General features: G+C 58.8%; 45 protein-coding genes, 1 rRNA gene and 1 pseudogene (1 of these 47 only partly in view). 14 read left to right on the forward strand and 33 right to left on the reverse strand.

The genetic code is table 11. The features are described from left to right. The 8 genes from JJD74_RS03570 to JJD74_RS03605 all read right to left on the reverse strand — a co-directional run. On the reverse strand, positions 1-583 hold the 5' portion of the coding sequence (locus JJD74_RS03570) for a GIY-YIG nuclease family protein (RefSeq protein WP_200611389.1). 365 nt of this gene lie to the left of the window's left edge; 583 of the gene's 948 nt are visible here — the first part of the coding sequence; it begins with the start codon at positions 581-583; the stop codon falls past the left edge of the window. After that, entirely contained in the window at positions 580-1,920 is a 1,341-nt protein-coding gene (locus tag JJD74_RS31230) for a restriction endonuclease subunit S (RefSeq protein WP_200611391.1), read from the reverse strand. The genes JJD74_RS03570 and JJD74_RS31230 overlap by 4 nt, the downstream gene beginning before the upstream one ends. Then, complete coding sequence (locus tag JJD74_RS03580) at positions 1,917-3,839, reverse strand: type I restriction-modification system subunit M (protein WP_200611393.1); 1,923 nt, start codon at positions 3,837-3,839, stop codon at positions 1,917-1,919. Before JJD74_RS03580 ends, JJD74_RS31230 begins: the two co-directional genes overlap by 4 nt. Positions 3,840-4,301: 462 nt before the next feature. Further along, complete coding sequence (locus JJD74_RS03585) at positions 4,302-4,787, reverse strand: hypothetical protein (protein WP_200611395.1); 486 nt, start codon at positions 4,785-4,787, stop codon at positions 4,302-4,304. A gap of 18 nt (positions 4,788-4,805) precedes the next feature. Then, positions 4,806-5,129 carry a hypothetical protein gene (locus JJD74_RS03590; protein ID WP_200611398.1) on the reverse strand — a complete coding sequence of 108 codons (324 nt, stop codon included), beginning with the start codon at positions 5,127-5,129 and terminating at the stop codon, positions 4,806-4,808. Between the two features lie 358 nt (positions 5,130-5,487). Next, entirely contained in the window at positions 5,488-6,156 is a 669-nt protein-coding gene (locus JJD74_RS03595) for an inovirus Gp2 family protein (protein WP_200611400.1), read from the reverse strand. Positions 6,157-6,621: 465 nt separating this feature from the next. Continuing rightward, positions 6,622-6,807, reverse strand: a complete 186-nt coding sequence (locus JJD74_RS03600; protein WP_200611402.1) for a helix-turn-helix transcriptional regulator — start codon at positions 6,805-6,807, stop codon at positions 6,622-6,624. A 49-nt stretch (positions 6,808-6,856) separates the two neighbouring features. Then, on the reverse strand, positions 6,857-8,179 hold the full coding sequence (locus JJD74_RS03605) for a hypothetical protein (RefSeq protein ID WP_200611404.1): 1,323 nt from the start codon (positions 8,177-8,179) through the stop codon (positions 6,857-6,859). A gap of 178 nt (positions 8,180-8,357) precedes the next feature. On the opposite strand from JJD74_RS03605, the gene JJD74_RS03610 reads away from it, so the two are divergent. The 4 genes from JJD74_RS03610 to rimJ all read left to right on the forward strand — a co-directional run bounded on the left by JJD74_RS03610 (position 8,358) and on the right by rimJ (position 12,295). Beyond that, complete coding sequence (locus JJD74_RS03610) at positions 8,358-9,440, forward strand: hypothetical protein (RefSeq protein ID WP_200611407.1); 1,083 nt, start codon at positions 8,358-8,360, stop codon at positions 9,438-9,440. Between the two features lie 405 nt (positions 9,441-9,845). After that, positions 9,846-10,772, forward strand: a complete 927-nt coding sequence (locus JJD74_RS03615) for a hypothetical protein (protein ID WP_200611410.1) — start codon at positions 9,846-9,848, stop codon at positions 10,770-10,772. 257 nt (positions 10,773-11,029) lie between these two features. Beyond that, positions 11,030-11,401, forward strand: a complete 372-nt coding sequence (locus JJD74_RS03620; RefSeq protein WP_200611413.1) for a DUF6124 family protein — start codon at positions 11,030-11,032, stop codon at positions 11,399-11,401. Between the two features lie 306 nt (positions 11,402-11,707). Further along, positions 11,708-12,295 (forward strand): ribosomal protein S5-alanine N-acetyltransferase, encoded by a 588-nt coding sequence (gene rimJ, locus JJD74_RS03625; protein ID WP_042557566.1) that lies wholly within the window; start codon positions 11,708-11,710, stop codon positions 12,293-12,295. 113 nt (positions 12,296-12,408) lie between these two features. Here the strand turns inward: rimJ and JJD74_RS03630 are convergent, their stop codons facing one another. Together JJD74_RS03630 and JJD74_RS03635 are read right to left on the reverse strand one after the other, a co-directional pair. Next, positions 12,409-13,242 (reverse strand): phosphatase PAP2 family protein, encoded by an 834-nt coding sequence (locus tag JJD74_RS03630; protein ID WP_200611415.1) that lies wholly within the window; start codon positions 13,240-13,242, stop codon positions 12,409-12,411. Next, entirely contained in the window at positions 13,239-13,910 is a 672-nt protein-coding gene (locus tag JJD74_RS03635) for a histidine phosphatase family protein (RefSeq protein WP_200611419.1), read from the reverse strand. Before JJD74_RS03635 ends, JJD74_RS03630 begins: the two co-directional genes overlap by 4 nt. Positions 13,911-14,300: 390 nt before the next feature. On the opposite strand from JJD74_RS03635, the pseudogene JJD74_RS31305 reads away from it, so the two are divergent. Further along, positions 14,301-15,227, forward strand: a pseudogene (locus JJD74_RS31305) (methyl-accepting chemotaxis protein); the annotation flags it as partial. A gap of 144 nt (positions 15,228-15,371) precedes the next feature. After that, positions 15,372-16,085, forward strand: coding sequence for a methyl-accepting chemotaxis protein (locus JJD74_RS31310; protein ID WP_390896399.1), 714 nt, complete (start codon positions 15,372-15,374; stop codon positions 16,083-16,085). A 179-nt stretch (positions 16,086-16,264) separates the two neighbouring features. On the opposite strand, the gene JJD74_RS03645 is transcribed toward JJD74_RS31310, so the two are convergent. The 6 genes from JJD74_RS03645 to JJD74_RS03670 all read right to left on the reverse strand — a co-directional run bounded on the left by JJD74_RS03645 (position 16,265) and on the right by JJD74_RS03670 (position 26,091). Continuing rightward, entirely contained in the window at positions 16,265-17,593 is a 1,329-nt protein-coding gene (locus JJD74_RS03645) for a DUF1329 domain-containing protein (protein ID WP_442793276.1), read from the reverse strand. 175 nt (positions 17,594-17,768) lie between these two features. After that, positions 17,769-19,727 (reverse strand): DUF1302 domain-containing protein, encoded by a 1,959-nt coding sequence (locus JJD74_RS03650; protein WP_047299673.1) that lies wholly within the window; start codon positions 19,725-19,727, stop codon positions 17,769-17,771. Between the two features lie 49 nt (positions 19,728-19,776). Next, positions 19,777-21,066 carry a phospholipase gene (locus tag JJD74_RS03655; RefSeq protein WP_200611425.1) on the reverse strand — a complete coding sequence of 430 codons (1,290 nt, stop codon included), beginning with the start codon at positions 21,064-21,066 and terminating at the stop codon, positions 19,777-19,779. A 242-nt stretch (positions 21,067-21,308) separates the two neighbouring features. Further along, the gene (locus JJD74_RS03660) at positions 21,309-22,877 is read right to left on the reverse strand and encodes an FGGY-family carbohydrate kinase (protein ID WP_200611429.1); all 1,569 of its coding nucleotides are present in this window, start codon (positions 22,875-22,877) and stop codon (positions 21,309-21,311) included. A 20-nt stretch (positions 22,878-22,897) separates the two neighbouring features. Further along, entirely contained in the window at positions 22,898-24,490 is a 1,593-nt protein-coding gene (locus JJD74_RS03665) for a glycerol-3-phosphate dehydrogenase/oxidase (RefSeq protein WP_200611433.1), read from the reverse strand. Between the two features lie 5 nt (positions 24,491-24,495). Further along, positions 24,496-26,091: an FAD-binding oxidoreductase gene (locus tag JJD74_RS03670; RefSeq protein WP_150596470.1), complete on the reverse strand. Its 1,596-nt coding sequence runs from the start codon at positions 26,089-26,091 to the stop codon at positions 24,496-24,498. Between the two features lie 209 nt (positions 26,092-26,300). Here JJD74_RS03670 and gliR point away from each other — a divergent pair, with 209 nt between their 5' ends. Together gliR and JJD74_RS03680 are read left to right on the forward strand one after the other, a co-directional pair. After that, on the forward strand, positions 26,301-27,317 hold the full coding sequence (gene gliR / locus JJD74_RS03675; protein ID WP_200611435.1) for an AraC family transcriptional regulator GliR: 1,017 nt from the start codon (positions 26,301-26,303) through the stop codon (positions 27,315-27,317). Positions 27,318-27,830: 513 nt separating this feature from the next. Further along, positions 27,831-28,196 (forward strand): DUF6124 family protein, encoded by a 366-nt coding sequence (locus tag JJD74_RS03680; RefSeq protein WP_042557555.1) that lies wholly within the window; start codon positions 27,831-27,833, stop codon positions 28,194-28,196. 136 nt (positions 28,197-28,332) lie between these two features. Here the strand turns inward: JJD74_RS03680 and JJD74_RS03685 are convergent, their stop codons facing one another. The 7 genes from JJD74_RS03685 to JJD74_RS03715 all read right to left on the reverse strand — a co-directional run bounded on the left by JJD74_RS03685 (position 28,333) and on the right by JJD74_RS03715 (position 35,472). Continuing rightward, positions 28,333-28,701 carry a glyoxalase superfamily protein gene (locus JJD74_RS03685; protein WP_200611436.1) on the reverse strand — a complete coding sequence of 123 codons (369 nt, stop codon included), beginning with the start codon at positions 28,699-28,701 and terminating at the stop codon, positions 28,333-28,335. A 118-nt stretch (positions 28,702-28,819) separates the two neighbouring features. Further along, entirely contained in the window at positions 28,820-30,277 is a 1,458-nt protein-coding gene (locus JJD74_RS03690) for an N-acyl-D-amino-acid deacylase family protein (protein ID WP_200611438.1), read from the reverse strand. 1 nt (position 30,278) lies between these two features. Next, positions 30,279-31,139 carry a MurR/RpiR family transcriptional regulator gene (locus JJD74_RS03695; protein ID WP_042557552.1) on the reverse strand — a complete coding sequence of 287 codons (861 nt, stop codon included), beginning with the start codon at positions 31,137-31,139 and terminating at the stop codon, positions 30,279-30,281. Positions 31,140-31,154: 15 nt separating this feature from the next. Then, positions 31,155-32,504 (reverse strand): GntP family permease, encoded by a 1,350-nt coding sequence (locus JJD74_RS03700; protein WP_115148412.1) that lies wholly within the window; start codon positions 32,502-32,504, stop codon positions 31,155-31,157. 341 nt (positions 32,505-32,845) lie between these two features. Further along, positions 32,846-33,739, reverse strand: coding sequence for an NAD-dependent epimerase/dehydratase family protein (locus JJD74_RS03705; protein ID WP_200611440.1), 894 nt, complete (start codon positions 33,737-33,739; stop codon positions 32,846-32,848). A 103-nt stretch (positions 33,740-33,842) separates the two neighbouring features. Then, entirely contained in the window at positions 33,843-34,754 is a 912-nt protein-coding gene (locus JJD74_RS03710; protein ID WP_200611443.1) for a LysR family transcriptional regulator, read from the reverse strand. 127 nt (positions 34,755-34,881) lie between these two features. After that, positions 34,882-35,472 carry an NAD(P)H-dependent oxidoreductase gene (locus JJD74_RS03715; RefSeq protein ID WP_042557548.1) on the reverse strand — a complete coding sequence of 197 codons (591 nt, stop codon included), beginning with the start codon at positions 35,470-35,472 and terminating at the stop codon, positions 34,882-34,884. 184 nt (positions 35,473-35,656) lie between these two features. On the opposite strand from JJD74_RS03715, the gene JJD74_RS03720 reads away from it, so the two are divergent. Beyond that, positions 35,657-35,971, forward strand: a complete 315-nt coding sequence (locus tag JJD74_RS03720) for a putative quinol monooxygenase (protein ID WP_042557547.1) — start codon at positions 35,657-35,659, stop codon at positions 35,969-35,971. On the opposite strand, the gene JJD74_RS03725 is transcribed toward JJD74_RS03720, so the two are convergent. Further along, entirely contained in the window at positions 35,961-36,725 is a 765-nt protein-coding gene (locus tag JJD74_RS03725) for a sulfite exporter TauE/SafE family protein (RefSeq protein ID WP_200611446.1), read from the reverse strand. The genes JJD74_RS03720 and JJD74_RS03725 overlap by 11 nt on opposite strands. A 230-nt stretch (positions 36,726-36,955) precedes the next feature. On the opposite strand from JJD74_RS03725, the gene JJD74_RS03730 reads away from it, so the two are divergent. The 4 genes from JJD74_RS03730 to JJD74_RS03745 all read left to right on the forward strand — a co-directional run bounded on the left by JJD74_RS03730 (position 36,956) and on the right by JJD74_RS03745 (position 39,335). Next, positions 36,956-37,837, forward strand: coding sequence for a LysR substrate-binding domain-containing protein (locus JJD74_RS03730; protein WP_200611450.1), 882 nt, complete (start codon positions 36,956-36,958; stop codon positions 37,835-37,837). 45 nt (positions 37,838-37,882) lie between these two features. Beyond that, entirely contained in the window at positions 37,883-38,458 is a 576-nt protein-coding gene (locus JJD74_RS03735; RefSeq protein ID WP_200611453.1) for an NAD(P)H-dependent oxidoreductase, read from the forward strand. A gap of 48 nt (positions 38,459-38,506) precedes the next feature. Beyond that, positions 38,507-38,878 (forward strand): MerR family transcriptional regulator, encoded by a 372-nt coding sequence (locus JJD74_RS03740; protein ID WP_042557543.1) that lies wholly within the window; start codon positions 38,507-38,509, stop codon positions 38,876-38,878. A 106-nt stretch (positions 38,879-38,984) separates the two neighbouring features. Further along, entirely contained in the window at positions 38,985-39,335 is a 351-nt protein-coding gene (locus tag JJD74_RS03745) for a cupin domain-containing protein (protein ID WP_023969491.1), read from the forward strand. A gap of 162 nt (positions 39,336-39,497) precedes the next feature. Here the strand turns inward: JJD74_RS03745 and mmsB are convergent, their stop codons facing one another. After that, the gene (mmsB, locus tag JJD74_RS03750; RefSeq protein WP_042557542.1) at positions 39,498-40,400 is read right to left on the reverse strand and encodes a 3-hydroxyisobutyrate dehydrogenase; all 903 of its coding nucleotides are present in this window, start codon (positions 40,398-40,400) and stop codon (positions 39,498-39,500) included. A 10-nt stretch (positions 40,401-40,410) separates the two neighbouring features. Beyond that, positions 40,411-41,937: a CoA-acylating methylmalonate-semialdehyde dehydrogenase gene (locus JJD74_RS03755; RefSeq protein ID WP_047299658.1), complete on the reverse strand. Its 1,527-nt coding sequence runs from the start codon at positions 41,935-41,937 to the stop codon at positions 40,411-40,413. A gap of 149 nt (positions 41,938-42,086) precedes the next feature. Here JJD74_RS03755 and JJD74_RS03760 point away from each other — a divergent pair, with 149 nt between their 5' ends. Next, positions 42,087-43,034: a LysR family transcriptional regulator gene (locus tag JJD74_RS03760; protein ID WP_200611493.1), complete on the forward strand. Its 948-nt coding sequence runs from the start codon at positions 42,087-42,089 to the stop codon at positions 43,032-43,034. On the opposite strand, the gene JJD74_RS03765 is transcribed toward JJD74_RS03760, so the two are convergent. From JJD74_RS03765 to rrf, 7 genes are all read right to left on the reverse strand, one after another. Beyond that, complete coding sequence (locus JJD74_RS03765; RefSeq protein WP_200611496.1) at positions 43,031-43,489, reverse strand: OmpA family protein; 459 nt, start codon at positions 43,487-43,489, stop codon at positions 43,031-43,033. The two genes, JJD74_RS03760 and JJD74_RS03765, sit on opposite strands and share 4 nt — an antisense overlap. Before the next feature lie 41 nt (positions 43,490-43,530). Further along, the gene (locus JJD74_RS03770) at positions 43,531-44,799 is read right to left on the reverse strand and encodes a diguanylate cyclase domain-containing protein (protein WP_200611459.1); all 1,269 of its coding nucleotides are present in this window, start codon (positions 44,797-44,799) and stop codon (positions 43,531-43,533) included. Next, a complete protein-coding gene (locus JJD74_RS03775) occupies positions 44,796-45,371 on the reverse strand; it encodes a YfiR family protein (RefSeq protein ID WP_042557537.1) in 576 nt (191 codons plus the stop codon). The genes JJD74_RS03770 and JJD74_RS03775 overlap by 4 nt, the downstream gene beginning before the upstream one ends. A 119-nt stretch (positions 45,372-45,490) precedes the next feature. Further along, positions 45,491-47,599 (reverse strand): exodeoxyribonuclease V subunit alpha, encoded by a 2,109-nt coding sequence (recD, locus tag JJD74_RS03780; protein ID WP_200611461.1) that lies wholly within the window; start codon positions 47,597-47,599, stop codon positions 45,491-45,493. Beyond that, a complete protein-coding gene (gene recB / locus JJD74_RS03785) occupies positions 47,596-51,285 on the reverse strand; it encodes an exodeoxyribonuclease V subunit beta (RefSeq protein ID WP_200611463.1) in 3,690 nt (1,229 codons plus the stop codon). The genes recD and recB overlap by 4 nt, the downstream gene beginning before the upstream one ends. After that, positions 51,282-54,734 carry an exodeoxyribonuclease V subunit gamma gene (recC, locus tag JJD74_RS03790; RefSeq protein WP_200611465.1) on the reverse strand — a complete coding sequence of 1,151 codons (3,453 nt, stop codon included), beginning with the start codon at positions 54,732-54,734 and terminating at the stop codon, positions 51,282-51,284. The genes recB and recC overlap by 4 nt, the downstream gene beginning before the upstream one ends. Before the next feature lie 154 nt (positions 54,735-54,888). After that, positions 54,889-55,004 (reverse strand): 5S ribosomal RNA (gene rrf / locus JJD74_RS03795). Positions 55,005-55,158: the final 154 nt, after the last annotated feature.

A 55,158-nucleotide genomic window follows, 5' to 3' on the forward strand; every position in this document is an offset into this window, starting at 1 on the left:
GACTGACCGGTGCATCTGAGTTTAAAGCCACGGCAGTGGAAGGCTTAGTCAGCTCGCGCAGAAAGTCAAAGCCGAGTACAGGCAGCACAGTGCGAATCTGCTCAAGGAAGAAGGCCATGTCGGCGCGGTCGGACTCCGGCAGGCTGCCATAGTCATGCGCAGTGCCATTAAGCAGCTCGCAGAGTCCGACTGTATTAGCGATACCGATCAGAAGGCTCTCCAGATACTTCACATGGGTCTTGGTCAGGTTCTGATCCTTGCTGGTGACCAGACAAACCTTTTCCCAGAAGTCCTTACCGCCGGCCGTACCCTCGGACGCCTCGGCGCGGTTGTGTTGTTTGAGACGTTTGGCCACGTCGTCCGATTCGCCGATATACACCTTGGAACGCAGGTTGTTCTCCGGGTCGGGGCCGACCAGAAAGTACACGCCGGTACGCCCGCACTCTGGGCGCTGCACCAGCTCGGCCAGCTTGCTACGCGGACCGGTCAGCACATGACCGGTCCAGTTCATGATCTCGGCGGTGAGCAGACCATTAGGCGTGCCGTCCACTAGAAACAGGCGAATACTGCGACCCAGGCTCATACCGTCTCCCGCAGATCGATCTGACCGGTGACGGCGGCAGTGATCAGGGCGGAGCGGCGTTCTTTAAGCATCCCAATGCTTCGCTCCGATAGCTGCCAAAGTTGATCCAGTCGTCCAATGTGCTGGGCGATAAATTGATCGATCTCCGCTTGCTCATCTCTCGGGGGTAATAGCACCGGTGTTCGCCTTAATGCATCGAGCGTAATTTCTTTAAATGTTGCCCCTTTCGCCATAAGGTCGAAGTAAACCTGGGCTGCGCCAGAGTTTAGATACGTCAGAAGAAAATCCCGGGTAATGTCCTTGCCGGGAGAGACCTTAGCGGTCCCTTGCGTAAGATTGGCGACGCTCAAGCCATCAGGGACTGGCAGGCACTTGCCAACGGATGCACGTATTGACATGACAATATCGCCCGGCCTGACACGTGATCGAGCATAAGACCCATCAATCTCTGGAGATGTAAGGGGGTAGCCACTGATTGGCAGAGCATCGCCGCTCATGTCACTGGTGCGGATATATGGAACTCCGCCTTCGTACTCAGGCCCAGCCTGAACGATTCCGTAGGTGATTGAAGAATTGGGATCTACGACATGTTTGAGCTGCTTTACCTCCCAATGCTCCGGCACCTCCCCCAGCCACTCCACGCCGGAGTATTTCATCTTCACCTTAGAGGCAAGGCCCTTGGTGACGGCATGGGTGATAAGCGCCTGGCGCTTCTCGCGCAGCAGTTCGATAAAGCGGGTTTTCTTCTCCACCAGCGCATCGATGCGGGCGACTTCGCTGTCGAGATGACCCAAGATTGTGTCCTGCTCTGCCGGCGGGGGCACTGCGATTGGGAAACTATTAATATCTTTAGGCGAGATATGAGGGATGGCAGGGTCAGTACGTACCAGATCGACCCACGTCCTAAAAAGAGGACTACCAATCAACCTAAAAATGAAATTCGACGAAACACTCCCATTGGCTCTAAGGCGCGCAACTCGCTGAACTAGAAGTAGAGGTAGGTCGGAGGAAGCAACCATAGCGTAATTCTTCCCGACTTTAGATCCATCCATGCCGATGAGAACATCACGCTCTTTGAGCAGATATCTCTCAAGTTCTGAAGTCACGTTTGGCCAGAAGCGTGCTTTGTCTCCCCATCGAAGAGACCCTTCCGTTACGTTGTCGCCACGGACGAGCGGTATGCCATCGTCAAAGTCGAATTTTTCGCTAGGGAACGCATAGCCGGTTAAAAGCCCAATTTCATAACCCAACGGGGTAACCTTCCAATGCTCCGGCACCGTTCCCAGCCACTCCACCCCAGAGTCCTTATACGCCGGATAGGGCTTGTAATGACTCACGCCGTCACCTCGCCCAACAGCGCAGCGATCTCGGCCTCCACGGCCTTAAGGTCGGCATCGATCTCAACCAGCGCACGTGGCGCTTGATAAACGTAAAAGTAGCGATTGAAGTTGATCTCGTAGCCAACGATGCCGACCTGGCCATCCTTCGCATCGATTTTGCCGGTGTCGATCCAGGCATCTGACGCATGGGGCAGTACTTCACGAGCGAAGTAGTCGTCGATGGACTGATTCAGCGGCACGTTCTCGAACTCGCGCAGGTCGCTATCGGCCTGCACATTGCCCTTGTCGTCCAGCACCGGCTGGGCTTCCGCATCGCGCTCACCGAAGCAGGCCAGTGCTGCTTTCAGCGCGCCCTTGCTGAGTTTCTTGATGCCGACCGCTTTAAAAAAAGCAGGCAGGTTATCGAAGCTGCCGGAGGCGCTAGCAAACGCTTCAGCTTGATCGGCACCCTTGGTGACCTGGTAAGCGGCGAGCTTGTCCGGGGTGACAGAGAAGCGCAGACGCAGCGGACGCTCGACGGTAATGCGCCGATAGCCGAAGTCGGTTGTAGCAAATACTTTGCTGTTCACGCCTCTCTCGCCGGCTTCGTGGAGCTTGGCGATCTCGGCGATTTGTTCCTCAGACAAGAACTTGCGCTTACTGCCCAAGCTCTTGCGCATGGGCGCATGCATGGCGGTAGCGTCGATCAATTGCACCTGACCTTTGCGCGCGGCATCCTTGTGGTTGGACAACACCCAGATGTAGGTGCCAATGCCGGTGTTGTAGAACAGATCATTCGGTAGGGCGATGATCGCCTCCAGCCAGTCGTTCTCCAGTATCCAGCGGCGGATCTCTGACTCGCCCGAGCCCGCACCACCGTTAAACAGTGGAGAACCGGACAGGACGATACCGATGCGCGTGCCGCCCTGATCCGCCGGCTTGCGCTTGGACAACAGGTGCATGAGGAACAGCAGCGAGCCGTCACCCACACGCGGCAAGCCGGCACCGAAGCGTCCGGCGAAACCGAGACTGGTTTGCTCGTCCTGCACTTGCTTCTGCACCTTCTCCCACTTCACCCCGAACGGAGGGTTGGCCAGGCAGTAGTCGAACTGTTCATGGGGAAGCAGGTCGTTGGATAGGGTGTTGCCTAGCTTGATGTTTTTGGTGTCATAACCCTGAATCAGCTTGTCCGCCACCGAAATGGCGTAGGTTTCCGGGTTCAATTCCTGAGCGTACGGCACCAGGCGCAAGTCTGACTTCCATTCATCCCGCACCAGCTCAATCGCGGAAGACAGAAACCCCCCGGTACCTGCGGCACAGTCATATACCGTGCGAATGGCCCCTGGTTGATTCAAAGCCCGATGATCGGGCTCAAATACCAATGTGGTAGCCAAACGTACTACGTCACGCGGGGTAAAAAATTCACCGGCGGTATCGTTGGCAGACTCAGCGAACTTGCGGATCAGGTGCTCAAACACCAGACCCATTTCATGGTTGCTGATGACGCTAGGGTGCAGGTCGATGCTGGCGAACTTCTGTGTCATCAAATACAGCAGGTTGGCATTTTCCAACTTGCTCAACCAGCCTTCGAAGGCGAAGTGCTCGAACACCTGACGGGCGTTGGCGGAGAACTTGGCGATGTAGTCCTCTAGGTTGGCGCGGGTGCTGGTGGAGCCAACACTGTCTAGAGCGAACTGCGAGACGTTATAGAAGGTGGCGCCAGCAGTGGCAGGCAGAATCAGATCCATATCCACACCACTTGCTTGCATCGCCAGAAACTGGCTACGCACCTTGTCGCGGGTCGGCTCAAGCACACACTCCAGACGACGCAGTACGGTGAACGGCAGGATGATACGACCGAATTCCGACTGTCTGAAGTCGCCACGCAGCACATCGGCCACGCTCCAAATGAAGTCGGCTAGGTTTTGCTGGTTCACGCGGGGGAATCCTTGTCTAGGGGGTATCGCAGAGCAGGCTCAGCGAATAAACGAATGACTGCCAATGGCTTCTCTGCGATGCGTTGATTACGAATAGCTGAACCTTAACCGCTTGGGCAAATCAGAGCCAGCACGATGGTTCTGACCTGTAGACCTTTCAAACAGTTGCTCTATGAATACAGCCAGTGCGAAAGACTCGCGCCCCAGTAGGCACATGCGTAGATGCTGACTGTCCTTGACCAGGTAACTCATGCCCTTGATGCCCTTCTTCGGAGCTTGGATATCCTTACGAAGGATCACCCTAATACCGGCTTCGTCACCGTATTTCGCCTTGTCATCGTTGCAGTTGTAGCTATGTACCAGTTCGTATCCAGAACAGAACTGGGTGATATCGAAGGCAAGCCTGTCTGTTCGCTTGATTGCTTGGAGGTATCTACAAACCCCGTGTGATTCAGCGCCTGATCAGGTCTTGGTTGGGAACACTGAAGGGGCCATGAAGACCTCCATGGGGGCAATGTCGACGTACTCACCGGCCGAGTAATCTTCAACGTACAGGTCGTCGTCCTCCGCCATTGAGCTGTCCAGATTTTCCAGACGATCTTCAATTGCAAGGCGTCTCGCTTCGCCTGTCAGATGCTCACACCCCTGCAAGCAGTGGCTGCTTTTCGAGAAGTACTGCAATAGGAACTCGGTATGGCCATCATCAGTAAAACTCGCCAAGTCAAAAGACTCACTGTCGAGCTTTATGTGCACATGACCGTTTCCCACTGAAAGACTGAAATTCGGGAGTACAACCGGCATCCGTTGTAAGCCGAACAATAGTCTTATCAGGCTTTGGCGTACTTGAGCGTCATCTTGGCCACGCACCAACCTGCGAGTTAGCATTTTCGCGAGCCACTGAATGATCCAGGAGTCTTCGACGGGTATATTGATTTTGATGTTGTTCATTGAAGCCACCAGTCCGGCTCAACACACATCGTCTTCGTAATCGACTTGAACGATCTCAACCGTTAGGTCCTGGATGACCTGGATACCTTCAGGGCACTCCACCAACTCGACTGCGTCGAGGGTTGGAGTTGTGAAACCGTAATCAGCCGTGACACGCCATACGACAGGTCCTGCCTGGGTAGTCCCGGTGAACAAGGTCGCATAGGTTTCACCATCCCCCTTGAATCTGGGAGCCTCCACCAGCTCAGATTGGGACTGAACAATCGAATCTGCCGGGATGGTCACCTTCTCGCCTGACAGCTCGTAAATCACATCCTGAGTCACTTCAATCACTGATGCCATGGTGCCCTCCTAGTAAAAGGGCACCACTGTAGTGGCAATCAGCTAGTCAGGAAATAGGACATTCGCTCAGAAGTGGGGAATAGCCATCGACTGATCGGTAGCACTCAGGCAGTTGCCCGTCGAACGCGACCAGTGCGAAAGGTTCATGACCTGCCGGCTTGGATACAAACCTCATACGCCTCAGGGGAGAGTGATACTTAGTGGCCCAGTCAGACTGAGCCTGGTCGTGGCTGCATTCATTTTTACAGACCAGCACCTCCTCTACTCTGCTACCAGCGCTCAGAAAGCCGATCGATTACCGACTGCGATACATATTCCTTCAACGTCGTATTACTAGACGTCCAAGGCAGTACCGTTATTAGCCCCTGCTGCGTCCAAAGCCATGTTGGTTGCCCCCATAGGACTTCGTAGCGGATTTGCACAGGTAGCTGGCGCGGTAGAACAGATCCGGCAGCACGTCCTCATCGCCTGCACGCACATACCTATCTACTCGGTATTCCGCATTACGGGGGATCTCAACCAGCCCATCAACTTGATTGTCAGCCAGGCCCAAGGCACTGGCCCATGCTTCTTGCATGCGGCTGATCATATTGTCAGCTTCAGATCGCAGCCGTCCAACCGTGTAGTAGGCATCTCTATTGAGCAAGATCAGCAGGTGATAATGAGGCCTGTTGCCATGCCCAACTTCTCTGGCCCAGACGTACCGGACCTTGCAGTCATGGGCGTATAGATTTCGTTCACGGGCCTTATCACGGTTGTGCTCGATCTTCGCTTTGAAGGATTCAATGAACCTAGTGATGACCTCATTGGTGTACGCATGATCAGGTAGATCGATTCCGCCTGGCAGACGGAGATCCACTCTGTAGGCCAATACCCTGGAGTACTGCTCAAGTGCAAGATCTATAGTGCGCTTCAAACGGGACAGGTATTGCCGGACGAAGGGGCCTTTCTCAACCATCACTGGCAGGTCTTCAAAGGTGTCGTCGTGGTGCAGGCGGAGGTTGGTGTTATCGGGATGACGAAGCATGGTTACTACTCACTGGGATTAGGTTCATAACCAATGCCCAGTGTGTATTTTTTTAATCACAGCCTTGTAGGACACTACCTACGTGATATCCGGCTACTGGCTTTAGGAGCCAGTAGCCGCCATGCCGACCGGTACCAACCCTGCGGGTAGTGAGAGCTACTAAAAGCATAATACCCACACCGAGAAAGCCCTCTCCAGAAAACTGAGGGAACTGAGACCCGACTGCTCCCGCCACGCTTACATATTTGTTCCGCTATCACTCCGGTAAAAAACTATGCCCTGATCCGGTTTGAAGCCGAGTAGGCTGAGGCTGTGGAAGCAACATTGCCTGGTATATGTGGAGAGTTTTCAGGCAATCCCAGCAAGCGCCTGGCAAGGTCCAGCCGGCATAACTCCCATGACCGGCTGAAAACCGGTCATGGGAGTTATGACTAGCTACTAGATGTCCTTACCTCAGACGCCCCCCTAGGTAAGGTCGCGCTCCTCGATCCTTGCCAGGATCCAATCTTGCACCTCGCTTTCAACCCAGCCAACGCAGCGGTCACCCAGTGGGACCGGCTTCGGGAAGCTGCCCTCCCCGATGTACTTGTAAATGGTCGACCGTGCCAGACCGGTCGAGTCGATGACTTCTTTCAGACGGATGATCCTCATGAACGGGCTCCTGTAATACGTTCAGAGGATTCGCAGAGCCTGTAAAAAATTACTTACTCACCTCGTCATGGCCTGGCCTAGAGAGCAGCCCGTAGGCATACCGCTCTTCTAGCGGGATGTCCTGTTCCCCGGCAAAAATGCGAGTGGACGTCTCTGTGCCACTGGCATCCATCATCAAATACCCATTCCAACCTTGCTCTGCCTTCGGTAGCGCTAGCAAAGCACGGCAAAAATAGCCTTGCGTAACAGGTTGGGGGACGATTACAAAATCGAGCTCACAGAGAGGAACATTCGAGGCGTTGGATAGCAGACACTTGAGCCATAGGGCCATGTCATACGCCAAATTAAAAAGTTGATCGTTAAACTTGGCTCGAAAAACACCTACATCAATATCGTCAACGCCTTGCAGGCCAGCTGGCAACCTAAAATCTCTTAGGATCTGCTGACGTAGCTGCAGGTCATCAACTCGATTTTTCAGATTCAGCCAGTGCCTGGACAAGAGCTGCGCAGCATACCCCTCCAGAAGGGCCTGAAACGTCCGATAAAATGGCCCTCCTTGGCCTGCCAGAACCTTAAGAATCGGCGCCTTCTCCGCACACTCCTTTTCGTCTCTATTTGCTGCACTTCGGATGCTGAGCAGCAGAGCTAGCGCAGCGGGGTCCTTGTCTCCGCCCGCAATCCCCAGAGTAGAAGTTGCTTGGCCGCCCCCGACCAATTGAGCATGATTCAAATTGAGGTAATAAACGCTCTTCCTCTTCACCGACAGCACCGGGCTGCTTAGGCCGGGTAAGTAACTACGTATCAACTCTTGAGCCATTAGCGTCTTGAGCCGGCTCCTCAGCTTCTCCTTACTCAACCCCGTTGCCTTGCAGATCTGCACAGTCCCGAGATTGCGCACAACACCGAACCGATCAGCGCCGCATAGCAGCACGGCCATCAGGAGCCGATTCACCCTGTTCAGGCTGCCCGGTTTTTTTCTCGCTCGAAGCTGAGCCAGAGATCCCCCCCACTCCTCGCCCTGAACTGCAACAGGCCCCACATGCACCATCAGCCGTTCAATTGCTGCTTCGTGCATCACGCCCAACGGCACCGGTAAACGATTTAGCTCCGCTAGGAAGGTCTTGGCGACTCCATGGCACCTCGCCGGTCGCCCCCTTCCATTGGGTATTGATGAGCGAATCAGAACCTCAGCAGCCACCAAGGCATCCAGAGCCTCCGAAACCTGCCGGTCCGTAACGCCAACCTGCTTGGCCAAATCTTTAACACCTAGGCAGACATCGGTAACGCCGAAGCACTGAATGAAGCGCACCAGGAAATACTTGGCCTCTGGCTTAAGGCCTTTGATCTCACAAAGCAAAGCACGTAACAGCACCTAATGGCTCCGGACAGCGGTTAAGATAGCTTAATATATCGCAGTATTTACAGGCTGTAATACATATAATTTCGTTATGCATAACGCAACGCATAACGGCATTAATACGTTACGAATAACGATAATTAGATGTACGATGCCGGAACGGTGCTAAAACCGAAATCTGAGAGGCAGGGCAATGCGCCAAAGGTCATTGGGACTTGAGTGGATCGATAAAAACGATTACATGCAGCAAAGGTGGGCCCACGAGTACCTTCAGGGAAAAGGCCGCATCGACCCACAGCGCAGAGCTTCAACGCACGAATACCTACTCGGCGTGGGCAAAAGCCTAGAAGAGTCAGAAGCCGGCCAAGGCCTGCTTGGTAAAATGAAGAATGCCTGGAGACAGAAGAAGTACAGGTCTCCGGAAAAGGGTCGAAAGGCCTGCACCTTCAAACTCAAAACCGAGGTCAAAAAAGAGCTTTCGTCACTGGCTAGGAGAAACCGAACCAACGAGACCAGCTTGCTTACCACTTTGATCTCTGACGAATCGCAAGCCCAGACGGACCTGAAAAAAGAGCTTAAGCAGGTAAACGATCGGCACAAAGCGCAGCTGTCAGCCTGCAAAGAAGAAATCAACAAACACAAGCAGGCCAATAAGACCCTAATGGACTTATTGAAGAACAGCGTGGGATCGTTTTGTCGACTTGAGGCTCTGCTGCAAGATGTCGCGCCTTCAACAGAACCCGTCACCCAGGATCAGCAACGCAGGATCGACAAGCGGTGCAAGCAGATAATGGTCGATGCCGAAGCAATCGTGAAAGGCCAGAGCACCCTACTCCCCAGCGAGCTCTTTAATCACGCCATACCAGTAGGCGACTCCATACTGGCACTAAAAGAGCCAGCAACGGAGAGCCCGTCTTGCTCGAATAATTCTCCGGCAGGCAATCAATCAAGCTCAACTGAAGATACGTTTAGGATTGACTCGGAGCGCCTGCCACTGCCAGAAGATCATTCGGAATCCAGCCTTGTGCTCGTAGCTGAGCCTCATGGTCCGGGAACGACTAATCACACTGGTCTACGCCCAAAGGAGCTTCCAGAAGAGAAGAATTCTGTCTCCCTTGAAAAAAATGCGACCGACCTTGAGTCTCGATCAGCGCCACAAAGCCTGCCAGGCTGCTCCTCCACTGATATAAACATTAGATCTAACAAAGTCACTCTTCAAAGAAAGAAGCACACCGTTATCCGAGGACCTCAGAGAAAGCTCGAAGAGGACAACTAAGCTATTCATCTTGAGGCAGGCATAGGGCGACCTCAGTGAGGTATGGACAAGAAAACGGCAGGGTCATTCGCAAGCGCCTCTCCTCCCCTGATACCTCAGTTCAACAATTACCGTGGCCGCTGCCAGCACCATCCATAGAAAGCCCCTTCTGACGAATCTCAGCTGACGGTATTCCAAATGGTATTCCAGCCAATCAATTAACCGAATTTTTTTATTATAAATCAATAACTTAAATATTCAGTTCAGATTACCCCGGCTCCACCAACTCAACAACAAAGCCCGCCCAGTGCGGGCTTTGTCGCATCTGGAGATCGGAGATCGGGATTTGATCACCAGCCCGATTGGACGCGCGTGCCGCCCCGGATCTATGCTTCGGAGCACTCCGGCAATAACCCAAGGAATCTCATGAACATCTGGCTCGGCGCCGCGCTGGCGGCCCTACTTTCACTGTCTGCCCACGCCGCGACTACCGACATCTCGCCAAGAATCCAGCAGGTCACCTACAAAAGCGGCTATGGCAGTGTGCAGTTCAAACAGTCGATCAAGGGCTATAAAACGGCAGAGTACAAACTCAACGCCAAGGCTGGGCAGATACTGACCGTGGACTTCAAACCCACCAACACGTCTGCCTACTTCAACATCACCGCCAAAAACTCCGATTACGCTTTGTTCAACGGCTCGATGATGGGCAATCACTTTCTCGGCTCGCTGCCCGCCGATGGCGAGTACACGGTGCAGGTCTATCTGATGCGCAATGCTGCCCGGCGCAATGAAGTGGCCGATTACAAGATTTCACTGAGCCTCGCCAACGGCGACGCTGTGGATAACAATGCGGCATTCGACCAGAACCTGGAGCTGCAGGGCATCCACTTTCATGTAAAGACGGATCAGGTGGATGGCAAATCCATCGTGCGTATCGAACCCAAGGGCCTGGAAATCGATAACACGGTGCAAACCCGTCCGCTCAACGGCAACATCGTCCGCGCCGAGATTGGCGACCTGAATAACGACGGCTCACCTGAGATCTACATTTTCACCCGTACGCCTGGACGCAGTATGCCGGGCGAACTGATCGCCTACTCCGCCAACAACAAAAAATCCCTGAGCGAAATCTATCTGCCGCCCATCAGCGAAAACCCGAAAATCGCCGACGGATATCAGGGTGAAGATTCATTTGCCGTAGTGGAGAACACGCTGGTGCAGCGCTTCCCGGTTTACAACAACGCCGACGCGGGTGCGGGCCGGACGGGGAAGATGCGGCAGGTTCAGTACAAGTTGGTGGCGGGAGAGGCAGGGTGGGTTTTGCGTGAGGATAAGGTGACGGAGTATTGAGCCAGACGCTCTTTCCAGTCGATAAGAAAGAGCTCGCTGCAAGGAGCGTTTCTGCACTCACAGTGTCCCCGACAGTTATCCATCCATTGCTCTCACTTCCTACATTTCACGTCCTAGGAAATTTCCCTCAACACGCGTCGACTTTCATGAACTGGTGCACCAATTTCCACGGCGCTACCCTCCACGCTTCGCTGCCATCCAGCGGGCGGTTTGCCAGGCCGCAGCCGCCGAGATCGTTCACTCCACGGAGCTACGTCATGAAAAAAATCACCCGACTTACGCTTGTCGGTCCGGTCCCGGCCGACGCGCAAACGCCCAGCCAGAAAACCCACGCCAGCGTCACAGGCTCAAACCAAAGAAAACCCCGCCGTACCGTGCCGCTCAAGCAAATGTTCAGCGTGCGCGAAGATGTCGACACGATGACCCTGCTCACGCATGCCAGTGATCTTCTCGAATCCCTCGCGCTCATCAGCGCAAACTTTGCCGATGAGTGCGACGGCTCCCAGCGCCATATTGCGGTGGCCATCAAGCAATTGAGCGCATTGGCCGAGATTGTGGTTTGCCGGGCACGGGATCAAGTTGTGCAGCAGGGATCGCCCGCTTCACCGCCCCCTGAAGTGCGCCATTGATCGTTGAAGTAGGCCCGGATCGACCGTTTGTCAGACCGGGTCAGGGCAGCTCATCGAGATGAATTTTTCTTCACTGCTGCGATTCAACCAACGTTGTAAAGTCCACTCGCTCATTCAAGAAACTACGGTTCGCCCGCGGCTCTCCCGCGGGCTTTTTTTTGCCTGTTGTCTGGCTCCCTTCAGAAAACCGACTCACCTGAGATACCCCCACATCTTTCCGTGCAGGAGCAGGCAACTCACAACCCGTTTGTATTTTTGGGCGCCCCGGGCAATTCTGTCCTTTGACACCCCTGCCCGGAGCGACCGATGCCGTTGTTGACCCTGCCCTGCCAACGCCTGACGCTCGCCATCCTTGCCCCGGATCAGGCAGAACTGGAAAGCGACTTCTATCAACGCAACCAGCGCCACCTCGCGCCGTGGTCGCCTATTCGTACGACCGACTATTTTTCCACTGCACAGATTCGCCGCCGTCTCGAGATCCAGGCCAGCGCCTTCGACGCCGGGTTGGCGATGCATTTCGCGCTGCTGAGCGCGGACGGCCAGCAGATGATCGGCGCCTGCAATTTCAGCGGCATCATTCGCGGGGCGTTTCAGGCGTGTTATCTGGGGTACCACATCGACGCAACTCAGCAAGGCCAGGGCCTGATGCAAGAAGCGCTGGAGACCGGTATCGGTTACATGTTCGAGACCCAGAACCTGCACCGAATCATGGCCAATTACATCCCCGGCAACGAGCGCAGTGCACGGTTGCTGGAGCGACTGGGCTTCGAGCAGGAAGGCTACGCCAAAGCGTATCTGAACATTGCCGGACGTTGGCAGGATCATGTGCTGACTGCGCTGGTCAATCCGGGCTTCGAAGCACCGGATCAGCGCTGGTCACGACGGCTGGGGTGAGATTCACAATTTGTTCAGCATTGGCGGCTTATGGTCGGGCGGCACGCTGATTCGTCAGCGACTGAATCAGTGTGGCGAGGGAGCAAGCTCCCTCGCCATCGCTTATCCGCTGGTCAATTGAACGGCATTTCCAGACCTGACGGGGTTTGGGCGGGCAGACATTGTTCATGTTTCTGCAACACAGGTCTCTCCAACCGCGCCCGCCCATAAAACGCCAGCGCCGTCAGCAAACACGCGAACCAGACAAAGATTGCGGCCCAGAACGTGTGGGACATGTAGTGCCAGCCCTGCAGAACTCGCGTCGTGCCGTAGATGAAACCAAGCAACAACGAGCCCCACAACAGCGCGCTGGAAAAGCGCCACTGATACCGGCGCCCCACAAAGTACAGCGCCAGCATGGTGAAGCCGCCAGAGGCGTGCCCGCCCGGCCAGCAGCGGCCGCTACCGGCTTCATGGAACAGCTGAAAATTGCTGTACCACTCGATGTGGGCCATTTTGCCGCCATACAACGTCGTCTCGATCGGGCAGTAAACGCTGGTGTGGGATTTGAGGAAATGGATTACGCCCGTGCAGACCGCAAACGCGACCACCACAAACAGAAAATCCCTACGGTGATCAGCGGCAAATCGCAACACGGGAGCGACTTTGCTGCGTTCCAGAAATGCGCCAAGTCGCTGATGCTTCTGCGGATTGACCAGCGGCCAGACCACCGACAGCATGGCGCCGATCAGGGCAATTTCGGCGGTCCAGTTGGGGATGATCCGCGCCCATTTGTGGGTGATTTTTTCGAACAAGTGAATCTTGTCGAGCGGAAAGGTCTGGGTCAGCGGATCGAACAGAAGGTTGCTGAAGGCGATGTCGATGCGGGTCATGTCGAACAGTAAAAACACCAGCGCCGCACAGGCCAGCGGGATGCCGAAGTTATAAGCGTAAAAACGAGCGTTCATCGGTTGGTCACCGTGCGCCAGTCGGAGGCTTCAATAAAACCGAGCATCTGTGGAGCCGCCGGGTTGGCAGCGGAGACGAACAACGAAGCGCCGTAACCGAGATCGGAGCCCGCTACTTTCAGATCTTTTTCCAGTTGTTCCATGCATTCGCTGTGCGTCACCAGAATCAGGTTGCGACCGGCGATCTTGTGGGCAAGCGCATCGCGCAACATACGACCCTTGCAGTTGATCAGCCAGTCGTCGCCAGTGGCGGCATGGTTGAACATGTAACCGGCGGTCTGCACGGTACGCATGGTCGGGCTGTTGTAGATATCGGCGTTAGTCAGGCCCAAATGCTCGAACTGCGCACCGACGCTAACAGCTGCACTGCGCGAGCGGTCGGTGATGCCATCACGGCCACTCAGACACGGCGCTCTGGAGTGATCGCAGCGCTCGACGTGGCGCACCAGCACGATCATGTCGCCCTCTGCCCATCCCCGCGCCAACGCCTGCGCGCCGGCGATGTTGCCGTGGGCAAGATCCGGCACCGCGGCCGGTGCGAGCAGCCACAGGGTCAAGGGAATCACCAGCACCGATGCCGCCAACACCACCCAGGTGTTTCGAAAACGGGCCAGACCACTCAGATCAATCGAGCGATTGACGCCAAACAGATTCAGTCTCAATTCCACAAAAGCCGCCTCGCTAGCATGATGCATCACTTGTCATTCGATGCGACAAAGCTACCGACGCCCGCGTGGGCAGCCAGTGAAACCCATGTGAAAAAAGTCTTGGGATAGCTTGTTACAAATTCTGTCCGACAAAAAACCTTTCAGCTCTCGCGTTCGCTGCCGATACAGACCTGCTAACACCATTGCTGGCTCAAAAAACAACAATCTTCCAGCTTACCGACGATCAAGAAACACAAGTTTCTGGAGGATATTGTGATGAATAGCTGGTTCGGCAACATCAGCGTGAACATGAAACTGGGCCTGGGCTTCGGCCTTGTCCTGGCACTGACCTGCGTTTTGGCCCTGACCGGCTGGACCAGCCTGGGCGGCCTGATTGACCGCAGTAACTGGATGAGCGACATCACCCAGCTCAACTCCGGCCTGACCAAACTGCGCGTGGTGCGCCTGCAATATATGCTGACCAACGGCGACGAAACCGCCGCGCAGAATGTACAGACCACCCTCGACGGTTTCGCCGCGCAACAACAGAAGCTCATCAGCAGCTTCAAGAGTCCGGAAAACGTCAAGCTGCTCAAGGAGCAGGCGGCGACCATCGCCGAATACCAGACGTCCCTGAACAAAATGCGTAACGCCTATCGCACCGGCAACACCGCGCGCGACACCATGAGCGTCAACGCCGAGAGCGCGTACAACCTGATCGAATCGATCAGCAAGCGCGTTCAGCAAATGGACATGAGCGAGCAGCGTTTCGAGCAGTTCCAGGCCATCAGTGCCGCCAAGGAAGCGTTCATCCTCGCCCGTTACGAAGTGCGCGGCTACACCGCCACCACCAACGCCGAAACCGAGCAGAAAGCCATCGCCCAAATCGACGTGGCGATCGCCAGCCTCAAACAGCTGAATGTGCATTTCGCTGATACTCAGCAAGATGCCCTGCGTCAGTTGGAAACGGCGTTGACCAATTATCGCAGCGCGTTGATGGCCTATAAAAACGCCAACAGCGAAGCCGTGCAGGCACGTAAGGAAATGACCGATCAGGGCGCCACGATTGTGACCCTGAGCGAGCAGCTGTATCAGATTCAGCTTGATCGTCGCGACATCGAAAGCGCTCAGGCGCGTACCTTCCAGTTGATCAGCACCCTGCTGGCCCTGCTGGTTGGCGTGATTGCCGCGGTCATCATCACCCGTCAGATCACCCGCCCACTGCGAGAAACCCTGGCCGTGGTCGAGCGCATCGCCAGCGGCGACCTGACCCAGAACGTCACCGTCACCCGCCGCGACGAACTCGGTGTGCTGCAACAAGGCATCGCGCGCATGGGCGTCACCCTGCGCGACTTGATCAGCGGCATCCGCGACGGCGTGACCCAGATCGCCAGTGCTGCCGAAGAGTTGTCGGCCGTTACCGAACAGACCAGCGCCGGTGTAAACAGCCAGAAGATCGAAACCGATCAGGTCGCCACCGCCATGCACGAAATGACTGCCACCGTGCAGGAAGTCGCGCGTAACGCCGAAGAGGCTTCGCAAGCAGCCGCTGCGGCTGACGGCGAAGCACGTGAAGGCGACAAGGTCGTGAACGAGGCCATCACACAGATTGAGCGTCTGGCCAGCGAAGTGGCGCGCTCCACTGAAGCCATGAGTGTGCTGCAACAGGAAAGCGACAAGATTGGCAGCGTCATGGACGTGATCAAAGCCGTCGCCGAACAGACCAACCTGCTGGCACTCAACGCCGCAATTGAAGCGGCACGTGCCGGTGAAGCCGGTCGTGGTTTCGCCGTGGTCGCAGACGAAGTCCGTGGCCTGGCCCAGCGCACGCAGAAATCCACCGAAGAAATCGAAGGTCTGGTCGCCGGTTTGCAGAACGGCACCCAGCAGGTCTCGACAGTGATGAACAACAGCCGCGCCCTGACCGACAGCAGCGTCGCCCTGACCCGCAAGGCCGGTGCATCGCTGGAAAACATCACCCGCACGGTGTCGAACATCCAGTCGATGAACCAGCAGATCGCTGCCGCTGCCGAACAGCAAAGCGCCGTGGCCGAAGAGATCAGCCGCAGCATCATCAACGTTCGCGACGTGTCTGAGCAGACCGCCGCGGCGAGTGATGAAACCGCCAAGTCCAGTGTTGAACTGGCACGGTTGGGTGGTCAGCTGCAGCAGATGGTGAGCCACTTCCGCGTTTGATCCTGATTTCGCGCTGAAGCAATAAACCAATCGCGGGCAAGCCCGCTCCCACAGGGTTATGAGTCGTTCACAGATGTTGTGTTCGACTCAGAACGTGTGGGAGCGGGCTTGCCCGCGATTGCGTTAGAACAGCCACCTCAGAATTCCCCCCGCCTTATGTAGGGGGCGTGGTTCTTTCTTTATCGAGTGCCGCGTTGGCGCAATGCCGACGGCATGAAGTACGCATCCTCAGGCGCAGGTTGGGCGAAGTCCACGGTTTCCGATTCTTCGTTGTCGAGGTTTTGCACGTAGTAACGGCGTGCCTGCAAATCGTGGAAAACGTCGAGCGCGCTCCAGGTGGTGGGCAGGTCGTAGAAGTTTTTCAGGTAGGCCATCGACACGCGCCACAACTCCCCTCGCCCGTCGTATTGATCGACCAGCGCAGCCCCCCAACTGTCCTCATCCAGAAACAGCACGCGCTTGGAATAGATGTGTCGCGAACCAGGTTTGAGGTTGCCTTCCACCACCCACACGCGGTGCAGCTCATAGCGGGTGAATTGCGGGTTGAGGTGGCCGGGGGTAAGCAGTTGCGCGTACTTCACGTCGGGGCTGCCGACTTTGTAGTTGTTGTAGGGAATGTAGATTTCCTGCTTGCCCTTGAGCTTCCAGTCGTAGCGATCCGGCGAACCGTTGAACAGGTCGGTGTCGTCGGCAGTGCGCAGGCCATCGGACGAGGCGATCGGCGTGTCGTACGCAAGGTTCGGCGCGCGGCGCACGCGACGTTGGCCGGCGTCGTAGATCCAGGCCTGGCGCGCATCCTTGAGCTGGTCGAGGGTTTCGTGCACCAGTGCTGCACCGCCAGCCAGCCGTGCCGGACTTTTCACAAATGCCACGTAGTAGAAGAGGATGTTTTTCAGGTCGGCAAACTGTCCACCGGGACGGTAATAGTTGAACAGCGCTTCCTGCTGCGAGGTCACCAGCGCGAAGCTGCCGTTGCGCTGGACCGGCGCCTCGGAGGCACGGCGTACAACGTAGATGCCGCGATAACGGGTGATGTGATTCCACAGCACTTCGACGCCATCCTTGGGCACCGGGAACGGCACGCCGCCATAGGCATCGGAGAACCCGCTGCCACCTTCGAGCAGCTTGGCCGAGGTCGCATTCTTCAGGGTGTTGTCATACAGCCATTGCGGCGCCGAACCTGATCGGCGCGAAGGATAGACCGGCATCTGGAAGGTGTCGGGGTAGCTGTTGAAAAGCGCAATCTGGCCCGGGCTGAGATGGGATTTGTACTGATCGAGATTGGCTTTGGTTATGGTGAATAACGGTTTGTCCGCTGCAAACGGATCGGGGTGATGCTGGCCCGGTTTGTAGCCTGCCGGGGCCTGGGTGATGCCGCCGGTCCAGGCCGGGATAGTGCCCGCTGCGTTGCCGGCGCGCTCGGCACCGAGTGGAGTCAGGGTGGTTTTCAATTGTTCGGCTTGCTGGGGGGTGATGGCGGCGAAAGCACCGATGGCCGAAAGGCTCATGACGAGCGCCAGCGCGATTTTGGTCAGTCCTGAAATGTCAAACATGATCTTCTCCAAATACATAAACCTGTGGGAGCGAGCCTGCTCGCGAAAGCCGTGTGTCAGTCGACATGAATGTTGAATGTGCCGACCTCTTCGCGAGCAGGCTCGCTCCCACAGGGGCTGTGTGTAGCCTTCAAAGGAAATACTTGAGGTTGAACCCGACGTTGTCGCGATCGCGAATGCCGTTGTTCTGCCCGCCGCCGTAGAACTCGGTGTACTGCAACTCGGCCTCGAGCTTGTTCTGGTAGTTGGCCTTGATCCCCAGCGTGTAGGCCTTGCGACCTTCGATGGTGTTGCCGGCCTGATAGCTGTTGCCCTTGAAATCATCCTTGTAGACGACGTACGGCGAGACGTTGACCCCGGCGTAGACGTCGTTCCACGTGCCGTTGAGCATCGCCGTGTAGCTGTAGGAATCGCGGTTGACCTGATCGTCACGCTCACCGCCGGACACATAGGAATAGTTACCGGTGCCGGCGTAATAACGATTGCTGCCGTCGAAAGCGGTGTATTGCAGGTTGCTGCCGCGCAGGTGCTCGGAGGCCAGTTCGAAGATGCCGAACAACGAGTCGAACGACCCGGTCGGACCGAAGTTGTAGATGGTACCCAGCGAGGTATTGAACGCTTCAACGCGCTCGGCGTTGTTGATCTGGCTGTCGAGGGTGACCATTTGCCCGCCGACATTGATCGACTGGCCCGTTACCGCCGCAGCTGCACCGTTGGCCAGATCGCCGATCAGGTCGTTGGTGGCCGCAACGCCGATGGGCAGGTTCGGCCGATAGGCCACTTCACCGAACACCGAGGCCTCGCCCAACGTGGTGTTGAAGCTGAAGCCGTACATGCGGATGTCTTCGGCATAGCGACGATGCGCCTGGATGTTGCCCATCACATCCGCCGTGGCCAGACCATCGGCGAGTGCCCCGGCCTGACTGCCGGCAACACCGGCCAACAGATTGGTCAGGGCGTTCATGTCGATGCCGTTGTACCCACCCAGATCCGCCGCAATGGTCGGCTCCTTGGCGTGGTAATTAACCAGGTACAGGCCAAACTCAGTGCTGTTGAGCTGCTCGGCGATGTAGCGAAAGGCAAAACCAAACTGGCCGTCGTTGCGCGCGTTGTAGTCCTTGCCGACAGACGCCACTTTGAGCGTATTGCCGTACGCCGGAGTCACGCCGTTGGCGTACAGCCCGGTGGATTGCAGGACCGGGCCGAGCAGCGGGTTGTTGCCCAATGCGCTGTACAGACCGATAACATTGCCGAATCCTGGCACGGGTGTGTCGAGAGCGGTGCCGCTGAAATCGTTGTAGCCGGTGTTGCCGCCGTCGGCGAACAGATCGGTTTGCGAGTAGAACGTGCCGACCGGATCGATGCGGGTTTCCTTCCAGTTGGTCTGGTAAAAACTCTCCAGGGTCAGGCTGTCAGTCAGGCCGATGTTGAAGCTCAGCGCCTCCACCGGCACCAGCACTTCCTTGACCTCGGCGCCGGGCAAACGGTACTTGGCCGCGTCCACCGGATTGGTGGTGTTGATGCCGCCGCGATAGAAAATCCCCTCGCCCCAGTTGAACACCTGACGGCCGACGCGCGCCGTCACCGGCATCTGCGCGACGTCCCAACTGCCGTGGACGTAAGCGTCGAGCATCTCGATCCGGCTGCCGGCGATGTCGCGGGTCTGGCTGGTGAAGCGGTCGTCCTGCGGGTAGCTCTGGCTCGGTTGTGACGGATTGTTGTTGCGGTAGTAATCGTTGCGTTTATCCATCAGCTGGGTGTCGTAGAACGCGGTGCCGCGCACGAACAGGCCGTAGTTCTGATAGTTGGCCTCAAGCTCCGAGGTGATTTTGTACACCTCGGAAACCAGCCCGGTGTCGAAGTTGCGATTGCCGTCGTTGGTATTGACGTCATCGTTGGTTTTGTCGCGCCCCTGCACCCGCCACAAACGACCATAAGACAAGGTCGTGTCAAACGAACCGGTGACCTGTTTATCCAGCACGCTGAACTCGGCGGCCTGCACCCCGTCGACCGCGCAGAGTTGCAGCAGCCCTGCCAGGCCGACACCGGGTAGCACCGCACCAGACAGGCGCAATCGAGTGTTGATCATCTCTTCCTCCTTCCCTGTTTTTTTATTGTTTTTGGTCCTGCCGCGATGGCTAGGGCGCTAGTCCCGCACTGACATAAATCCGGCTGTGCGCGCCGAAATGGCCGAGCAGTCTGAACAGCTGTTGATTGAGTGCCGGATGGTCGAAATCTTCGCGACGCAACTGATTGCCGCTGCTGAAATCATTGGTGACCGGCGCCGTCTCCAGCCACTGACCGATGGCTTCATCGAACGCGGCGGAGTCATCAACAGACTCGGCGCTGACCACCTCGCGCAGGTAGTCCACGGAGTAAGGTGGATACTGTTTGTCCTGGGAAAAATCGGTGTAAGCGTCGAGCATCGGATGCGCTTGCCCGGCGCGCAGCAAGCGTCGCAGCCAGGTCGTCTGGTATTTCTCGACCTCCATATGCCGCGTCGCAACACGCTCGATTGACGCCTGTTTGTCGCCCGCGAAACCGGCCAGTGCCTTACCTTCCAGCAGCAGAAGACTGGCAAGATCGACGCCGGGCAACGGCTTGGCGTGATACGGCTGGGTCAGGTCCTGGACGTGGTGCAGGCCCCAGCCGAGAAAGCGATAGCCCCAGTAAGGATGGCCGCTGGCAAACGCCAGTCGTGCCAGGCCCATGTATTGATACGCGCGCCAGTGCGGCCAACTGCGCTCAAGAAAACCGGCAGCGGCATACACCACCGGGCTCTCGTGGAAGAACCCCATGTGGAAAGGAGCCTGGGAACTGTACTGAAACCGCGCATCGCCAAAAGGCTGCGGGCCGAAGCCGTATACCGCGCCGACTTCGCCCGGGTTGTCGCTGAACAGATTGATGTCGTGACCGTAATCCGGTTCGTCGGCAGCGCTGGCCAGCACCGCAAGTGGCGCGACTTTTTCGCCTTCAGCGACAACGATGAAGCGCTGGCGATTCCATGGCGAGAGCGTCTGCTCGACCATGACTTGCTCGGCGCTGAGGTGTTCGCGTTCCGGCAGATCCTTGCCCGGCAAAGGCTGGATCACCATCGCCAGATGAATCTGTGGATTGATGCGCAGCGCGGTGAGGAAATCGTGGCGCAGGTTGTCCCCCGGCACGGCGGGCAATTGCAGATTGTCGGGGCGCGCAGGGTATTGGGCGAAGTGCTCGCGGGCGAAGCGTTCCTGTTGCTCGAGCAACGCAACCACGGCCGGATATTGCTGCGCGAGAAACTGCTCCAGCGGCTCGACTTCGACCTGCGGCGCATCACGCAGCGCGGGCAAATCCTGCAACGCCAGGTAGCTGCCCACCGTATGGTTCGACCAGCCCCAAGCGCTCGGGGCCGTTGCAAAAAGCAGCAACAGGAGGAATGTCAGCTTCATTGCTTGTGATTCTTATTGGAGATGCCGTGGGGGATGAGCCTAGCAACCGACCCCGCCGCTGACACTGTCCAATCTCACCAGAAAAGGTCTCCGATAGCGCCACGCGCAATATGCAAATAACGCCACCGTATCCTGTGGGAGCGAGCCTGCTCGCGAAAGCAGAGTGTCAGCCAACATTGATTTAATGGATACACCGCCTTCGCGAGCAGGCTCGCTCCCACAAGGGGATGGGCGGTGGTGGGCTAGGCGGGGTAACCGGTGATTTTCCGGATGCTTTGGTACAGCGGCTTGAGCTGGCGATACATGCGCAGGTAGACCTCTTTGTACAATTGCTCGTAGATTTTTTGCGCCTCGGGTTGCGGCATGAACACCGCACCCACCCGGGTCATCGCCGCGATTGCCGTGGGGAAATCCGCATGCAGTCCCAACCCCACCGCGCAGCAAATCGCCGCGCCCAGGCCGGACGCTTCGTACACGTGCGGACGCTCGGCGGGCAGGCCAAAAATGTTCGCCGTCAGCTGCATCGCCGCATCACTTTGCGAACCGCCGCCAGCAACACGCAGCCGTTTGACCGATACCTTCGAACGCCGCTCGATGTTCTCCAGGCCCTGGCGCAAGGCATACGCCAGCCCTTCCAGAATCGCCCGATAAATGTGCGCGCGGGTGTGCACATCGCCGAAGCCGATCATCGCGCCTTTCGCTTCCACGCCCGGCTCGCGAATGCCTGGCGACCAGTAGGGTTGCAGCATCAACCCCATCGATCCAGGTGGCACCGCATCCACCAATGCATCGAACAATTGCTCGGGCTCGATGCCCTGCTCCTTGGCCTGCTGCATCTCGCGCAAACCGAACTCGTTCTTGAACCAGCTGACCATCCAGTAGCCGCGATAAATCATCACCTCGCAGTTGAATTGATCCGGCACCGCCGACGGATAAGGCGGGATCAGCGGGACGATTTCCAGATAGCGCGAGCGGGTGCTGGTGATCGTCGCCGTGGTGCCGTAGGACAGACACACCGTGCTCGCATCGACCACGCCGGCACCGACCACCTCGCAAGCCTTGTCGGCCCCCGCCGCAATCAGCGGCAGCCCTTCGGGGATTCCGGTGTGGCGGCTGGCTTGCGCGGTGATGTAGCCGAGGGTTTCACCGGGTTTGTGCAGGGTCGGCAGTTGCTCGGGGCGCACGGCCAGGGCCTGCCATTTCCAGTCACTCGGTGCGGCCCATTTCAAGCGTTTGAAGTCGAACGGCAAGTAGCCGACGCAACACCCCACCGAATCGACAAAACGCCCGCACAGGCGATGGGTGAGAAACCCGGAGAGCAGCAAAAACTTGTCGGTCGCCGCCCACACTTCGGGCTGATGGCGAGCGATCCAGTTGGCCTCGGCCTGGGCGCGAAAATGGTCCACGGTGGCCTGCGCGCCGACCAGTTTGAACAGCCAGCCCCACGGCCCTTTTATTCCACCTTCGACCTCACTCTGGCGTTGATCGAGCCACAGGATCGCCGGGCGCAACGGTTTGCCTTCGGCATCGACATTGATCACGGTGCCGCGCTGTGTGGTCAGGGAAACGCCGGCAATCTCTGAGCGATCAATGCCGGTTTGTGCCCAGACTTGCTGGCAGGCCTCGCCGAGTTTCGCCCAGTAATATTCCGGGTCCTGCTCGGCCCAGCCCGGCTGTGTCGAGTAATAGGCCTGCAACTCGACTTTGCCCTTACCGAGCAAATTACCCTGCAGATCGAAGAGCAGCGCGCGCACGCTTTGGGTGCCGTTGTCGATAGCCAACAGGTAGCGCTTGTTCGGGTGGTTATCCATGGAGCTCTCTTCAAGGGGCATCAAGGCGTGGCATCCGGCAAACCGTGATGGCGTTGCCACAACGCCTGATAACGCTGTAACTCATGCTGCCAGTATTCGTCGCTCCAACCCAATCGCGGCTGACAGAGCTGGCGGATGGCGGCGAAATAATCTTCGCCACCGCGTGGCAGCAACAGCCCCAATCGGGTGCGGCGCAGCAGCAGGTCATCCAGGTGCAGGACCATTTCTGCTTCGCAGGCGAAGGCCAGTTCAGCCCACAAGGTGTCGGTGTTGCCGACCGTGTCGTGGCCCAGCTCCGTGAGCAGTTGCGCCAGCCTTGGCAGGTCCCGGCCATGCCGCCCGGCCAGACGCCGCCACTGCTGCGCGCCAAGTCCGGGGATCGCCAGCGGCGGCACGGCGGCGAATACCGGCGCGGCGTCATCATCAAACGGCCGATCAAGCATCGCCGCGCAAGCCTTGAGTACTTCGATGGCTTGCGGGCGAAACGTCGTCAGTTTGCCGCCGGCCAGGGTCACGCAACCCGGCTCCTGCCACAGCACGTGCTCACGGGTTTCGTTAGACGGTTTGTCTTGATTCGCCCCCGCGCCACCGACCACCGGACGCACGCCCGACCAGGTCGACAGCACATCGGCTGCGATCACTTCTGCGCCGGGGAACTGTTGCGTGCAAGCCGCCAGCAAGTAGTCGAGTTCTTCAGCACTGATGCTCGCGCTTTGATCCAGATTTTCGTGATGATCCAAATCCGTGGTGCCGACCACTGTCGCGCCCTCCCACGGGAAAACGAACACCGGTCGCCGATCACGCTCATGCAAAAAGGTGAACGCCTGCGCCACCGGCAGACGCCAGCCCGGCAACAACAAATGACTGCCGCGCAAGGGGCGCAACTGCCGTGGTGCCTCGGCTGGTCGTAGGCGTTCAGCCCAGGCGCCGGTGGCCACGGCCAGCACGCCACAGCGCAATTGCAGGGACGCGCCAGCCTCGCAGTCCTCAACCTGAACCCCGCGCACGCGCCCGTCCTCACGCAGCAAATGCTCAACGCGCACGCCGTTTAGCACCACCGCACCGTCGGCCCGCGCCTCGCTCAACACACGCATCACCAGCCGCGCATCATCGGTCAGCGCATCGACAAAACAGGTACCGCCGAGCAGTTCGGTTTCCTTCACCCCCGGCGCCAGATATCGCAGTTGCTGCGCGTCATGAAAACGGTGGCTGCGCCGCCCGGCCAGAGCGTCGTACACCGAAAGCAAACCACCCAAAACCCGCGGCCCGGGAAAGCCGCCGCGATAGTGCGGCATCATGAAACTCATCGGCTCGACCAGCCCCGGCGCTTCATCGAGCAGGCGCTGACGTTCGCGCACCGAGTCGCGGGTCAACCGCCATTGCCCCTTGGCGATGTAACGCAAACCGCCATGGACCATTTTCGACGATCGGCTGGACGTGCCCCAGGCAAAATCGCGCTGCTCCAGCAGCAGACAGCGCCAGCCACGGCGCGCGGCTTCACGCAGGATTCCGGCGCCACTGATACCGCCGCCGATGACGATCAGATCCCAGGTTTCATCGGCCAGCGTCGGCAAAACCTGCTGGCGCCACGCGGCGTTCCAGTGCGCAGTCATGGTCGTCACTCCGGTAACAGCGTGCCGGGGTTGAGGCGCCCGGCCGGATCGAAGTGCCGGCTCAGCGCCTGCAAGGTGTCCATCGCCAGCGCGCCTTTCTCGCGCAGCAGGTACGGCGCGTGATCCTTGCCCACGCCGTGCTGGTGACTGATAGTGCCGTGGTTGTCGACGATGGTCTGGCTGGCCGCGTGCTTGAGCGCCTGCCAGCGCGCCAGCGTCGCGGGGTAATCCGCCGCAGGGCGAAACACGTAGGTGGTGTAGATGCTCGAACCCTCGCCGTAGACGTGGGACAGATGAGTGAACACATGCACCCGCTCGCCTTCAGCGGCCAAGGCATCGCGCAGGCTGTTTTCGATGAGGTTGAGCAGGTTGTCGACGTTGCTCCAGTCGGTGGCGGTTTCGAGGGTGTCGACCACGTAACCGGCGTTCCACAGGTTCTCGCGCAGGTAGGGGAAACGGAAGCGGTTCTGTGCCCATTTCTTGCCGAGCAAGGTGCCGGTGAATACGCCGCCAAAGGCTTTGAGATGCTGCCGCGCTTGCCTGAGCGACAGCGCATTTTGCCGACGATTGCCGGTCACGCCGAAGGTCAGCAGGCACTTGCCCTCGCCTGCTCCACGCAAGCTCAGGTACTTTTCCAGCCAGGCGATCTGCTGCGGATGGCCGGCCAACGCCAGTTGCGTTTCGGTCTCCACCGCGTTGGACAGGCGCAACATCGACAGCGGAACCCGCGCCTGAGCCAATTGGCGGATGGCTTGCAGCGCTTTGCTCCAGCTCGGCAGAAAAACGCCGTAGAAACGTTCATCGGCGGGCAGTGCGCTGACCCGCACCTTGACCTCGGAAATGATCCCGAAACGCCCCTCGCAGCCCAACACCACTTCACGCAGATCGGGGCCGGCGGCCGAGGCCGGGAACGTGGGGATTTGCAGAGGGCCGGCGAACGTTTCCAGCGTGCCCCCGGCGAACAATTGCTCGATTCGCCCATAACGCAGAGATTGCTGGCCGCTGGAACGACTGGCAACCCAACCGCCCAACGTCGACAGCTCCCACGACTGCGGAAAATGCCCCAACGTGTAACCCCGCGCCCGCAACTGACTTTCCACCTGCGGACCACTGGCACCGGGGCCGAAAGTCGCCAACAGGCTGTGTTCATCAAGGTCGATCAGACGATTCATCCGCGCCAGCGACACCGTCACTACCGGCCGAGCGGAATCTGGCGGGTTGATGTGCCCGGCCACCGACGTGCCGCCGCCGTAAGGAATCAGGCACAGGTCTTGTTCATGGGCGAGCCCCAGCAATTGGCGAATCTGCTCGGCTGTCTCGGGGAATGCCACCGCATCGGGATAATGGCCCAATGTGCCTTCGCGTAACGCCAGCCAATCCGGCAGGCTCTGGCCGCGAGCGTGCAGTAACCGGTCATGAGCATCGACGCTGTACAACGTGTGAGCCCGCAACCGCGATTCAGGCACGCGGGCCAGCGCCGTTTCCAGCGTCGCATCGGGCAGCGCTCGACCGTCGCCCAACCGTTCGGCGAGAAAACTCGCGCCCTGGGCCGGCAGTTCGACCACCGTGGTTGCATCTCCCCAGCCGTTCCAGCGTCGCATGCGTGTGTCCTTTTTCGGTTCTTATCAGCGATATTTCAGGCGTCCATACTAGTCGGCGGCCGAAAAGTGTCACGGTCGCATCCGGCCAGTTCGTGTAGCCAATTGAGTCAAACGTCGCGCAAGCGTCAGCCATTTACTTTAGCCGTGGTTTCAAATTACCTTTCAGGGATTCATCCGCTCATGCACGCTTTGATCAAGGGAATACGATCATGCAATCGCTCGGCTTCACCTCCGTTCCGCCGCTGCTCAAGTACCTGCGCCATGCCGAGCAATTGGGCATGGCCATCGAGCCTGCGTTGGCGGCGGCCGGGTTGCAGGCGCAGCAGTTGAGCGACAACACCCTGCGCTTGCCGGGTGAGGCGCATGAAAAGTTGCTCGATTATTTCTGCGAGCACTCGGGCGATCCGCTGTTCGGGCTCAACGCCGCGAATTTTGTGCTGCCCAATTCATGGAGTGTGCTCGGTTACATCACCATGAACTGCGCGACCCTGGGCCATGCGATGAGCCGCATCATGCCGTTCGAGAAACTGGTGGGCGACATGGGCGTCAGCCGCGCCGAGGTGCAGGATGGCCAAGTACACCTGATCTGGACCTGCCGTTATCAGCGCCCGCGGATTCGTCGGCATCTGGTGGAAAACGTCCTCGGTTCGTGGCTGCAATATGCGCGCTGGATCGCTGATACGCAGATGTCGCCAGCGGCAGTCTGGCTGGAACATTCGTGTCCTGACGAGGTGACGCTGGCGCAGTACGAAGCGTTTTTCGATTGCCCGGTGCTGTTCGATCAACCGTATTCAGCGTTGATTGTGCCGCCGGCGTATTTGCAGTTGCCGCTGCGTCAGGCCGATGCGCAATTGCTGCGCACGCTGGAAGAGCATGCGATGGGTTTGATGGCGACCCTGGAGGATGCGTCGCTTGCGCAACAGGTGAAGAGCATTTTGCGTCAGTTGCTAAAGGAGGGCCTGCCCCGCAAGGAGCAGGTGGCCGAGCATCTTGCTGTGTCGGTGCGCACGTTGCAGCGGCAGTTGCATCAGGCGGGCACGTCTTATCAGCAAATTCTGGATGATCTGCGGCAGGAGTTGGCTGAGCACTATCTGTTGAACAGCACGTTGCCGATTCAGGACATTGCGCAGTATCTGGGGTTTACCGAACCAAGGTCGTTTCATCGCACATTCAAGAGCCGGCGGGGGATGCCGCCCGGGGAGTTTCGGCAGACGCACCGGGGGTGATTGCGCGGGCCCCTTCGCGAGCAGGCTCGCTCCCACAGTTGAACTGTAGTGGACTCAGGTTTTGTGGACAGCACAACTCACTGTGGGAGCGAGCCTGCTCGCGAAGGCGTCCGTCGCCGCACCTCAATCCGACAGGTAAATCCACGCCATATTTAGCGCAATAAACCCGCTACCTCCATGATGTTTAAAGACACTCTGTGTTACGCCCAAGAGCCTACAAATCCTTGCGCCGCGGCCTACGCCTAAGCCAGAATCCGCCGGCTTGTGCGCCCTGGCCTTGCTGCGTAACTTGGATCCGTCACTGATTTCCAGTGATCGGGTTTAGTAGCCCGGCATGTTTGGGGCGTATAGCTCATCAGATCGACAGGCCTTGCCTGAACGTTATGGTGGCTGTGCGCAGGGCGCCTTCGGGCGCGCCGGTTTCCCAGATCCCCGGTCTACTAACCTGCGCACAGCTGCCTCCACTTCTTTTAGTAGAGAAGCGTTGGCCAGCCTCCAATGAGGATCTGGTAAATGTTCAAAGTAACGCCAAACCCGCCGGTCACCGACCCGGCCTCGCCCTACGAATCCCCCGATTCAAAGAAATTCCACGAAGCCGCCGAGCGCGCCCTCGACCACTACCTCGGCCCGCCAACCGCCGAGATCATGGCCGCGCCTTACAAACCCAACGCGCTGTACATGGCCAGCCCCGAGTCCGATAACGAATCCCTGCTGGCAGATGCCAGTGAAACGCTCGGCTCGGCCACCGTCATGCTTAACAACCACGTAGCAATGGTGGAAGGCACCCACCGCAAAACCCTGCAAGGCATCGCGCAAGTCGTGATGCTGGCAGAGCTGGCAGTTAACCGGGTGCTGGACAGATTAGTGCCGACTGAGTAGCGAAAAAGCCCGCTGCAAGACCGTAGTGGTTGGGCAGCGGGCTTTTTGGTTGGCTTGCGATTTTTTACCCTCACCCCAGCCCTCTCCCGGGGGGAGAGGATTAGGCGGGCGGCGTTCCGATGAGGGGCTTCCAGGCTCAAACACTAATCGCATTGGTAAACACCAACCGATTCCCAAACGGATCGGCAATGGTCATGTCCTGGCTACCCCACGGCGTCGCCTGAATCTGCGGATGCGAGAACTTGTATTCCTTGGCCTCCAATTGCTGCTGAAACGCCTCAAGCTCATCGGTCTCGATGCGCAACGCCGAACCCGGCGAGGCATCGCCATGATGCTCGGATAAATGCAGCACGCATTCGCCACGCGACACCTGCAGATATAACGGGAAGTTCGCTTCGAAACGATGCTGCCAGTCGATCTTGAAACCGAGGAAGTCGACGTAGAACTCTACGGCTTTGGCTTCATCGAAAATCCGCAGGATCGGGGTGGTTTTGCCGAAGCTCATGGGTTGCTCCCTGACTGGTTGGCCCAAGAGTGTAGCCGGGCTGGATGTCAGCACTTCGGCTTGTTGATGGTTTTCTTTAGTCGCAATGTGCCATCACTGTGACGCACTGCGCGAAACATCAACTAAAGCCGTCGCGCAAATCGCCCTGGCGCGCAAGAAACCGCCCTTCCCTTCGACCATTTGCCTGACCATCGCTGTAACTCAAAACACCGTTGATCCACACCCCGTCAATCCCCTGCGCCGCCCGTTGCGGATCATGGAAATCCGCAACATCGCGCACGGTCGCCGGATCGAACAACACCAGATCCGCCCAGTTTCCTTCACGAATCTCGCCTCTTTCCTTCAAGCCAAACCGCGCCGCCGACAGACCGGTCATCTTGTGCACCGCCGTGTGCAGCGGAAACAGTCCGACGTCACGACTGAAATGTCCAAGAACCCGGGGGAAAGCGCCCCACAGGCGTGGATGCGGGAACGGATCTTCCGGCAGTCCGTCAGAGCCCACCATCGACAGCGGATGCGCGAGGATTCTTCGTACATCCGCCTCGTCCATGCCGTAGTACACCGCGCCCGCCGGTTGCAGGCGTTTGGCGGCGTCGAGCAGCGGCACGTTCCATTCAGCGGCGATGTCGATCAGGTCGCGGCCACTGACTTCCGGGTGTGGCGTCGACCAGGTGATGGTGATGCGGTGCGCGTCGGTGACTTGTTTCAGATCCAGCGTCGAGGAACTCGCCGCATACGGATAGCAATCGCAGCCGACCGGATGGGTTTTCGCTGCCTCTTCCAGCGAGGCGAGCAACTGCGGACTGCGCCCCCAGTTGCCGACACCGGCACACTTGAGGTGGGAAATGATCACTGGCGATTTAGCGTGGCGCCCGATCTGAAATGCCTCATCCATCGCCTCCAGCACCGGGGCAAATTCGCTGCGTAGATGAGTGGTGTACACCGCGCCGAATGCCGACAGTTCTTCGGTCAGTTGCATGACTTCATCGGTGGAGGCGCTATAGGCGCTGGCGTAAGCCAGACCTGTGGACAAACCAAGTGCGCCAGCCTCAAGACTTTCGCGCAACTGCTCGCGCATCGCGGTGATTTCGGCAGGGGTTGCGGTGCGAAACAGGTCGTCGAGGTGATTGCTGCGCAGCGCAGTGTGACCGACCAACGCGGCAACGTTCAACGTGATGTTGGCCGCTTCGACCGCCGCGCGGTAATCGCTGAACCGTGGATAAACAAACGCCGCTGCGGTGCCGAGCAGGTTCATCGGGTCCGGCGGATTGCCTTTCAAACTGACCGGCGAAGCGCTGATTCCACAATTGCCGACGATCACCGTGGTCACGCCTTGGCTGAGCTTTGGCAACATCTCTGGCTGACGGATGACCACGGTGTCGTCGTGAGTGTGCACGTCAATAAAACCCGGCGCCAGCACGCGGCCGGCAGCGTCGATTGCTTCGGTGGCCTGGGCATCGCGCAGGTCGCCGATGCGCTCGATTCGACCGTTGAGAATCGCCACGTCAGCGCTATAGCCGGGTGTGTTGCTGCCATCGATGATCAGGGCGTTGCGAATCAGGGTGTCGTACAGCATGTCAGTCTCCCAGCGGCAGGTGATCGTCGCCGCCACGGTATTCGTCGAGAGCGAGTTTGATGCGCCGCAGACGTTCTTGATTGTCTTCAGGACTGGCCAGCGCCAGCTCGGTCGCGAGCACGTCGATGGCAAGCAACATGCCGTAACGCGCCGCCGTCGGTTTGTAGATGAACGATGTCTCTGCGCCTTGCAGCGGCAGGACGATGTCAGCCAGTTCCGCCAGCGGCGAGTCGGCACGAGTGATGGCGAGGATGCGCGCGCCGTAGTTGCGCGCCAGTTCGACGGTCTCCAGCAATTCCGGGGTGATGCCGGTCAGCGAGCAGACGATGACTACCTGTTCGGCGTTGAGGCTGGCGGCGGTGACGCGCATCATCACCGCGTCATGGCAGACCGCAATCGGATAGCCGAGCCGTACCAGGCGCACCTGCAATTCATCGCTGCACAGGGTCGAGCAGCCGCCCATGCCGAAGGCGTGGATCATCCGCGCTTGGCCGAGCAGTTTTACCGCATCAGCGAAACGCGATTCATCGAACCCGGCCAAGTGCTGACGCAACGTTGTCTCGATGTCGCCGACAATCTGCCCGTAAAACGCCGACTGTTCAGGCGTGCCCGCCGGGTCGAGAAAACGACTGCCCACGCCGCTGGCCTGGGCCAGTTGCAGGCGCAGATCGCGCAGGTCGCGGCAACCGACGGTACGGGCAAATCGCGACAGCGTGGCGGTGCTGACTTCCGCTCGTTGCGCCAAATCTTCGAGGCTGGCGGAGGCGGCAAAGCCGACATCGTCGAGCATCAGTCTGGCGATACGGCCCTCGCCGGCGCTGAAGGAATCCTGACGGGCGCGGATCTGGTAGAGGATGTCCATGGCGGCGGGCTCCGGTTACAGCAGGTAAGAAAGGCCGACGGTCAGACCGAAAGCGACCAGCGAGATCAACGTCTCAAGCACGGTCCAGGTCTTGAACGTCTGCGCGACCGTCATGTTGAAGTATTCCTTGATCAACCAGAAGCCGCCGTCGTTGACGTGGGAAAAGATAACCGACCCGGCCCCGGTCGCCAGCACCAACAGTTCGGGGTGTGGATATCCCAGACCAATGGCCACAGGCGCAACCACGCCGGACGCGGTGGTCATCGCCACAGTCGCCGAACCGGTAGCGATACGCATCAGAGCGGCAAACAGCCAACCCATGAGCAGCGGCGACAGATGAAACTCGTGAGCGAGGCCGACGATTTGATCGGTTACGCCAGCGTCGACCAGTATCCGGTTCAAACCACCGCCCGCCCCCACCAGCAAGGTGATGCTGGCGGTTGGCGCCAGGCATTCATTGGTGAATTTGAGGATCGATTCGCGGTTGAAACCTTGGGCGATGCCCAGCGTCCAGAAGCTCAGCAACGTCGCCAGCAACAGCGCGATCACCGAGTTGCCGATGAACAACAGGAACTGATTGAAACCGCTGCCCGGCGTCGAAATCAGGTTGGCCCAACCGCCGATCAGCATCAGCACCACCGGCAACAGAATGGTCGCCATGGTGATGCCGAAGCTCGGCAGCTTGTCGCGTGGCTCGCGGTCGAGGAATTGTTTTTCCAGCGGGTTATCCGCCGGCAACTGAATGCGCGGGACGATGAATTTGGCGTACAGCGGGCCGGCGATGATCGCCGTAGGAATCCCGATCGCGATTGCATACAACAAGGTCTGCCCTACCGACGCCTGATACGCCTGCACCGCCAGCATTGCGGCCGGGTGTGGCGGCACCAATGCATGCACCACCGAGAGGCCGGCAACCATGGGCAAACCAACCATCAGGATCGAGACACCCACCCGTCGCGCCACGGTGAACGCAATCGGCACCAGCAACACAAAACCGACTTCGAAGAAGAGCGGCAGCCCGACCAGAAACGCGATGCAGACCATCGCCCAGTGCGCGTTCTTCTCGCCGAACTTGTCGATCAACGTGCGCGCCATCTGATCCGCGCCACCAGACTCGGCCATCATCTTGCCGAGCATCGTCCCCAGCGCCACCACCAGCGCAATGTGCCCGAGCGTCTTGCCGACCCCGGCCTCATACGCACCCACCACACCCGACGGCGGCATGCCCGCCACCAGTGCCAGACCAATGGAAATCAGCGTGATGACAATGAACGGATTGAGTCGATAACGGGCGATCAACACTATCAAAGCGATGATGGCCACGGCGGCATACACCAGCAGCCAATAGCCGAAAGAAGGCGTCATGCGGTACTCCTCGAAAGGGTCACGTTCGAATGGGTTGTGAAACTCATAAATCATTTCGAGATCGAGATTTCAAACCGCATGAAAGTAATTTTCGTGGAGAGGCAAGAGGTGTCGCGGATGGATATGTCTTGTCGTGATTAATGAAAATTGGGGGGCGGGATTTTCATGGCTGGCAGGCAAACACAAATCAAAATGTGGGAGCGAGCCTGCTCGCGAAGGCGACCTGACAATCAACATCTCTAGCGACTGAAGCACCGCTTTCGCGAGCAGGCTCGCTCCCACAGTTTTGATCGCATACCTCCAAACAGAATGCGCAAAACTTATGGGAACTGGTGTACCAATCACACCATTTCGTTACGAATCCATTCAACCACCGAGGTGCGTTTCGGCGTCCAGCCCAGCAGTTCGCGGGCGTGTTTGCCGCGTACCCGGCTGTTGGAGCCGAGGCCGTAGTTGGCCATTTCATAGCCCCACTCGGCTTCGGCGTCTTGCAGTGGCCAGTCTTGTGGCTGGCCCAGGTTGAGGGCTTCCGCCATGGCGGTGGTCATGTCGATGAACGACGCTTCGCCGCTTTCGACAAAGTAGAACGTGCCGGGGACGTTTTTGGTCAGCGCCAGCAGGTACAGGGCGACGACGTCTTCGATGTGTACGTTGGACCAGATGTTCTGACCCGTGCCGACGTGGCGAACCACAGCGCTTTTGCGCGCCTGTTTCAGCAAGCGCGGCAATTGCACGCTGTCGCGGTTGACGCCCAGGCTGTGGCCGTAGACCAAGGTGTTGCAGATGACGGCCGAATTCACGCCATCCTTCGCTGCATCGAGGATCAGGTTGTCGATGGCCACGCGTGCGGCTTTGTCGACGGTCGGCTCGGGAAGGTTGTCTTCGTAGTAGATGACGTCGCTAGACTTGCCGCCGGATGCATCGCCGACGATGCTCGAACCGCTGGTGTGCAGGAATACTTTATTGGAGCCGCGCAAAGCGTCGAGCAAGGCCTCAACCGCAGCGCGATGGTCGCTGCTGGCGGCGTTGATCACTGCGTCGGCAGCGCGGGCCTGTTCGGCGAGCAGTGTTTTGTCGTCGAGGGTGCCGATCACCGGGGTGATGCCCAGTGTTTTGAGTTCATCGGCTTGTTCGGCGCTACGCACCAGACCCGTAACATTGTGGCCGGCCTGAACCAGACCGGTAGCGATGGAGCCGCCGATAAAACCGGCAGCGCCGGTGACGAATACGTTCATGGAGAAACTCCCTGCGTGAGTAAGTGATGGGACGAGTATCGACCGACGACGGCGGCCGAAAAACCCGCGCTCGCCCAAATCACTGTTGCGCAGAGGTCACGAATCAGCCTTTGAAATCGGCGCTGGCGTAAGCCGCGAGTTTGCTCTGGATGAAGTCGAGGAAGCACTGAATCCGCAGCGCCAGTTGCGAGTTACGGTAGTAAACGGCGTTGATCGGTTGGCGATAACCGCTGTTGAATTCCGCCAGCACGACCTTCAAACGCCCGGCGCGGATGTCGTCGATGGTCATGAAGTGCGACAGGCACGCGATGCCCTGCCCTTCCAGCGCCAAGTGCCGAACGGTTTCGCCGCTGGAGGCGCTGATGGCCGGGGTGATGGGCCAGCGGTCACCGTGCACGTAACGCAACGGCCACTGATTGAGGCCTTCGTTCTGGGTAAAACCGAGCAAGGCGTGTTCGCTGAGGTCGGCCACTTGCAGCGGCGTGCCGTGGGTTTTCAGATAGGCAGGGCTGGCGACGATCAGCAGCGGGCTGCAACCCAGCGACCGCGCATGCAATGTCGAATCGGCGAGGGTGCCGATGCGGATGGCGACGTCGGTGCTTTGTTCCAGCAGGTCAATGATCAGGTCATTGCTGTTGAGTTCGAGCTGGATGTCCGGGTAGAGCTGACGGAATTCGTCGATGTAGGGCACGACGGCGTGCAGCATGAACGGCGACGCGGCGTTGATCCGCAGGCGTCCGGACGGGGTTTGCTGGCGTGAGGACAGGCGTTCTTCGAGTTGCTCCATCTGATCGAGAATCAGCTTGGCCTGCTCAAAGAAATACTTGCCCTCCTCGGTCAGGTCCATGCGCCGCGTGGTGCGGTTGATCAGCGTGGTATCAAGCTTGGCTTCCAGCCGCGACAACGTGCGGCTGACGGCCGACGGCGTCTGCCCGACCTGCTCGGCAGCGGCAGAAATCGAACCGCACTCGATCACACAGACGAAAATCTGCAACTCATCGGATCTGGCTTTCACGGGTGTCCTCTTTGAAATCGCCAAGATCGCAGCCTTCGCCAGCTCCTACAGTGAAATGCGTTTCCCTGTAGCAGCTGCCGAAGGCTGCGATCTTTTGCTGTTACAACCGATAGTAGCCCGAAACCAATCAAGCCTTGAGGCCAAACACCTCGCTCAAATGCTGCTCGTAGCGCGCCACATCATTCTCGATGTTCGGGCGCTTCATCACGTCAACACACAGAAACGTCGGTAACCCGGTCATGCCCAGAAACTCATTGGCCTTGTGAAACGGGAAGTACACCGCGTCCACACCCTTGGCTTCGAAGAAATCAGTCGGGTCATCAAACGCTTGCTGCGGCGCGTTCCACGTCAGTGAGAGCATGTATTGCTTGCCCTGGACCAGACCACCACTGCCGTACTTCTGCGACGCATCGGAACGGGTGCGACCATCGCTGGCGTATAGGCTGCCGTGGCCTTCGGTGAAGACTTCGTCAATGTACTTTTTTACCGTCCACGGCGCGCCCATCCACCAGCCTGGCATTTGATAAATGATCACGTCGGCCCAGAGGAATTTGGCGACCTCTTCAGCGACGTCATACCCCTCGTCGATGAAGGTCGTCTTGACGTCGACACCGCCGCGATCCAGCACGCTCAGCGCGGTTTCGTGCAGGGTGGTGTTGTAGCGACCGTCGGAGTGAGCGAATTTTTTACCGCCATTGAGCAACAACACTTTTTTCATGAGAAAGCCTCGGCGCAGCCATCGGGCTGGGTGAAGAAGGGAAAATTGAATGGCGGCAGATTAACGATCGACCTCGCGCGGAATAAGCCGTGGTTGCGCAAAATACATTTGATTAAAAAGCACGAATCGACAGCAGATTGTTGCCGTAGAATTCGCAGCCATCTGAATTTGAGGAGTTGTTCCGATGAGTGAACGCCTGGGTTTCATCCTGCACGCCAAGACCCGTCCGGAAAAAGCCGCGGCTTTCGAAGCGCTGTTCCGTGCCTATGTCGAGCCAAGCCGTGCCGAGCCGGGCTGCATCGAATACCACATGCTGCGCGACAAAGAAGATCCGACGCTGTTCATCTTCTACGAGATCTGGGCATCCCAGGCGCATCTCGATGTGCACTCGAACCTGCCGCACATGAAGCAGTTTTTCGAGCAGCGCATGGAGTTTCTGGAGCGAGATTTCGACATTCGCTCGATCGACATGCTCAGTGAATCGTCGGCTAGCCGCTGATCAGCAAGTGGGCGCCGAGCGCGCCCAGACCGATGAAGAACACGCGCTTGAACAGCACCGCGCTGATTCGCTGACGCAGCCATTGGCCGAGCAACATGCCAAGCACTGCCGGAACCAGCGCCAGCAGCGAAGCGCTCAATTCACCGCCACCCAACGCGCCACGCCAGAGCAAGCCGCCGGCCAACGCCAGGGTCGAGACGGTAAACGACAGCCCGAGCGCTTGCACCAGTTCATCGCGATTCAAACCCAGCGCTTGCAGGTATGGCACTGCGGGAATCACGAAGACTCCGGTGGCTGAAGTGATAACGCCGGTGATCACCCCGCAGACCGGGCCAAGCCATCGCTCATGGCGCGGCTTTATGTGCAGCGTCGGCAGCAATAGCCCGCTCAACGCATACAGCAACAGCGCCGCGCCCAATCCGCGAACCACCCAATGTCCGCCGACCATGCCGATCGATAACGTGCCGATACCGGTGCCGAGGAAAATCATCAAAAGCATCGGCCAGAGGCGTTTGATCAATCCTTCCAAGTGACCGCCAAACGCCAGTTGCCAGACGTTGGTCAATGTTGCCGGGATGATCAGCAACGCAGCAGCCTGTGTTGGTGCCATAGCCAGACCGAGCAGCCCCATGGCGACGGTGGGCAGGCCGAGGCCAATGACGCCTTTGATCAGACCGGCGAGCACGAATGTGGCGATGACCAGCAGGGACAGGGCCAGACCGAGGTTTTGGTAGAAATCTGCGAGTGTGTTCATGGCGCTACTGTGCGCCAGTCGGGACTGACTGAAAATCTGCCATATACTGAGACAGCCTCTACCAATGCAAGAGGCTTGGAAATTCATTAAGGCAACTGGCCCCATCGCTGGCAAGCCAGCTCCCACAGGTTTATCGGTTGCATTCAAAACCTGAGTACACACAAAACCCTGTGGGAGCTGGCTTGCCAGCGATGGGGTCTATCCATAAACCACAAAACCAGAGGCTGCCCATGCACTTCGACCTCACCGACCTGCGCCTCTACCTGCACATCCTCGACACCGGCAACATCACCGCCGGCGCCGCTCGCAGCCATCTGTCCCTCGCCGCCGCCAGTGCGCGAATTCGTGCAATGGAAGCCTCACTCGGCGCTGACTTTCTGGAGCGCGGTCGCCGTGGCGTCACCCCGACACCGGCCGGCAAAGCGTTGGCCCACCACGCACGCGTCCTCCTGCAACAAGCCGAACGCATGCAGCAGGATCTCGCCGAATACGCACAAGGCGTCAAAGGTCAGGTGCGGTTGTTGTGCAACACCACCGCAATCACCGAGTACCTGCCGGAAGTGCTCGCGGACTTCCTGCGCAGCCATCCCAATCTCGACATCGACTTGCAAGAGCTGCCCAGCGCCCGCATCACCCACGCCTTGCGTCAGGGAGCGGCGGATCTTGGGATTGTTTCCGACGCGGTCGACACCAGCGACCTGCAAACCCAGCCCTTTCGCGACGATCCGCTGGTACTGATTCTGCCGCTGGATCACCCATTGTCTGACGCCGTCGAGGTCAGTTTCAGTGATGCCTTGCGCTACGACTTCGTAGGACTGAGCGCCGACAGCGCACTGGCGATCTATCTTGAAGAACAGGCGTTGCACAGCGGCTCGCGCATGCAGATCCGCATTCGCGCCGACGGTTTCGACGGCGTGATGCGTATGGTCGGCCACGGGGCCGGACTGGCGATCGTGCCGCTGGCTGCCGTCGAACGCGCAACGCCACGCTCATTGAAAAGCGTTGCCCTCGACGAGCCTTGGGCGCGCCGCACGTTGCTGCTGTGCGCGAAGGATTTCAGCGCTCTGCCGAGTTACGCCAAAGCGCTGCTCAAAGCCTTGACTCTCCCCTAAGGGGCAGACTTCATCCTTGGCTTTTTTACAGCAGGGACGATGACCATGGGCAAACGCATTCTGCTGATTCTCGGCCATCCTTCGACCAAGAGTTTTTGCGCTGCACTCGCTGAGCGCTACACACAATCAGCACTCGATGCCGGACACGAGGTGCGCCAGTTGCGCCTTGGCGAGATGGTTTTCGACCCGGTACTGCGCGACAGTTATCAACAGATCCAGCCGCTGGAAGATGACTTGAACGCGGCACAATCCGACATCCTCTGGGCCGAACATCTGACACTGGTTTACCCGATCTGGTGGGGCGGTATTCCGGCGTTGCTCAAAGGTTTTTTTGATCGGGTGTTTCTCCCGGGTTTTGCCTTCAAATATCGCTCGGGCAAAGCGTTTCCCGAAAAACTGTTGGCGGGACGCACCGCCGATTTACTGGTGACCATGGATACTCCGCCCTGGTATTACCGCTGGATCTATCGCATGCCCGGGCTGCATCAGGTGCGCAAGACGACCCTCGATTTCTGTGGGATCAAACCCTTGCGCACGCTGACGTTCGGGCCGGTGCTCGGCTCAAGCGATCAGCAACGGCAAGCCTGGCTGGGACAGGTGCAGGCTATCGCCAGTCGCTGAGTCTGCCGATAATGCGCTGCGCTGTTACTTGTTGAAAAAGGGACTTATATGTACATCGGCCAAGCCGCGCAACGTTCCGGCACCACCATCAAAAGCATCCGCCACTACGAGTCGATCGGCCTGTTGCCCACACCCCGGCGACAGGGTAACTACCGCCTCTACGATCAGCAGAGTGTCGAACTGCTGATCTTCATCAAGTGCGCCAAAGACATGGGTTTTCGGCTCAAGGAGTTGCAGGCGATCTTCTGCGAACATCACGGTGAGGCGATGCCGTGGGCGCTGGCACAACAAGCCATAGAAGCGAAAAAAAGCGAGATCAACCGCACCATGGCCGAACTCACGCGCCAATACGCGCAACTCGAAGGGTTCGAGGTCGAGCTGGAGCGAGCCAGAGTCGAATGCCCGCTGGAGAAACTCTAACGATCTGCGCGTTTCTGAGCAGCTTGATGTCGAGTACAGACAACTGACCGGCGACCGGGCGCTATAGGGTGCGACTTCAGTTCACAGCCCACAGCCCGGAGTTCTCATGACCGCGACCGCCCCTATCACCGTTCTGCGCGATACCCATCCGCTGCCGGTACTCGACGCCTGCAAATGGGAAAAACTCGAAGGCGACCCGCACACCGTCAACCTCAATGCCTACACCAGCGAAGACGGCAGCAAGATCATGGGCACCTGGATCTGCACGCCGGGCAAGTGGCGAGTCGATTATGTGAAGTGGGAGTACTGCCATTTTCAGGAAGGCTACTGCGTGATCACCCCCGACGGCATGGAACCCATCCACCTGCGCGCCGGCGACATCTTCGTGGTTGAGCCGGGGATGAAAGGCACATGGGAAGTGGTCGAGACGGTGCGCAAATATTTCGTGTTTGCCTGATGCAAAAAAGCCGGGAAACCACCCGACGTGGTTTCCCGGCAAACAATATCAGATACACGCAATTCTCTTGTGGGAGCGAGCCTGCTCGCGAAAGCGGACGGTCAGTCACTTCCTTGTTGAAGCGACCGCCGTCATCGCGAGCAGACTCGCTCCCACAGTTTTTCAGCGCTGCCCTTCAATTGCAGGCTTGCGATAGCTGTTGATAATCGCCGAGAAATCTTTCCCGCCGTCCCCGCGCTGGCTCATTGCCTGATATAGCTGCTGCGCCACCGCGCCCAGTACAACTGGCTGATGTGCCTGACGCGCCGCTTCAGTCGCAAGGCCCAGATCCTTGAGCATCAATTCAGCACCGAAACCACCGGTGTACCCACGAGAAGCCGGCGCTGTTTCGACGATGCCCGGCCATGGGTTGTACATTTCCGAACTCCAGCAACGCCCGGTCGAACTGTTGATGATCCCGGCCAGCACCGACGTATCGATCCCCAGCGCATCACCCAGCGCCATCGCTTCACTGACGCCGACCATCGAAATCGCCAGCAGCAGGTTGTTGCAGATTTTGGCGATCTGCCCGGTGCCGACTTCACCGCAATGAACGATGTTGCGGCCCATTTGCGCTAGCACCGGTTGCAGGGTGGCGAACAGTTCCGGCGTGGCGCCGACCATGAAGGTCAGGGTCCCGGCAGTCGCACCGCCCGTACCGCCGGACACCGGCGCATCGGCCATGGCCACCCCTTGTTTGGCGGCAGCCGCGGCGACGTCACGAGCAGTCTGCGGATCGATGGTGCTGCAATCCACCGCCGGCACGCCTTTGCCGATGCCAGCGAGAACACCGTCTTCACCGAGCCAGACGCTGCGCACGTGCACGGCGGCCGGGAGCATGGTGATCACCAGTTCGGCGTCCTCGGCAGCCTCGCGGGCCGAAGCGCGGATGGTGCCGCCCATCTGCTCCAACTCCGCCAACACGGTTTTGTTCAAGTCGACCAGATTCAGCGAATGGCCAGCCTTGATCAGGTTGCGCGCCATCGGTGCGCCCATGTTGCCCAGACCGATAAATGCGATTTTCATGGCATGTTCCTCAGCGCAGGTTGATGGTGGTGTTCACGCCGTCGTTGACGCTGTCGTCATCGAACCAGCGCGCCGTGACCGTTTTGGTCTGCGTGTAGAACTGCACCACTTGCTTGCCGTACGGGCCGAGGTCGCCGAGTTTCGAACCGCGCGAACCGGTGAAGCTGAAGAACGGCACCGGCACCGGAATCGGGATGTTGATGCCAACCTGACCGACATCGATTTCCGTCTGGAATTTACGCGCCGCCGCACCGCTCTGGGTGAACAGACCTGTGCCGTTACCGAAAGGGTTGGCGTTGACCAGCGCAATCGCCTGATCAAGCGTATCGACTTCCAGCACCACCAGCACCGGGCCGAAGATTTCCTGGGTGTAGATCTGCATGTCGGTGGTCACGCCCGAGAACAGGGTCGGGCCGACGAAGTTGCCTTGCTCGTAACCCGGCACGCTGATGTCGCGACCGTCCAGCTCAAGCTTGGCGCCTTCCTTGATGCCGCTTTCGATCAGCTCGAGAATCCGCGCCTTGGCCTTTTTCGAGATCACCGGGCCGACATCGGTGCCCGGCTCGTTACCGGCGTTGACGGTGAGTTTCTGTGCCAGCGCTTTCAGGTCCGGCAGCCATTGTTTCGCCGCGCCCACCAGCACCACCACCGAAGTGGCCATGCAACGTTGCCCCGCCGCACCGAAACCGGCACCGACCAGGGCATTCAGCGCTTGCTCGCGATTGGCGTCCGCCAGCACCACGGCGTGGTTCTTCGCACCCATCATCGATTGCACGCGTTTGCCGTGTTTGCCGGCCAGGTCATATACGTGAGTGCCGACAGCGGTCGAGCCGACGAAGGACACGGCTTTGATGTCCTTGTGAGTGCACAGGCCATCAACCACGTCTTTGCCGCCGTGAACCACGTTGAGCACGCCCGCTGGCACACCGGCTTCAATCGCCAGCTCCACCAGCAGCATGGTCGACAGCGGATCTTGCTCAGAGGGCTTCAATACGAAAGTGTTGCCGCAAGCGATGGCCATCGGGAACATCCACAGCGGAATCATCGCCGGGAAGTTGAACGGCGTGATGCCGGCGCAAACGCCGATCGGCTGGCGCAGGGTGTAAGTATCGACGCCACCCGCGACGTTCTCGGCGAACTCACCCATTTGCAGGCTACCAATGGAGCAGGCGTGCTCGACCACTTCCAGGCCACGGAAAATATCGCCCTCGGCGTCGGCAATGGTTTTGCCCTGCTCGGCGCTCAGCACCACGGCGATACGCTTGGAGTGCTCGCGGATCAGCGCTTGCAGCTTGAGCATGATGCGCATCCGCGCGCCGATCGGGGTCAGTTTCCAGGTCTGGAAGGCACGCTGGGCGGCGCTGACGGCGGCATCGACTTCAGCGGCGGTCGCGAACGGGACTTTGGCCAGCACTTGCTGGGTCGCCGGGTTGACGATGTCGTGCCACTCGGTGGTTTGCGACTCGACCCACTCGCCGTCGATCAGCAGTTTGACCTTCTGCAGCGTGGTTTCGTTGGGCGTAAGCGATGCGTTCATGCTGGTCTCCGAAACTTGTTTTTATCGTAGGAGCCAAGGCGAAAGGTTCGCCTTGAGATGAGGCGTGTGTCACGAGTTGGTTGTCGGACTGTTTTTGGAGTATAGATGTGCAAACTTCTAATAAGAACGCACATATAAGCCCGTCCATCATGCAAAAAAACATCACCTCTCTAGGTTCGCTGAACTGGGACGACCTCAAGTTTTTCCTCGAAGTTGCCCGCACCCGCAAAGCCAGCACCGCGGCTAAACGGCTGGCGGTCGACTACACCACCGTGTCGCGGCGGATCAGTTCGCTGGAATCGGCGTTAGGCACGTTGCTGTTCGAGAAATCGCGGACCAGCGGCTTCGTACTCACCACCGAAGGCCAGCGTTTGCTGGGATACGCCGAATCGATTGAAAGCACATTGCACATGGCCTGCGAGCAGGTTTCAGGCTCTGGCGTGGCGCTGTCCGGGCATGTGCGCATGGGCTGCACTGAAGGCTTCGGCAGTTTTTTCATCACGCCGCAACTGAGCCATTTCGTCGACGCCTACCCGGCCATCTCGGTGGACATCCTGCCGCTGCCGCACTTCATCAGCCTGTCCAAGCGTGAGGCCGACATCGTCATCGCACTGGAACGCCCGGAGCACGGACCGTACGTCTGCTGCAAACTCTGCGACTACCGCTTGCAGCTCTATGCGACCCAGGACTACCTCGACAAACACCCACCGATCCGCCGCCCGGCAGACTTGGGCAAGCATCAATTCATCAGTTATGTGGATGACCTGGCGTTCAGCTCGGAGCTGCTTTACCTGGCGAATGCGCTGCCAGGTGCCAGCGCGAACTTGCGCAGCACCAGCGTGATCGCGCAATTCGTCGCGGCGCAGCAAGGTCGCTCACTGGCGATTCTGCCGTGTTTCCTCGCCGCACAGGACCCGCGTTTGTTGCCGGTGCTGCCGGAAGAAATCGACATTACCCGGCAGTTCTGGATGTACTGCCGGGAGGATCTGCGCAAGTTGAAGCGGATTACCTTGTTGTGGGATTACATCAGGGAGGTGACTGAGCGTAATCAGGGTCTGCTGATGGGGCAGACCCGTGAGATGCAGTTCGCCGATTAATCGGCGCTCACCACAATCGAAACCCGACGGTTTTCCGTGCGGCCTGCGGCAGTACCGTTGGATGCCACCGGCTCGCTGCTGCCCAGCCCGCGCAGCTGTATGTTTTCTTGCTTCATGCCAACCGTGCCCAATACGTTGGCGACGCTCTTGGCCCGGCGCAATGACAGTTGCTGGTTGTAGATTTCCTTACCCGACGCATCGGTGTGGCCGTCGACCCGTACCCGCTCAATGCCCACGCCCAACAGGGCTTTGCCGATGCGCGAGACGATCTCGGTGCTCTGTGTATTGAGGCTCTCGACATCGCTGCCGAACAGCACTTTGCCGGACAGGCCGAACTCCCAGCCATCGTCAGTCAGCTCGAAGCCTTGTTGCTTGAGCACGGCAACCTGCGCCGCAGAGAGGCCCTTTTGCGGGGCGGTCTGGCAACCGGTCAGCGCCAATATGGCCATCAACATCAGCGTGGAAAACAGTCGAGAAGGAAAAGTGAACACGGAAATTAGCTCCTGGTTTGAACGGGATTGACCGGGTACTCCGACCCGGCCGTGGATTGAGCGCCACGCGACAGGCGCTTGGCTTGATACATCGCCGCGTCGGCAGCGTTGAGCAGCGCACCGGGGGTGACGCCATGATCGGGGTAAACCGCGATACCGATACTGAGCGACGTCACAACACTGGCATCACCCGGCAGGGCGATCGGCATGTCCATGCTCGCGAGAATCTTGTCAGCGATGCGTTCGGCGTCTTCGACCTTGTGCAGAGGCGCGAGCAGTACGGCGAATTCGTCCCCGCCCAGTCGCGCGACCAAATCTTCTTCACGCAATTGCGCGCGCACCCGATTGGCTACCGCCACCAGTACCGCGTCACCGGCCGCATGGCCAAAGTTATCGTTGATGCCTTTGAAACGGTCGCTGTCCAAAAACAGTACAGCCACGCGCTCCTTGAGTTTGCCGGCATTGCGCAGGGCCCGAATCAAGCGGCCCTCGAAATAGGCGCGGTTCGGCAACCCGGTAAGACTGTCGTGACTGGCCTGGTGGGCCAAGGTCTCGTTTTCGCTTTTCAGATGGGTTTGCCACGATTCCAGTTCGTCGAGCAAGGCGTTGAAGTCATTGCCGAGGTTGTCGAGTTCAGCGATCTGCGCTGGCGGCACGCGTCGATCCAGCGCTCGTTCGCTACGGGCAGCGTGGGCAACGGTCGCCAGGCTGCGCAACGGGCCGATGATCTCGCGCAATTGTCGCCGCGCCAGATAAATCGCCACCCAGGCGCTGATGGCGGTACAGAGAATGATCCCCGCCAGACCGCTGAGCAGAAACCGCATCAGACTGCCGCCGTGACCGGTGAGCAGAACACGTCCGATCTCGCGATTCTGATGGGTGATCGGCAAGTCGATCGGCTTTTCCAGAATCGCCCGGGCGAGTTGCATTTCCAACTCAGAGATCAAACCGGTTTCCGGTCGCTGCCATCGCGCGAGCAGTAGACCTCGGGCATCCAGCACCTGAGCGTCTGCCACTTCTTCGGCCGATGCGATCATTGCCAGCGACTCAGTGGCGGCAGCCTTGTCGTTGAACACGACCGCCGCTTCCACGGTGTAGCTGATCGACCGGGCGATCAAATGCAGGTTGTGATCGGCATACACCCGCAACGCCAGAACGCCCAGCAGGGTCAGGGAAACACTGGCCATCGCCACTGCCACCAATGCGACCGTCAGGTGCCCACGGCCGAGAACCGAGCCTAACGTTGGGCGCGTATTGGATCTGAACAGTCTCATTGTGCCGCCGATTTGCGGCGTGACAACTGCAGCACGCTTGGATGAATGCGCACGCCACTGCGGGCAACAGAGTCGAGATTGACTTCGAAGGACACCTGCTCATCGCCGACGCGCAGACAGAACAGACTGCCGACCGTGCACTGATCGTCGCCCTCGCTGATGCTCAGCACCGGGTGCCCTGTCAGCGAAGCGAACAGCCGACTGCGTTCATCTGCGGTGAGTTTGCCGATATACACCGCATCGCATTCGGTGACGATGGCCGGGTTGTCGGCCAGCAGACGATGCACGACAACTGGCCTGCCGGTGGCCTGAGTAGTGCCCTTGACCAGATCATCGGTGTATTCAGTGGGGCCGACGATGCACAGGCGCAGTTGCGCAGGCTCTACCGGCCAGCGTGCGTAACTGAGAATACCCAGCACAACCTGGGTGACCGCCTGCGCCCGCTGTTCGGCCATGCCGGGCGGCGTTTGCGGTTGCGCGACGGCAGCGCCCGCCAGCAAACAGAGCAGACCGACAAGCACTGCGTGCTTGCAGCGAAACACGCGCTCTGTCGCCCAGACAGCCACCTTCATGCAGGGATTCTCTTGGATCGTAACGGAATGATGCCGCAACGATAGCACAGCGCTGAATCACCAGCGAGGCGCGGACTCCTGACCGGATGGTCAGTAGTCAGCCTCATTCAACGAAACCTTCATCCCCGGGGCTCGGTGCCCTCCTCCAGTTCCAGCATCAACCCGCTCAAGCGTTTTACCTTGCGCTGCACGGCCTCTTCAAAAACTCCGGCACGCGGTTCGATCAAGGTGAACCAATGCTTGGCCCGGGTGATGCCGGTATAGATCAGCTCCTTGGTCAGCACGGGGTTCAAGGCGTCCGGCAGGATCAATGCGGTGTGGGCGAACTCCGACCCTTGAGACTTGTGTACGGTCATCGCGTAGACGGTTTCGACATCATTTAAACGACTCGGCAACACAAAGCGCACGCCACCCTGGCCATCGTTGCGCGGAAAAGCCACGCGCAGCACCGGTTTACCGGCGGCAGGACCTTCGCGCTCGGGCAGTTTGAGGGCAATTCCAATGTCACCGTTCATCAGGCCCAGACCGTAGTCATTGCGGGTCATCAGCACTGGCCGACCTTCGTACCATTGCTGGTCGTTGTCGATCAGTCGCGCCTTGAGCAATGCAGCGGTGATGCGCTGGTTCAAACCCTCCACACCCCACGGCCCCTTGCGCACCGCACACAACAGCTGGAAGGTGTCGAATGCCTGCAAGATCTCGCGGGCCCAGTTGATCCAGTCCGGATGTTCGAGCGGCCTGTCCAGCGGTGGACGCTGATCACGCAATACTTTCAGGTAATGCCGATAGCCTTGCGGTCCGCCGCCATGACCCTCAAGCAAGAGTCGCTCGAGGTGCAGATCGTGCTCGCCCTTGAGCGGCAACGAATACACATCCTCATACTGCCCCGCCACCAGCAACTGACGCGCCTCATCCGGCAACTGTTGATTGACCCGGCGTGCAAGCTGGCCGATACCGCTGCCTTCGCCAAAGCGCCGGGAGTGACGCAACATCACCACTTGTTGCGCCAGCGGATGGGAGCCGTCGAGGTCCTCATGCAAGCCGCTGGCCTGCAACGATTCACCGCTGACCGACTCCAGCCATTGCCGAGTCTGCGGGCTATACCAACCGCTTTCAGCGTCACGGCACAAATCCCCCAACACGGCACCGGCCTCTACCGAGGCCAACTGATCCTTGTCACCCAGCAGCACCAGACGTGCATGGGCAGGCAGGGCGTCGAGCAGGTTGGCCATCATTTCCAGGTCGATCATCGACGCTTCATCGACCACCAGCACATCCAGCGGTAAACGGTTGCCGGCATGGTGGCGGAAGTGTCTCGTACCGGGACGACTGCCCAGCAAGCGGTGCACAGTGGTCACGTCGCAGGGGATTTTTGCGCGTACGCCTTCGGCGACTTTCAGCGATTGCACTTGTTGGCTGATGGATTCGGTCAATCGCGCAGCCGCTTTGCCTGTCGGTGCAGCCAAGCGAATTCGCAGCGGATGACCAGCCTCCACCGCTGGCGCTTGCAGCAACGCAAGCAAGCGCACCACTGTGGTGGTTTTGCCGGTGCCCGGTCCACCGGTGACGATACTGAATGCACCGCGGGTAGCGAGGGCACAGGCGAGTTTCTGCCAGTCGATCACCTCATCGGTTTTGGCCGAACCGAACAGCTCATTGAGCCGTTGCGGCAGGTCATCCGGCGTCGCCTCGCCCTGGGCGAGACGCTGGCGCAACGCCATATCGATGCGGCGTTCGTAAGCCCAGTAGCGCCGCAGGTATAAACGTTTTCCGGACAGCACCAGTGGGCGATTCTGCGCGGCTTCGCGGGTATCGGCTGCCAGCGCGACCAGGCCACTGCCCGCCAACGCCTTGCACCAATGCGCGCCATCAAGCGCTTCAAGCAATTGTGAAGGCAGCAACAACACACCACCTTGCACGTCGCCTTCGGGTGGCAGCGACAACGCAAAGTCAGGCGCTTTAAGGGTTTCGAACAAATCCAGACAAACATGACCGTGGCCGAGTTGATGACTGGTCAGCGCTGCAGCGAGCAGCACCAACGGATCGGTATCGGGCTCAAGCTCGTGAAGAAATGCGACGAATGCCTTGTCCAGCGCACGCAACCAGCCACGCTCGACCCAACGGGTAAGCAACAGCAGCAAGTCATCGGCGCTTGTCAGGGGCGAAAGTCTCGACAGACTGTCGGCTGCCAGCGGTGTCGGCAACAGATCGGCAAACGTGCGGCTCATAGCAGGACTCCCTGTTCCCATGCGGGTTCGGCCTTGGGTTCGGGTTTGCCCTGGAACATCCGGTCGAGACGCTCGATCAACTCACGAGGCGGTCGGGCAAAGTACACACCGCGGCTGTCTGAGCGAGTGCCGCGCAAGAACAGGTACAGCGCCCCGCCAACATGCCGGTCGTAATCGTAGTCGGGCAAACGGGCCTTGAGCTGACGATGCAACGCCAACAGATACAACACGTATTGCAGGTCGTAGCGGTTGTCCAGAATCGATTGTTCCATGGCGTGCTCGGTGTAGGCCAGATCGTCCACACCCAGCCAGTTGGACTTGTAGTCGGCCACGTAATAGCGGCCATCGTGTTCAAAGGTCAGGTCGATGAAGCCTTTGAACATGCCGTTGAGTTGCACTGGCTCTGCGCCAACCCGGGCCACACCATTGTGGGTGAACTGGCGTACCAGTTCGTCGAGTTTCAGCACGTCGACTTTATGGCTGGCGAACCAGAATTCCATCTCGACTCGGTACTGTGTCAGCTGTTCGAGAATCACCGGTGGCCGCCCATCAGCGATTGGCAGTGGCGACTTGAGCAGGTGTTGCAACCAGTCACTGAGGGTGGTGATCCAGCCTTCCCAGCCACGCAGGTTGCAGCGCCGGCCAATCGCGTCCTCCAGCGCCTCGCGGGAAACGGCGAAACCGTCATCACCCGCCCACTCCAGCAAACCGTGAAGAAACGTTCCCGGATTGGGACCACGGGGGAAGCGATGGATATCGGCGCCGCCGGTTATGATTTCTCGCGGCGCATCCGGGTCGAGGCGTTCGTCATCGAAAAGCTTTTGTGCTTGCGGGCTGTCCGGTGCTTCATCGCTGCCGACACTCAGCACATCACTGATGCGCAGCGCGCTATACGACGCGATCCACCAGTTCTCACTGGCCTTGCGCTTGGGCAGCAACGTGGCACTGAGGACGGCTTCATTGCGCGGAGGTTGGTAATGCTCGTCGGTGGGTTGCGGCATTTCGCCGATGTCGATAGCCGGGCAGTCTTGCTGCAGGTCTTGCAACCATCGGTTGAGTCCACTGGATTCACCCAGAGAGGCACCACCACCCAGCAGATAGCCCAGCGCAGAAAGGTGCAGCACCGAGCTGTTGTTATTGCCCCGTTTGAGATCCGTCACGCCTAACCAGCAGGCATGTTGCGCACGAGTCAGGGCGACATAGAGCAAACGCAGATCTTCGGCGAGACGCTCTTCGTCCGCTTGCGCAATCAACTCGACGGTCGGTTTGAGACTCACCTGAGCCTTGCCCGTAGCGTCGTGGTAATGCAGCGGCAATCGACTACCGTCCACGGGTTTCGCCGAGCAGATGAACGGCAGGAACACCAGCGGATACTCAAGGCCTTTGGACTTGTGGATGGTCACGACCTTGACCAGTTGCTCGTCACTTTCCAGGCGCAGGATCTGCTCTTCACCCGCCTGACCCGACAATGCAAGAAGCTCGGCCAGATGGCGGATCAGCGCTTGCTCACCGTCCAGCTCTGCGGCGGCCTGCTGCATCAGTTCCGACAGGTGAAGCAGGTTGGTCAGCACCCGCTCGCCATCGCTGCGTGTCATCAAGGTCTGTGGCAAATGGAAGTCGTGAAGCAGGCGGCGCAACATCGGCAGCACGCCTTGCTTGCGCCAGAGTTCGCGATAGCCACGAAACTGCATGACTCGAGCTTCCCAAACCAGTTCGTCCTGATTCAGCCGCTCCAGTTCAGCCAGTGGCAAGTTCAGAGTGATACAGGCCAGCGCAGCTTTCAGCGAACGTTCGACATCCGGCTCGGCGCAGGCTTTGAGCCAGGACAGCAGGTCGTGGGCCTCTTGGGCCGCAAACACCGAATCCTTGTCCGACAGATAAACGCTGCGCACACCGCGGGCGGCAAGCTCGCCGCGAACCGCTTGAGCCTCTTTACCGTCGCGGACGAGGATCGCGATGTCCGAAGGCCGCAGCCCTCTGAAATCTTCACCGTCCTGAACAAACCCCGCACTGCCGGATTGCCCGCCATTGAGCAATGCCGTTATTTGGCTAGCACAGGCGGCCGCCAACTGTTGCCGATAAACCGCTCCCGACAGCGGTTGGTCTGTGGACAAGTGCCAGACATTCAATGCGCCAATGTCTTTTCCGGCAATCTGCAGTTTCTCTTTACGACCTTGCGATTCCACCGGTTGAAACGGCACGGGGTTCTCGCCGTTTTTCTCCCGGAACAAAAACGCGCCGCGTCCCAGCTCTCGGGACTCGGCGCGTTCGAATACATGGTTGACCGCTTTGACCATGCCGTGACTGGAGCGGAAATTGGTGCCCAGCGTATGCAGTCGGCCGGTGGTGGCCTGACGGGCACGTAAATAGGTGTAGATGTCCGCACCGCGAAAAGCGTAAATCGCTTGCTTGGGATCGCCGATCAGAAACAAACCGGTATCGGGGTTGTTGTCTTCGATGCGATAGATGCTTTCGAAGATGCGGTATTGCACCGGGTCGGTGTCCTGGAACTCGTCAATCAGCGCGACCGGGAATTGCTCACGGATCAACGTTGCCAGACGTTCGCCGCCGTCGGATTGCAGCGCGGCATCCAGGCGCAGCAGCATGTCGTCAAAACCCATTTCGGCACGGCGGCGCTTCTCTTCTTCAAAGCGTGTGCCCACCCAATTGGCGGCGTGTTGCAGGACAGCGGCATCAGGCGTTGGCAGTGCATCAAGACTCGATTTGAGTCCGGACATAGCATCGAGCCCCGGGTGACTTGGGGCCTGCCCCTTCCACGCTTCGGCCATGCCGTCGGGGGTCAGGCGGGTGAAGCCGGTGCCGATGTCCAGTTGCTCCAAAGACTCGTCTTCGGCCCAGGCCTTGAGCTTCTCGAACCAGGGTTCAAAGTAACGCGCCTGCATCTTGCGACCATCGACAGTCTTGCTGGCAACGCCTTGATGGCACATGACGAGCAACTCGTCCGCCCATTGACGCCAAGGCATCTTCAACTCGATCAATGCCGAGCGGCGCTCCTGCAAACACTCCTCGATAAGCTCTGCGGGTGCCTTGCCTTCGTCGCTGTCGCGCTCGCTGGCGAACAGTCCGCGTACTCGGGGTAGCAACGCTGCAGGTCCACCCCAGTTGCTACGAACCCAATTCAGCGCATCCCCCTGCATCGGGTAACAGAACAGCCGCCAGTAATCGCGCAGCACTTCACCGAGCAAATCGCTGTGATCGGTTTCCAGGGATTGAGTGAACAGGCTGCCGCTGTCGAACGCATGCTCGCGCAGCATGCGCTGACACCAGCTGTGGATGGTCGAGACCGCGGCTTCATCCATCCATTGCGCAGCGATATCGAGGCGATTGGCACAGCCGGGCCATTGCTGAGGATCGAACTGATCGCGCAGGTCAGCGATCAATCCGTCAGGGGCGGGGGTCTCGTCGCGAAAAAACCTCGCCGCCTCGGCCAGTCGCGTACGAATTCGCTCGCGCAGCTCTTTGGTCGCCGCGTCGGTGAACGTCACCACGAGGATCTGCGGAGGCAACAATTCGCGGGCAAACCCGCTCAACTCACCGCCGTGCCCGAGAATGAGCCGCAGATAGAGCGCAGAAATGGTGAAGGTTTTGCCGGTACCGGCACTCGCTTCGATTAACTGGCTGCCACGCAGCGGAAATGCCAGGGCCAGCGGTGTCTTCGTGCTCATGAGCGGGGGCCTTCGCTGGACAATGAACGCCAAGGGGCTTCATGCAGGGGGCGGTACAGGGTGTCGCACCAACCGGAGAACGTCTCATCCGCGAGTAATGCGTCGAAGTCGGCAAATTGTCGGGACAATGCCGGACTCTCACGGCGCTCACCCTCGCTAGTCTGGCCGTCACCCTCGTAGGCTTTACGGGCCGCAGCGTCAGCTTTGACCGGATCGGTCTGCGACAGCCAGGCGAATGCGGTCTTTACCGCAACCGGCAATGGTTGGCGCATGCCGGCCTGCCAGGCGAGGAGTAAATCGCCAAGGAGGCTAAACGCGCGGGCTGGCTCCATCGGCTCCAGCAGCAACGTGTCGTCACTGGCGACCAATGCCGTGGTCAGTGAAAGTCCGCTGGCGCAGGCGGCAAGATGATTCACCCACGGTTTGGTCAGCCGATGCCACTTACGACTTTTGATCGAGCCAATGCTGTTGGGAATGGTCGTGACTGCTAACAAGCCACCATCAGCGCGCTGATGCAGGCCTGCGAGCCAGCCTTCAAGCCGCAAACCCTGAAAATCGAGATTGACCGGGATGGCGCTGGTCATCGGTGTCGGCCACAACGTCAGTAGCTGTTGATAACGTTGCAACAGGTCGGGGAGCGGTTCGATCAGCTCCCGCTGCAGGCATTCGCCAAAACCGGCCATGGGCAACAATCCGCTGTTTTGCAGCCTTCGTGCCTGAGCCTCGAGTGCCTGATCGATATTGTCCGGCTGTCTGAGAGCGGCTTCGAGCAGGCTGTCGCTGAGCGTATAGCGCTGCAATGCGTCCAGCACGAAAGGTTCTTCATCAGCCAGCGGAGCTTCGGCGGCTTCGAAATACACCTTGAGTCGTTGGGTAAAAAAATGTCGTGTCGGGTTACGCAGGAAATCCTGTAGCAGGGCCAGGCTCAGAGGTTCTTCCTGAACATAGGGCGTAAGTAATTCTGCGTGGACCTGGGGCGCATGCTGTTGATGCAACACCTGCCACTCACTGGCATAGCTGAACAGTTGATCGCCTTCATGGAAATAGCGCGCACTGAACGGCTGCAGCGGATGCTCTTGGGTCATGGCGCCTAACAGATCCTGGCTTTCGTCGATCAATCGCCAGCCGCTGGCGAGGTGATCACGCAACTGGCCAATCAACACTGATGCAGGTCGCTCACTGTTGTCGCGAATGCTGCGGCCGACCCAACTGATATAGAGCTGATCACGTGCCGACAGGAGCGCCTCGAGCAACAGATAGCGGTCATCTTCACGCCGCGAGCGGTCTCCAGGGCGGTAGTCGCTGCCCATCAGATCGAAATCCAGCGGGGGTTGCGCACGGGGGTAATCGCCGTCGTTCATCCCCAACAAACAAACCAGCTTAAAGGGAATGGCGCGCATCGGCATCAACGTACAAAAGTTCACCGCACCGGCCAGGAAACGCTGAGACAAACGGCCCTGATCTAGGCCAGCGAGCCAGGCTTCACGGACGACAGTCAGCGGCAGCTCATCTACCAGACCTACCGTCTCACAGGTCTCCAGCCAGGTTTCACGAAGCTCTTCCAGTTGGGTAAGCAAGTAGTCGTCATGTTCATTACTGGCTTTGAAGAACAGCTGCATAAGCGCTTGGAGTCTCTGCCCCCACTCTTTGGGTTGAGCCGCTTGTGTGAGCTGCTGATGGGCGAGTTCCAGAGCATCGAGCAACGCTACCAACGGCCCGATCAATGCGGCATCCAGGCCGCCGATTTCATCATACGGCTCAATCCCAGAGCAGGCATTGGCGGTACCGACGGCGTAACCCAAGAGCATTCGGCGCAGGCCAAAATGCCAGCTGTTCTGTTCAAGTTCGTCTGGCAGCCCGAGCCCGGCACGCTGCTCGGCGTTCATCCCCCAGCGGACGCCCGCCCCTTCGATCCAGCGATGCAGTGTTGGCAGGTCCCGCTCTTCTACGCCGAACCGGGCACGCAATGCCGGAACGTCGAGCAGGTCGAGGATTTCGCTGACGGGGAAACGACTGTCCGGCAGCTTGAGCAGGTGCTCGACCGCGATCAGTAACGGGTCGCGGCCACGCTGCCCCTGATCTGCCAATGTGAAGGGAATGAAGCGTGGGTCATACCGGTCGAGTTGACCAAACACCGCGCGTATATGCGGTGCATAACTGTCGACATCCGGCACCATTACGATCACATCGCGAGGGCGCAGATTCGGATTGGCACTGAAGCGCGCCAGTAGCTGGTCATGCAGGATTTCCACTTCGCGCTGAGCGCTGTGGGCAATGTGAAAACGGATCGAATCGTCTTCATTCAGATCAACAGCAGGCCAGTGCTCGCGGGTCTCGTTGAGTGGACGCAGCTCCAGGATATCGTCCTGAAGTTGATTGAGCAGATTGTGTGGCTCAGATTCGCTAAACAGGTCAATGCGACCGTCGCGAAATACGGCGCGGTAGCTGTTGGGATCGTCGTAACTGTCGAGCAGGTTGATGTAGTCACGACCTTGCTTACCCCATGCTGCCAATAATGGATGGGCATGCTGGTGCAGTGTTTCGGGATCCAGCACGACGGGCATTCCGCTCTTGCGGGACTGTCGCTTGTATTGGTGACGCAGCAAATCCTTGTCGGCGACGATATCGGCCCAGTGGTGACGGCAAGGGTTATGTACACACAACAGAACCTGGCTGAAACGCGCGAGTCCGGCCAGCGCTTCAAGGACCTGGGCCGGTAACGACGAAATCCCGAAAACAATCACTCGCGATGGCAGTCCTGCAGGAGCTATCGCAAGGTTGTTGATCCGCTCGATGAATCGCTGGTGAACGCCGGCGCGACTCTGCGCCATGCCTTGTTCCCCCACGTCATTCAGTAGTGCACGCCACAATTCGGCTTGCCAGCAGCTGGTAGCGGGCAAAGATTTTACCTCGCCTCTGACATTTCGTAATTGATGCCGCCCTTCGGCCCAATCCTCAAGCCAGTCAGCCCGATACACCTGATATTGGTCGAAAAGATCCGCTAGACGCTCAGACAATTGATAGCGCTTGCGCAAGTCAGTGTCGTGGGTAAGGAAGCGTTGCAGCGGCTCGAAATGCGCACGGTCGATGACCTGGGGTAGCAAACGCATGAGGCGCCAGGTTAGTGGTGCTTTATCGAGCAGGGATTTGGCCGGAATTTCTTCTCGCCCCAAAACCATGCGATAGAGCTGCCACATAAAGCTACCGGGCAGTTGCACATCAATCGCTGCGGCGATGCCGCAACCACCGAGGTCGTCTTCTTCTGGATCTTCAGCCAGGGCCAGCTTTAGCCATTGGGCGATGCCGTTACTCTGCACCAACGCAATTTCGTTCTCCAGGGGAGCCAGCGGATAGCGCCGCATGATGCTGACCACCAAGCTGCGCAGTTCGTCCAGGCTATTGCTCTGAACCACCATGAATGCAGCGTTGAGGGACTGGGCGTCCGGCATAAAGACTTCCTTGAAAAAGTACGAAAACCAGGTCAGAACCTTAGCATTGTCGACACGCTATGACAGCCGGACGAGGTCCGTGAATGCTGTAAGAACTTTCCTGCGGGCAAAACAAAACCCCAACTGCTTTCGCAATTGGGGTTTCGGAATTTAATCTTGACGATGACCTACTCTCACATGGGGAAACCCCACACTACCATCGGCGATGCATCGTTTCACTGCTGAGTTCGGGATGGGATCAGGTGGTTCCAACGCTCTATGGTCGTCAAGAAATTCGGGTACCGAGTCGTGGCCAGATGGCCTCGCTTCAGCAAATTGGGTATGTGACAGCTTTCGGTGTTTGTGAACATCGAACTTTCGGTTCGTTTCGTCTTCACACACCGCAATCTGGCCTTTCGACGCAAATTGCTTGGGTGTTATATGG

This window comes from Pseudomonas sp. MF6776 (assembly GCF_016613125.1).
Classification (GTDB): domain Bacteria; phylum Pseudomonadota; class Gammaproteobacteria; order Pseudomonadales; family Pseudomonadaceae; genus Aquipseudomonas; species Aquipseudomonas iridis.

Excerpts from the sequence above, each read along its gene's own strand:
- JJD74_RS03600 (WP_200611402.1), bottom strand. The coding sequence starts at position 6,807 with ATGAGGATCATCCGTCTGAAAGAAGTCATCGACTCGACCGGTCTGGCA.
- JJD74_RS03735 (WP_200611453.1), top strand. The coding sequence starts at position 37,883 with ATGGGCAAACGCATTCTGCTGATTCTCGGCCATCCTTCGACCAAGAGT.
- JJD74_RS03695 (WP_042557552.1), bottom strand. The coding sequence starts at position 31,139 with ATGGACATCCTCTACCAGATCCGCGCCCGTCAGGATTCCTTCAGCGCC.
- JJD74_RS03620 (WP_200611413.1), top strand. The coding sequence starts at position 11,030 with ATGAAAAAAATCACCCGACTTACGCTTGTCGGTCCGGTCCCGGCCGAC.
- JJD74_RS31310 (WP_390896399.1), top strand. The coding sequence starts at position 15,372 with ATGCACGAAATGACTGCCACCGTGCAGGAAGTCGCGCGTAACGCCGAA.
- recB (WP_200611463.1), bottom strand. The coding sequence starts at position 51,285 with ATGAGCACGAAGACACCGCTGGCCCTGGCATTTCCGCTGCGTGGCAGC.
- JJD74_RS03615 (WP_200611410.1), top strand. The coding sequence starts at position 9,846 with ATGAACATCTGGCTCGGCGCCGCGCTGGCGGCCCTACTTTCACTGTCT.
- JJD74_RS03690 (WP_200611438.1), bottom strand. The coding sequence starts at position 30,277 with ATGCTGTACGACACCCTGATTCGCAACGCCCTGATCATCGATGGCAGC.
- gliR (WP_200611435.1), top strand. The coding sequence starts at position 26,301 with ATGCAATCGCTCGGCTTCACCTCCGTTCCGCCGCTGCTCAAGTACCTG.
- JJD74_RS03590 (WP_200611398.1), bottom strand. The coding sequence starts at position 5,129 with ATGGCATCAGTGATTGAAGTGACTCAGGATGTGATTTACGAGCTGTCA.
- JJD74_RS03595 (WP_200611400.1), bottom strand. The coding sequence starts at position 6,156 with ATGCTTCGTCATCCCGATAACACCAACCTCCGCCTGCACCACGACGAC.
- JJD74_RS03680 (WP_042557555.1), top strand. The coding sequence starts at position 27,831 with ATGTTCAAAGTAACGCCAAACCCGCCGGTCACCGACCCGGCCTCGCCC.
- JJD74_RS03745 (WP_023969491.1), top strand. The coding sequence starts at position 38,985 with ATGACCGCGACCGCCCCTATCACCGTTCTGCGCGATACCCATCCGCTG.
- JJD74_RS03730 (WP_200611450.1), top strand. The coding sequence starts at position 36,956 with ATGCACTTCGACCTCACCGACCTGCGCCTCTACCTGCACATCCTCGAC.
- JJD74_RS03775 (WP_042557537.1), bottom strand. The coding sequence starts at position 45,371 with ATGAAGGTGGCTGTCTGGGCGACAGAGCGCGTGTTTCGCTGCAAGCAC.
- JJD74_RS03585 (WP_200611395.1), bottom strand. The coding sequence starts at position 4,787 with ATGAACAACATCAAAATCAATATACCCGTCGAAGACTCCTGGATCATT.
- JJD74_RS03610 (WP_200611407.1), top strand. The coding sequence starts at position 8,358 with ATGCGCCAAAGGTCATTGGGACTTGAGTGGATCGATAAAAACGATTAC.
- JJD74_RS03645 (WP_442793276.1), bottom strand. The coding sequence starts at position 17,593 with ATGAGCCTTTCGGCCATCGGTGCTTTCGCCGCCATCACCCCCCAGCAA.
- JJD74_RS03650 (WP_047299673.1), bottom strand. The coding sequence starts at position 19,727 with ATGATCAACACTCGATTGCGCCTGTCTGGTGCGGTGCTACCCGGTGTC.
- JJD74_RS03705 (WP_200611440.1), bottom strand. The coding sequence starts at position 33,739 with ATGAACGTATTCGTCACCGGCGCTGCCGGTTTTATCGGCGGCTCCATC.
- JJD74_RS03630 (WP_200611415.1), bottom strand. The coding sequence starts at position 13,242 with ATGAACGCTCGTTTTTACGCTTATAACTTCGGCATCCCGCTGGCCTGT.
- rimJ (WP_042557566.1), top strand. The coding sequence starts at position 11,708 with ATGCCGTTGTTGACCCTGCCCTGCCAACGCCTGACGCTCGCCATCCTT.
- JJD74_RS03770 (WP_200611459.1), bottom strand. The coding sequence starts at position 44,799 with ATGAGACTGTTCAGATCCAATACGCGCCCAACGTTAGGCTCGGTTCTC.
- JJD74_RS03765 (WP_200611496.1), bottom strand. The coding sequence starts at position 43,489 with ATGTTGATGGCCATATTGGCGCTGACCGGTTGCCAGACCGCCCCGCAA.
- JJD74_RS03740 (WP_042557543.1), top strand. The coding sequence starts at position 38,507 with ATGTACATCGGCCAAGCCGCGCAACGTTCCGGCACCACCATCAAAAGC.
- JJD74_RS03720 (WP_042557547.1), top strand. The coding sequence starts at position 35,657 with ATGAGTGAACGCCTGGGTTTCATCCTGCACGCCAAGACCCGTCCGGAA.
- recC (WP_200611465.1), bottom strand. The coding sequence starts at position 54,734 with ATGCCGGACGCCCAGTCCCTCAACGCTGCATTCATGGTGGTTCAGAGC.
- recD (WP_200611461.1), bottom strand. The coding sequence starts at position 47,599 with ATGAGCCGCACGTTTGCCGATCTGTTGCCGACACCGCTGGCAGCCGAC.
- mmsB (WP_042557542.1), bottom strand. The coding sequence starts at position 40,400 with ATGAAAATCGCATTTATCGGTCTGGGCAACATGGGCGCACCGATGGCG.
- JJD74_RS03670 (WP_150596470.1), bottom strand. The coding sequence starts at position 26,091 with ATGCGACGCTGGAACGGCTGGGGAGATGCAACCACGGTGGTCGAACTG.
- JJD74_RS03655 (WP_200611425.1), bottom strand. The coding sequence starts at position 21,066 with ATGAAGCTGACATTCCTCCTGTTGCTGCTTTTTGCAACGGCCCCGAGC.
- JJD74_RS03725 (WP_200611446.1), bottom strand. The coding sequence starts at position 36,725 with ATGAACACACTCGCAGATTTCTACCAAAACCTCGGTCTGGCCCTGTCC.
- JJD74_RS03755 (WP_047299658.1), bottom strand. The coding sequence starts at position 41,937 with ATGAACGCATCGCTTACGCCCAACGAAACCACGCTGCAGAAGGTCAAA.
- JJD74_RS03685 (WP_200611436.1), bottom strand. The coding sequence starts at position 28,701 with ATGAGCTTCGGCAAAACCACCCCGATCCTGCGGATTTTCGATGAAGCC.
- JJD74_RS03665 (WP_200611433.1), bottom strand. The coding sequence starts at position 24,490 with ATGACTGCGCACTGGAACGCCGCGTGGCGCCAGCAGGTTTTGCCGACG.
- JJD74_RS03700 (WP_115148412.1), bottom strand. The coding sequence starts at position 32,504 with ATGACGCCTTCTTTCGGCTATTGGCTGCTGGTGTATGCCGCCGTGGCC.
- JJD74_RS03715 (WP_042557548.1), bottom strand. The coding sequence starts at position 35,472 with ATGAAAAAAGTGTTGTTGCTCAATGGCGGTAAAAAATTCGCTCACTCC.
- JJD74_RS03660 (WP_200611429.1), bottom strand. The coding sequence starts at position 22,877 with ATGGATAACCACCCGAACAAGCGCTACCTGTTGGCTATCGACAACGGC.
- JJD74_RS03760 (WP_200611493.1), top strand. The coding sequence starts at position 42,087 with ATGCAAAAAAACATCACCTCTCTAGGTTCGCTGAACTGGGACGACCTC.